Genomic DNA, 57,671 nt, shown 5'->3' with positions numbered 1-57,671 from the left:
CCAAGCGGCTTCCCTTAAGCGCGATTCGGGCACCGCGGATTCCGGGTACGCGGCGGTGGTCGGCATCGCCACCTCGGTGAACAGCTCGCGCGACGAGGAGATCAGAGTCCTGGACGACGCGGTGAGCGACGGGTTCAACGCGACAGCAACCGACGCCGACAGCATAGTGGTGACCGACAGCGGCAACGTGGCGGTGGCCGACACCACGACCGCGACCGACAGCGACAGCGACAGCGCGACGGTGGGCGACGGAGCCGACACGGCGGCGACCAGCGGCGGTAACGCGAGGGCGACCGACAGCGGCAACGCGACCGACGCCCGCACCGAAACGGCGGCCAACAGCGGCAGGGCGTCCGAGACCGGCAGTGGCACAACCACAACCGACGGCAACAGCGCGACAGTGGGCGACGGAGTCAACACGGCAGCAACCGGCGGCGGTAACGCGACGGCGACCGACAGCGGCGGCAGGCCTATGGCCGATGGCCCCAGCGCGACGGTAATCGAGGAGCGCGGCGAATCCGAAACATCGCGGAGTCCAACACCTTTGGCGGTTGCGCGGCGTGCTGCAGTACGCGCTGCGCTGCATGAGGTCGGCGCCAGGCGGGTGCTCGATCTCGGTTGCGGGGAGGGGACGTTGTTGCGGGAGTTGCTGTCGGACAAGGCATTCACCGAGATTGTTGGCGTGGATGTGTCGATGCGGGCGTTGCATATCGCCGAGCGCAAGTTGCGGCTCGAGCGGCTGCCTGAGCGGGTGGCGCAGCGGCTGACTCTGCGGCAGGGGGCGCTCACCTACACCGATGCCCGGTTGCGTGGTTATGACGCGGCGGTGCTGATGGAGGTGATCGAGCATGTGGATCTGCCGCGTCTCGGTGCGCTGGAGCACTCGGTGTTCGCGGGTGCGGCGCCGGGAGCGGTGCTCGTCACCACGCCTAACGCGGAGTTCAATGTGCGCTACGAGACGTTGGCGGCCGGGACGTTTCGCCATGTCGATCACCGATTCGAGTGGACCAGAGCGGAATTCGCGGCGTGGGCCGACGGAGTGGCGGCACGGTACGGGTATACGGTGCGGTTCGTGCCGATCGGTGAGCCGGATGCGGAGTTCGGGGCACCTACGCAAATGGCGGTATTCACGAAGAACGAGTTCAACAACACCGAGGTCAGGGCGACTTCGACAAGGGAAGGGGCGGCATGATGGCGGAACTTTCGGTGCCTGAGCTGTCCCTCGTGGTGTTGATCGGCAGCACCGGGTCGGGCAAGTCGACGTTCGCGCGCAAGCACTTTCGGTCGACGGCGGTGGTTTCTTCGGATGCCTGCCGTGGCATCGTCAGCGATGACGAGAACGACCAGTCGGCCACCGCCGAGGCATTCGCGCTGCTGCACCACATCGCGGGTGTTCGGCTGCGGCGCGGACTGCGCACGGTCGTCGACGCGACGAACGTGCAGGCCAAGTCGCGGCAGGAACTGATCGCGGTGGCGCGTGCGCACGATGTGCTGCCGGTAGCGATCGTGCTCGACGTGCCGGATTCGGTGTGCCTGGAGCGCAATTCGGCACGACCGGACCGGGCGGCGCTCGGTGCGCACGTGGTGGTCCGGCAGCAGCGTGAGCTGCGCCGCAGCCTGCGCGGGCTGGAGCGCGAGGGCTTCCGCAAGGTGTACGTACTGCGTGGCGTGGCGGAGATCGAGGCGGCGACCATCGTCGATGAGAAGGCATGGAACGACAAGCGCGAGCTCACCGGGCCGTTCGACGTGATCGGCGACGTGCACGGCTGCCGCGGCGAGTTGGAAACGCTGCTCGGCGAACTCGGCTATGCCATCGACCGCGACGACGTGGGCCGCGCGATAGGCGCGAGCCATCCGGCGGGCCGCACCGCGGTGTTCGTCGGCGACCTGGTCGATCGCGGGCCGGATACGCCGGGTGTGCTGCGGCTGGTGATGGGCATGGTCGCGGCTGGAACTGCCTTGTGCGTCACCGGGAATCACGAGAACAAGCTCGTGCGGGCGCTCGACGGCAAGCAGGTTCGGGTGGCGCACGGCCTTGCCGAGTCGTTGGCGCAGCTCGACGGCGAGGACGAGGTTTTCCGGAAGGCGGCGCACGAGTTCTGCCGCGGCTTGGTCAGCCACTACGTGCTCGATGACGGCAAGCTGGTTGTCGCGCACGCAGGGCTGAAGGAAGAGTTCCATGGGCGCGCGTCCGGCCGGGTGCGGTCGTTCGCCATGTACGGCGAAACCACCGGGGAGACCGACGAATACGGTCTGCCGGTGCGTTACCCGTGGGCTAACGACTACCGTGGCCGCGCCACCGTGCTGTACGGGCACACGCCGGTGCTCGACTTGCAGTGGGTGAACAACACGCTCTGCCTGGACACCGGCGTGGTGTTCGGCGGCAGGCTCTCGGCGCTGCGTTATCCCGAGCGTGAGCCGGTTTCGGTTGCGGCTGAGTCCGTTTGGTATGAGCCGGTGCGGCCGCTGGAGGCCACCACGATCAGCACGACCGAAGGCGTCGTGCACCGGGACCCGGGCGTGCTCGACCTGGATGACGTGATCGGTCGGCGCGTGGTGGAAACCCGGTATCACGGTCGGGTCGGCGTGCAGGAGGAAAACGCCTGCGCCGCACTCGAAGTGATGAGCCGGTTCGCGATCGACCCACGCTGGCTGGTGTACCTGCCACCGACGATGTCGCCGTGCGCGACCTCGGAACTGCCGGGCCACCTGGAGCATCCGGCGGAGGCGTTCGCGTACTACCGCGCCGAGGGCGTCGACCAGCTGGTGTGCGAGGAGAAGCACATGGGTTCGCGGGCCGTGGTCCTCGTTGCCCGCTCCGCGCAGGCCGCGCGGGACCGATTCGGCGTCGACGACGGCGGCACCGGTGTGATCTACACCCGCACCGGCCGCCCGTTCTTCGACGATCCCGCACACACCGAGACCCTGCTCGCCCGGGTACGGGTGGCAGCGGAAACCGCCGGGCTGTTCGATGAGCTACGCAGTGAATGGCTGTTGCTCGATACCGAGCTGATGCCGTGGTCCGCGAAGGCGATCGGCCTGCTGCGCAACCAGTACGCGGCCGTCGGCGCTGCCGCACGGGCCGCACTGGGTGCCACCACCGAGATGTTGGCGGCGGTGGCGGAACGCGGACTCGATGTCGCCGATCTGGCGAACCGCACCGGGGCTCGCAAGGACGACGCCGCGGCATTCACTGACGCCTACGGCCGCTACTGCTGGCCGGTCGAGGGCATGGCCGGACTGCGGCTCGCACCGTTCCAGATCCTCGCCGGTGAGGGCGCTAATTATGCGGTACGCGAGCATGATTGGCACCTCACGCTGATCGACCGCCTGGTTACCGCCGACACTGAACTGTTCACGCCGACAGGCCGCATGTTCGTCGACCTGACCGACCCGGCCAGCACAGCGGCCGCCACCACCTGGTGGACCGACCTCACCGCAGCCGGCGGCGAGGGCATGGTGGTCAAGCCCCGCCAGTCGCTGGTCCGCGGACCGAAGAAGTCCGAGGGCGCAACAGGCGACGGCAGGCTGGTCCAGCCCGGCGTGAAATGCCGCGGCCCCGAATACCTCCGAATCATCTACGGCCCGGAATACCTACGCGAACCCAACCTCGACCGCCTCCGCTCCCGCGGCCTCGGCCGCAAACGCTCAATGGCACTGCGCGAGTACGCCCTCGGCCTCGAAGCACTGGACCGACTCGCCGCCGGCGAAACCCTGTGGCGAGTACACGAGGCCGTCTTCGCGGTACTCGCACTGGAATCGGAACCAGTCGATCCGCGGCTGTAACCGGGCACAAATCGCGCGGCGCACGCTTCGAGAGGGCGCGGGACGCCGCACAACCGCACGGGATCTGACGTCCGCACGCGAAACACCCGTCGAGTCGTGGTGCAGGACATCAGCACCCGTGCGGCTATCGTCGCTACCAGCCAGTGGACCGACCATCAGTCGGCCGGCCTCGCCGAACTCGCCGTGACACGTACGCGAGACCGCCTTCCGGTACTCGCGTCGGGAGTCGGACCCAGGCGATCCGCAGCTGCGAGGGACTGCGCATCTCGCGGCCGCACGACGTCGGACATCCCGCGCGTGTCAGGCTGCAACTGCCCACGCCTGAACCCACCCCCTCTGTCTAACCCGCACACCCAGCACAAAGGACGTGCAGCTGACACAACGGGTGTGCAGCCCGCCAGTTCGCCACGCCGAACCCAGAATCCGCACTCTCACTCGGGATTGGCACTTGCTTTAGGGCCCTATTCCGAGTGCCGATCCCGAGACAGAGTGCAGATCTTGGGCATCCTCGCCCGGACTGCGACTGTCTCAGACCCATTGCATGCGGTAACTGATACGCGTTACCGTTGGTGTTAGCAAGCTGCTTGCAAGTGTTACTGCGGCGGCTTGTCTGGCGTTCGGGACAAAGGAGTCTGACCATGCCGTTAGCGAGCTCGGACAGCGCGCCCAGTGCGGGGTACATGCTCATCGATGACCGGTTCACTCTGGTGGCCGCGAAGTTCTTCGGGTTGTTCCGGCGCAAGCGGCAGGGCGGTGGTGCACTCGCGGTCTACCTGCGCGGCGAGCCGGTGCTGGATATCTGGGCGGGCTGGGCGGACCACGACCGGCGGTGGCATGCCGACACGATGGCGCTGTCGTATTCGACCGGCAAGGGTGTCGCGGCCACGGTCATCCACCGGCTGGCCGAGCGCGGCGTGCTCGACTACGACGCACCGGTGGCGACCTACTGGCCGGAGTTCGCGGCGAACGGCAAGGCAGACATCACCATTCGCGACGTGCTGAACCATCGCGCCGGATTGCAGCGCACCCGAGGGCTGCTCGACGACCCGGCGGATCTGCTCGACCACGACGCTTTGGCCGCCGCCATCGCCGCCTCCGCCCCGGATCCGATGCGGCTGCGCGCGTCCGGGTATCACGGGCTCACCTTCGGCACGATCGTCGCGGAGATCGCCCAGCGGGCGACCGGGCGCACGTTCACCGAGCTGGTTCGTACCGAACTGGCGGAATCGTTGGGCGACAACGACTTCTATTTCGGCGTCCCGCAACATCAGCGCCATCGCCTGGCCAAGCTCTCGCCGCGACTCGGGGTCGCGCGGGTGCCGTTCGATCGGATGATCGCGCCGTTCGCCTCGATGAAGGCGGTGCACTCGGCGCGCAGCGCGGTGTACGACGGGTGGGCCGATATGACGCTCGGCGAACAGCCCTACGACACGATGATGCCCGGCTGGAACGGCGTTTTCACGGTTCGGTCGCTGGCCAAGATGTACGGCGCGATCGCCAACGACGGCATGATCGGCCGTCGGCGCCTGCTGCGGCCGGAGACCACCCGATTGATCGCGGAAATGCCGCCGGGCAGCAGGTTCGACTACGTCCTCGGCGCCCCACCGCATTTCGCCCTCGGCTATCACCGCGGGATCGTCGGCACCAAGCTGACGCGGCAGGCGTTGGGGCACTTCGGGATCGGTGGATCCGGCGGCATCGCGATGCCCAGGCTCGGCCTGTCGGTCGCGTTTGTCACCAATCACCTTGGCAATCATGCGATGTCACTGGGTGACGCGCGATTGCCGATCTTGGCCATGCTCGCGCAGCGAGCTGCCCGCGGCCTGGAAGACACCGGCGAACTGTCGGACTCACTCGACGCCGCGGTCGGCTGAGTCAGCGTTTGAGTTTGCGCCAGCCACCGGCACGGTTGTTCGCGATGATCTGCTCGAACATCGCGAGAAGTGGTGCGGCGGGGACCTTTTCGCCATCTCGGACGGAAACGGTGCGCGCGGTCTTGTTGTCGTGGCCCGCGGTGATGATGCCCTCCGGGTCCGGCACGATGGCTCCGTCGTAGAGGAACACGTTGACGTGCGTTTTCGCCGCGAGCAGGGCGCAGATGTTGCCGTCGAGCACGAAGTACGGCTGCACGGTGCGCTTGATGGTCTCGGCAACCGCCGGGTCGGCGGCGTGCACCAGTTCGCGCACCTCCTGGCAGATCGTCTGCTGCCAGGCGGGCAGCGCGTCGATATAGGTGTCGACGCGCGGGTCGGCCTCGTAGGACATGGGCCGATCCAAACACAAACGAGCGGTCTGATGACCGTTTCTCGCCAGCCTGAGTACGATCGACCGTATGGAAAGTGCCCCCGACGCGTCGGTCCTCGCCCGGCGCGAGCCCGCCGAGATCACCGACAAGCGCCTGCTCCGCGGGGCGAAGACGCGGCAGACGGTGCTCCGGCACGCGGTGGATATCGCCTCGCTGAACGGGCTGGAGGGATTGAGCTTCGGCGGGCTCGCCACCGATGCAGGGCTGAGCAAAGCGGGTATCCAGACGCTGTTCAAGACCAAGGAAGCGCTGCAACTGGCCACCATCGACTACGCACGTGACCTGTTCGTCGACACGGTGGTCGAACCGGCCCGGCCCATACCGCACGGTGTCGCTCGACTGCGGGCGCTGATCGAGAACTGGCTCGGCTACCTCGCGACTCCCCTGTTCGCCGGCGGCTGCTTCTGGATGGCGAACATGCCGGAGCAGGACAGCAGGCCCGGTCCGGTGCGCGATGCGCTGGTCCGCGACCGTCAGGCGTGGGTGCGCACCCTCGAGAGCGAACTGCGGCACGCGGTGACCTCGGCCGAAATCGCCGAGGTCGACGCGGCGCTCGCCGCCTTTCAGATCGACGCCGTGCTCTGCGCGACCAACACGGCGCTGCGCCTCGACGACAAGGAGGCCATTCGCAGGGCCTGGCGCATCGTCGAGAGCTTCCTCACTTCGCCCTGACCGGCGGGCAGCCGGAACACCAGTACCGTCACGAGGCTCGCAAGCAGGGCGCCTCAGGCCGAAGGCTTGTGCGCCACCGCGAAGATTCGGCGGAACGGGAACCAGGTGGTGCCGTCGGATTTGGCCGGGTACGCCATCTGCAGGCGAGGCGCCAACTCGGTGCGGAATTCGCGCCAGTCTTCGTCGTCCAGGGCCGCGCGGATCGGGCGCAGTGCGGTGCCGGTTACCCACTCCAGCACGGGATCCGGGCCGGAGAGCCGCTGCAGGTAGGTGGTCTCCCACACGTCGACCTCGACGTTGTCGACGGCGAGAACCGTGGCGTACTCGGCGGGGGTGGACACCGCATCGGCACTGCGCAAGGCGATCTCGGCCAACTCGGCCTGCCAGCGCGCCTCGGTGGCCAGCGCGCGGATCTCGCGGTGCGACGGCGCGTCGAAGTTGCCGGGCACCTGCATGGCGAACCAGGCCCCCGGCGGCAGCGCGTCGAGCCAGTCCGCGAGTAGTGCCAGGTGGTTCGGAACCCATTGCAGGACAGCGTTACTGACGACGACGTCGGTCTCGGCGTCCGGCGTCCAGTCGTTGACGTCGAGCACTCGGGCGTTGATCCCGCGCTGCTGCGCCTCCTGAACCATCTCCGGCGAGGAGTCGAGCGCGTCCAGTTGCGCGTCCGGCCATCGTTCGGCGAGCACGCCGGTGAGATTGCCCGGCCCACAGCCCAAATCCACTACCCGGCGCGGTTTTTCGGCATCGATCCGGCCGATCAGTTCGAAGAACGGGCGTGCCCGGTGATCGGCGAAGTCCAGATACTTCTTCGGATCCCACATACGAAACCCTTCTCGTAAACAGTACGAGCGTACTTAGTACGATTGTACTGTATGGCGTGGTCGCTCCGATGAGTGCCACGCACGCCACCCGGGAAACCAGTCGCTAGGTAAGAAACCGACCAGTTTGCTATCCTCGATGGAGGGGTAGTTAGGCGTCCACGGCAGGTATCGCTCGGACCTTCGTTGCTGCCCGGTCGGTACGAGTTGATCAATGTCGTTGCACGCAAGCCAGATACAGTGATCGGTATCGGAAAGGTGCGTGAATCATGACGGAGCCCAAATTCGCGATCGGCGATCGAGTCCGCCACGTGTCCATGGGTCACCACGGTGTCGTCGTCGCTGTCGATCGGGAGCATTCCACAGCGCACGACGCCAACGACCTCAGTCTCAACCCGGCCATCCGCTCCAATCCTTGGTACAAAGTGACCTTGGAGAACGAGCAAGGCCAGCCGGTCGACAGCTACCTGTCCGAATCCCAACTGGACTCCGAGTAGTCGTCGGCAACACGCCCCAATTCCATCCTCCCGAGCCGCAGCCTCGAATACGGAGTGGACGGTCGACCGCCTGGTCGACGGCGGCGACAAGTTCGGGTTCACCGTCGAAGGTAAGTGGGACACGAAGCTGAACGACTACGTGATCACCAAAATCGACATCGACCAGGCCGACGAAACCAAGGTCTGGAACATCTACGTCAACGACACCTTGATCAAAACCGGCGGCTGCCACGTCCCCATCACCGCCGTAGACAAGGTCAAGTTCGCCCTCGAAACCACCTGAGCCGCACCAATATCCGCCGCCAGACCTGGACAAGCGATCACGGGAACTGGTGCAGGTGCACTCCTCGGGCGATGCCTGCACCAGTTCCTTATGATCGGCCGACCAACTGGGCTCGGAGTTACCCGCGACGATGGCAGAACCAATTTACCTGGGTCGCAACACCTTTGCCATCCTGTTCTGCGGCCGTCCGGGATCATTCGAGCATCCGGCGTCGTCAAAACCATTGCGCCGGTACAGCGCAACAGCGGGCTTATTGTCGGGCGAGACTGTGAGCAGCAGAACGTCGACTCCTAGCTGCATCGCCCACTGCTCGACCGCTTGCACCAGGCAATCCCCGATCCCCTGGCCCCGCGCTGACCGGCCGACCCACAGCGTGCCCAGCTCAGCAACGCCGGTCTGCGGGCCGGGGAAGCCGCTCACCATCCCGACCGGCCGCCCATCCAATACGGCAATCACGTTGCACGATCCCGGGATGCTCAGCCGAGCGCGCCAACGCCCCTCCCGATCACCGTCCCCTTTCCATTCCGCAAGCCGCGACGCGAACGCATAGGGAGCATCCGCAAGCGCCGCGAGCCGCAGCTCTCGCCAGAGTTGCCAATCATCCGAACGCACCACCCGCACACCGATCACGATCCGAGGGTGCCCGGCAACGGCGGTGACCACAATCGGTAATCCGCTGGAGGTGATGGCATGTGTCGTCAATCCCCCTGAAAACCAATGGATCGGGGGTTTCGAGGCGGGCTAAGTTGCGGAGATGGCGGAGATCCACGGGTGGTGCGAGGGGCGGTTCGGTGCTGTCGCAGAGGCGTTGGCGGGCTCGTTGGATGGGGATGATGTGGGGGCCTCGGCGGCGGTGTTTGTCGATGGTGAAGCGGTGGTTGATATTTGGGGTGGGTATGTCGATGCGGAACGTAGTGCGGCGTGGGGGCGGGACACGATTGTCAATGTTTGGTCTACGAGCAAGACGATGGTGGCGTTGTGTGCGTTGATTTTGGTTGATCGGGGCGAGCTTGATTTGGATGCGCCGGTTTTCGAGTATTGGCCGGAGTTCGCGGCTGCGGGGAAACAGGAGGTCCGGGTAAGACATCTATTGGGTCATACTGCGGGACTGCCGGTTTGGGATGAACCGGTCACGGCGGCCGAACTGTATTCGTGGTCGGCGGTTACGGGGCGGCTGGCCGCGCAGGCTCCGCTGTGGGAGGCGGGAAGTGCGGGTGGATATCACTCGATCACGTTCGGTTACCTGGTCGGTGAGGTTATCGCGCGGGTGAGCGGGCGCAGCGTTGGCAGGTTTTTTGCCGAGGAAGTGGCTGGGCCGCTGGGTGCGGACTTTCATATCGGGCTGGCTGCCGAGCACGATCAGCGGGTGGCGAGACTGATCGCCGCCCCTGAGGGAGATAAGCCTGAGGGGTTCGAGGTAGGGGTGTCCGATGCCAATACCGCGGCATGGCGGCGGGCCGAGATTCCTGCGATCAACGGGCATGGGAATGCTCGCTCCGTTGGTTTGGTGCAGTCCGTGCTGGCGTGTGGCGGTGCCGTCGGCGGGGTTCGATTGCTGTCGCCGGAAGGCTGTGAACGCGTCTTCGAGGAGCAGTTCCGCGGGGTGGACCGGATTTTGCACCAGCCGATCCGCTGGGGCCTCGGCTACCGCCTGGAGCATCGCACCGCCTCGTGGGGTGGGTGGGGCGGGTCGCTGGTGCTTGTCGACTTCGAGCGTCGGATGACGGTGTCGTATGTGATGAATCAGGTGCTGTGGGACGCGGGTTATGACCGGTCCCTCAGCGTCCTGATGGCCGCGTACGAAGCGGTCACCGACTGAATTCAGGCGGCGATGTGGGTTCGGAGGCGTTCGGCGAAGGTGCGGGCTGCCGCGAGGTCGGCGCCGTTGGGGCGGTTCTTCTTGATGCCGCCGACGAGCTTGAACGGGGCGAAGGTGTCGAATGCGCGGCAGGAGAAGGTGCCGGTTACCTCGAAACCCTTCTGCTCCAGCAGCTTTACCAGTGGTCGGGAGAAACGCTGGAAACGCGCCTCGGGAAAACCACTGGTGGCGAAGACGAAGGCCTTGCGTCGCTGTTCCTGCGGGAGGGACTCGACGAACTCGCGCAACTGAACGTGGAAGGCGCCCAGGAAGATTCCCGAGCCGAAGCCGACGAGGTCGTAGCCGGCGAGTTCGGCCGGATCGATCTGGTCGGGGGTGACGACTCGGGCCGAGAGGACGTGGCCCATGATGTCGGCGATTCTCTTCGTGTTGCCATGGGATACCGAGGTGCACACGAGGATGGCCTTCATGACGATGCTCCTTCACGGTGGGAAGATCCGGTCATCCTCGGAGACACCGCCCGATCCGCGATCGTGACATCCGAGCGGCTGTGGTCTCGATCACTTTCGCGGTAAGCGATAACACGTTGCACGGTAACGGTTTTCATCAAGTGTCCCGCGGCCGTTCGAGAGGGCGCAGCACGTCGGCGGATCGCAGCTTTTCCGGATTGCGTACCGCGTACAGGCCGGTGATGAGGTCGCCGTCGATTTCGATCATCAGGACGGTGTCGAGATGCCCCTCCGCACCGGACCGGAACAGCAGCGCGGGTAGCGCATTGAAGCTGCCGAACTCAACGGCCATGTCCGCCATGCTGTTCTGGGCGAGCCCGATGAGGAACTTGGCGACCGGCGCGGCACCGGTGACGGGACGGCCCGCGACGATGACGCGGCCGCCGCCGTCCGAGATCTGCACGACGTCGGGTGCGAGCACGTCCATCAGGTTTTGCACCTCGCCGGTGCGTGCGGCCACCAGGAAACGGCCGATCACCGCACGGTTGGTGTCGGCGTCGGGGTGGAAGCGTTTGCGGCGGGCCTGCACGTGTTCGCGCGCCCGGTGCGCGATCTGGCGCACGGTGGCGTCGGACTTGCCGATCATCTCGGCGATCTCGACGAGGCTGTGGCCGAACACCTCGGACAGCACGAACACGGCCCGCTCGGTCGGGCCGAGGGTCTCCAGCACGAGCAGCATCGCCATCGACACCGATTCGGCCAGCAGCACATCATGGCTGGCGTCGTGTTCGGTGCGGATCGGTTCGGGCAGCCAGTTGCCCACGTAGTCCTCGCGGCGGCGGCGCGCGGACCGTAACTGGTTGAGCGCCTGTCGGGTAACGATCTGCACGAGGTAGGCGCGGGGATGCTCGACCTCGTCCTCGTCGATGTCGCGCCAGCGAAGATAGCTGTCCTGCAACACATCTTCGGCGTCGGCGGCGCTGCCGAGGATCTCGTAGGCGATGGTGAACAGCAGCGGCCGGAACTGGTCGAACACGCTGGGCGCGGTCATCGGACTGCGATCGAGTTCGGCACTGTCGAAGTCGGGCCGGACAGCCAACGGTAGGCGCGTGGGAACCGCATCGAGGTGATGGTGAAGCGGCACACCCGCTCCTTGACCACTGCGGCCGCTCGCCCGGACAGCACGAACCCGCGAGCGCTGTCGTCGCGGTGCGTGGCCTGAATGAACCCGTCACGCCGTCCGAGGCTGATCGCCTGTCCGGCCATACCGAGCGACAGCGGTTCCGGGCGTTCTCCCCTGATCAACGCGAGCACTGTGTCGGCGCCGTGCGCGCCCATCGGTATCGCGGCCTGACAGCTCATCCGCAAGTGCTCCCCCACATGTCGAGGTGGTGCGACGGCGTCCCCGACACCGACGATTCGTCCATGATCAACACACACCAACGTATCGTCGGTGCGCAACCGGCCGTCGGCAGCCACCGGCAGGCAGCTGCGCAGCGCTAGGTCCGGCACGCCGAACGAGCCGGCCCACACCGTGCAATCGCTGGGCAGCAGGCCGGTGTCGGTCACGACGCCATCGGGCCGGATTCCGGTGACCCGCACCCCGGTACGTATCCGCACACCGGCTTTCGCGAGCTTGCCTTCGATACTCGCTCGGCTCGCCTCCGGCAACCACCCGGCGACCGACTGCGAAACCAGCTCGACCACCAAAGACGGGTACCGGTAGGCGATTTCGGCGGCGGTCTCGATCCCGGTCAAGCCGCCACCGATCACCACGACCCGCGCGTCCGCCGCCAATCGAGGCAGTCGCCTGCGCAACGACTCGGCGCCGGCCAGGTCGGCGATACCGCACGCGAATGCGGCCCCAGGCGGGCCTTGGGCGGCCGTACTGCCCACCGCGTACAGCAGATAGTCGAAATCGACTGCGGCACCGTCATCGAGCCGCACCGAACGCTCACCGATCTCATCCACCGTCGCCACCCGCAGGCGGACGTCGCGGTGCAGTAGCCCCCTTCGCTCCTGCACCGCGCTCGCCCCACCCGCCGCATGCTCGTGCAACCGAATCCGTTCCACGAACTCCCGCCGAGGATTGATCACCGTCACGCGCACGTTCGATCGCCCAACGGCGGCAAGCCGATTCGCCGCCATAACCCCCGCGTAACCCGCACCGACAACCACCACGTGCGCCACGCGACCACCTCCGTCCAGCCCGACCCGACATCTCGAAGACACCGCCCGAACGGCGACCGTGACAGCGGAGGAATGTGGCAACGATCACACCGCGAGCGCGGAAAAGGGGGCCACACAACGAAATCGGCGCTGGCCATAGCACCCAAAGGGTCCTGGACCAGCGCCGGAACGCTCAATTCGTTGTCGGGGTGACAGGATTTGAACCTGCGACCCTCCGCTCCCAAAGCGGATGCGCTACCAAGCTGCGCTACACCCCGTTGTCCCTCGCGGCGGTTATCGGCCGCCGCCGAGGCTGAATTCCGTGTGGAGCGGGTGACGGGAATCGAACCCGCACCATCAGCTTGGAAGGCTGAGGTTCTACCATTGAACTACACCCGCAGGCAAACGACATCGATAGGATCGCCACGATGTCGTGTGCGTCCCGACTGTACCGAACCCTGCTTCGCAAATGCCAATCAGCCCCCCGCGCACGGGGATAGCGCGGGCGTGTGTCCGGTCGTCAGCGCGACGCCCTATGGTGAGTCTCGCACGCCAGTCGCCCCGGTCAGGGCGTGGCGCGCGGTAGCAGAACTTAATGAAATTAAGAGGGATCTCTTCCTTGAAACTCGGGCGTGTCGGACCGGAAGCGGGGAGCATATGGGACGCGTGACGACTCCTGTCGGGGGGAGCCGTGGCCCACGGGGTGGCCACCAGTCACGCCCGACCGGTCGCGGAGAGGATGCCACCTATGGGGACATCACGACTCGCCGAAATCGCACTAGCAGGAAATTGCTCAGTGCAACCGACCGCCGGGTGTGCTTGTGGCAGGAAAATCCGGCTCCACACCACCACTGGGCAGAAGACCCGCAGACCCTCGGCTACTCCCACCGCTACTTCGGCGCCGCGACCAGGCAGGCGGCCCAGCGGGCCGACCGCACGGCCACATCGCGTCGAGGCGTGGCGAGCGGCCGGGGGGACCCGCATGGCGCGGCGCTACAGCGTGTCGCCAGCGCGTCTCGGCGCGACTTCTCAGCGAACGAAATCCGGGTGTAACGCCGACGCGATTCCAGCGATCTCATATCCGATCGCCATTCGCGAGGCATCGAGAACACGTTGCAAAACAGCGTTTTTTGATGCCGGGTGGCTTGCTAGGATCCTTTTTGCCGGACGGGGGTATCTGGAAAGGGGGCGGTGAGCGTGCGCCGAGCGAGGTGGACACAACCGCGTAGCAGTGCGAACGATCGGGGTGACGTCGGCACCTGTGTCAGCACAGGGCCTCTGGGTACCGACGCCACCTGCGCAGGGTGAGTTCGATGTCGATCGATATCGAGCCCCCTGTCGCCGCGATGGCCCGCGCCTGGGCCCGCGCGGTGTGCGCCGAGCCGGGTTCCGGCGCGGCGCCCCAACAGCTGGAACCGGTGCTCATCGAGATCGTCGAGCAACTGCTGACGCTCGCCAGGTCCGAGCCGTTCCCGGTGCCGCAAGCACGGCTGCTCGGCGCCAAGCTGTCCGAGGCGCCGTTCGACCGGATCCGGATGCTGGCGCAGGCCTCACGGTGGCTGCTCGGCTTCCCGTCCGGTGCGCCCGGTTCGCTCGTCGCCACCCGCTGGCCGTTCGTCGCCAGTCAGGCCATCGACAGCTACGCCCAGGCGCTGCAGGAGCGTGCGCTGGCGCAGCAGGAGCAGAACCTCTCGGCAAAGGTATCGCTGCGCGTGCAGGAGATCGCGGCGCTGCAACACCGGCTCCGGCACGAGGCGACCCACGACGCACTCACCGACCTGGCCAACCGCACCCTGCTGCAGGACCGCGTCCGGCTGATGGCGACCGACCCGAACCGCGGCGTCGGACTGCTGCTGATCGACCTGGACCGGTTCAAGCAGATCAACGACGGCTACGGGCACGCGATCGGCGACGAGGTACTGGTCGAGTTGGCCAACCGCCTGCGCGAGGTGTGCGCGCCGGACACGGTGATCTGCCGGTACGGCGGCGACGAATTCGTGCTCGCCGTCAACCCGCCGCAGAACACGCTCGGCGATCTCGCCAGCAAGATCGTGTCCGCGCTGCGCGACCCGGTGTGGTCGACGGCCGGGCCGGTGCCGGTCTCGGCGAGCGTCGGCACCGCCTTCAGCCCGCCCGGAAGTTCCTGCGATTTCAGCGATCTGCTTCGCCGCGCCGACCGCGCGATGTACTCGGCGAAGACGGCGGGCGGGCGGCGGTTCGCACTGGCCGACGAGCCCGCGATCGACGAGGCCGTCGCCGGTTGAGGGGATGGTCCGGCTGACGGGTGCGGCACCGGAAGCGGTTCCGGGCCGGCTTGACCCGTGGCCGGACGAATCGGGAACGCGCGGCAAGACTCGGTGCCAGGCAAACGGGAGTGTGGTTCAGCGCGGTTGACAGGTGGGGCACCAGAAGAGGTTTCGGGCCTCCATGACCGCGTGGGCGATCGGGGTGCCGCAGATGCGACAGGGCGAGCCCTGGCGGCGGTAGACGTAGGTGCGTGGGCGGTCGGCCGCGTAGGACGGCTCGCCGTGGTCGTCTTCGGGGCGGACCACGACCATCTTGCCGACCCGGACGCCGACCTTCATCAACGCGACCAGGTCGATCCACATCGCGGCCCACTCGTCGGCGGACAGCGCGGTGCCCGGCCGGTGCGGCGAAATGTGGTGACGGAACAGCAGTTCCGCCCGGTAGACATTGCCGACACCTGCGACCACCTGCTGGTCCATCAGCAGCGCGCCGATCGCTCTGCGCGAGCGCCGCATGCGCTGCCAGGCCCGGTCCGGGTCGGCGCCGCGGCGAAGCGGATCGGGACCGAGCCGATCGGTGAGCGCGGAAACCTCTGGGGCGAGCAGCACTTCGCAGGCGGTCGGCCCGCGCAGGTCGGTGCCGAAGCCGGGCTGCCCGTCCGGCGCGCCGAGCATCCGCATCCGCACCTGCCCGACCGGCTCCCCCATCGGCAGCTCGGATTCGGTGAACTTCCCGTACAGGCCGAGGTGCACGTGCACGATCAGACCCGAGTCGTAGTGGTGCAGTAGGTGTTTGCCCCACGCCTCGGCGCGCGTCAGCAGGTGACCGTCGACGCGGGCCGCACCCGCCGCGAACTTGCCCTGTGGGCTGGACACGCGCACCACACCGCCCGCGAGGCGCTTGTGATGCAGCCTCGCGAGACGGTGCAGCGTATGACCTTCAGGCACAGCCGGTTACGGCTCAGTAGGCCGGAACCGCCGGGGCGACACCGGACTTCTCGTACTCGGCGAGAATGTCGATGCGCCGCTGGTGCCGGTCCTCGCCCGACCAATCGGTGCTGACGAACGCGTCGACGATGGCCAGCGCCTCCTCGGTGGAGTGCATCCGGCCGCCGATGCCGGCCAGCTGAGCGTTGTTGTGCTGCCGGGCAAGCTGAGCGGTCTCCACGCTCCAGGTCAGCGCGCAACGGGCGCCGGGCACCTTGTTCGCGGCGATCTGCTCACCGTTGCCGCTGCCGCCGAAGACCAGCCCGAGGCTGCCCGGGTCGGCGACGGTGCGGCGGGCCGCCTCGATGCAGAAGGCCGGGTAGTCGTCGAGCGCGTCGTACTCCAGGGCGCCGCAGTCGACCACCTCGTGGCCCGCCTTTTCCAGATGGTCCTTGACGTGATTCTTGAGTTCGAAACCGGCATGGTCGGCACCGAGGTATACGCGCATGGCAGGCATTCTGTCAGGCCCGTTTCCGGCTCGTTACGAAGGGGCTCGCGGCCCGATTAACACCGGCGACTGCTATCGCGAATCGAGAGATACCTCGCGAGTGTCCTGAGCCACAGCGTTGCCGTGGACATGGCCGAGGGCCGCCTCCGTTCCCAGCAACTGAATAGAGTTCATTTCATGCAGCCGTACGAACCCCAGCCCCATCAGACGGGCCCGCACGTCGACCCGTATGCCTCGGGCGGGTGGGCGCAGCCTCAGGACGCGTCCTATGGCTCCCAGCAGCCCTACGGCTCCCAGGCGCCCTACGGCTCGCCGCCGCCCTACCCCGCTCCCCCGCAGTACGGCCCCTACCCCGGTGCCCCCGTCCCGCCGCCGCTGCCACCGCAGCAGCAGCCGCGCGGCCTGTCACCGTTCGGGATGCCCGCCAGGCACAGCTGGGAGATCCCGATGCTCATCGTGGTCGTCCTGCTGACCGTCCTCGCGTACGCGATCGCGCTGCTACTGCTGGTGACCGGCAACTTCGACCAGTACGTGCTGCTGCTGGTGTTCGCGCCGATCCTCGTCTGGCTCGGCCGCGGCGTGCTCTATTCGACCCAGCGGGTGAACGGGGTCAAGATGTCGCCGACCCAGTTCCCGGAGGGTTACCGGCTGGTGGTCGAGGCGGCCGCGCGGTTCGGCATGGCCAAGGTGCCCGACGCCTATGTGGTGCTCGGCAACGGCCAGATCAACGCGTTCGCCAGCGGGCACGGGTTCCGCCGCTTCGTCGCGGTCTACAGCGACCTGTTCGAGATCGGCGGCGCCGCACGGGAACCCGACGCGCTGGCGTTCATCATCGGCCACGAGGTCGGGCACATCGCGGCGGGTCACGTCTCGTACTGGCGCCAGCTCGGCATGTTCCTCGTCCCGTTCCTGCCGTTCATCGGCAACTCGCTGATCCGCGCGCAGGAGTACACCGCCGACAATCACGGCTACTGCAATCGGCACACGGGCGCGCCCGCGGCGATGGGCACGCTGGCGGCGGGCAAGTACCTGAACACGCTGGTCGGCTTCGACGAGATGGCCGATCGGGCGGCGATGGAGAAGGGCTTCTTCGTCTGGGTGGTCAACGCGATGTCGTCGCACCCGGTGCTGACCTGGCGGATGTGGGCGCTGCGCGACCGGAGCAGGCACGGCAAGCTGTGGTTGCGGCCCGCCCCGCCCGCGGGCGCGATGCCACCGCAGGGCGGCTACCCGGGTAGCTACCAGACTCCGGCGCTGCCGCCGAAAACCGTTCCGTAGCAAGCACCGAGTGCCGCGGGTCGAGCCCCGCGGCACTCGCCGGTGGTCAGTCGAACTCGGGATCTTCGGTGCGCGTGCGCTTGAGCTCGAAGAAGTGCGGGTAGTCGGCCAGCGTCACCGACGCGTCCCACAGCTTGCCCGCCTGCTCGCCGCGCGGGATCCGGGACAGCACCGGACCGAAGAACGCGGTGCCGTTGATGTGGATCGTCGGCGTGCCGACGTCGGGGCCGACCTTGTCCATGCCCGCGTGATGGCTCTTGCGCAGTGCCTCGTCGTAGTCGGTGCTCTCGGCGGCCTTGGCCAGCTCGGCGGGCAGGCCGACCTCGGCGAGCGAATCGGCGATCACCGCGGTGAGGGACTCCTTGCGTGAGTCCCGCTTGTACTCCTCGCGGCGGTTGTGGATGCGGGTGCCCATCGCGGTGTAGAGCGGCAGCAGCACCTTGTCGCCGTGCTCCTGCGCGGCCGCGATGGCGACGCGGACCGGGCCCCAGCCGGTGTCCAGCAGTTCCTTGTACTGCTCGGGCAGGCCCTCTTTGTCCTCGTTCAGCACCGACAGGCTCATCACATGGAAACGCGCCTCGATGTCGCGCACCTGCTCGACCTCGAGAATCCAGCGGGACGTGATCCAACACCACGGGCACAGCGGGTCGAACCAGAAATCGGCAACATCTTTCGCGGAGCTCTTTTCACTCACGACGGGTCCTCTCGAATCGCATGCTCGACGGGCGGCGCTGAGCCCCGCCGCTATAGGGAAACAACCACGGCGACGGCCGATTCGTTCCCATCCGGTGCCGCCGTTTTCCGGAGCTGCCGAGGCCGGTCCCCGTAGGGTTTAGCGGCAGGAGTCCCGGTTCCCTCTCGACAAGGAGTCCAGATGAGTTCTGATCAGCGTTTCGTCATCGTCGGCGGCGGGCTCGCCGCGGCGAAGCTGGCGGAGGCCTTGCGCGCCAACGACTTTCCCGGATCGGTGACGCTGATCGGCGCGGAGGACCGGCTGCCTTACGAGCGACCACCGCTGTCCAAGGAACATCTGGCGGGCAAGAAGCAACTGACCGAATTCACCACCCACCCGCGGCAGTGGTACCGCGACCACAACGTCGAGGTCCGGGTCGGCACGACCGTCGAAAGCCTCGATCCGGCCGCGAAGACGATCTCACTGCCGGACGGCTCCACGCTCTCCTACGACAAGCTGGCGCTGGCCACCGGCTCGACCCCGCGCACCCTGTCCATCCCCGGCGCCGACGCGCCCAACGTGTACACGCTGCGCAACATCGAGGACTCCGACACCCTGATCGAGTTCTTCGCGAGCGCCGCGCAAAGCATCGTGATCATCGGGGCGGGCTGGATCGGTCTGGAGGTCGCGGCGGCGGCCAGGGCCGCGGACCTCTCGGTGACCATCGTCGAGAACGCCGAACACCCGTTGCTCGCGTCGCTCGGGCAGGAGATGGGCGAGGTGTTCGCCGAGCTACATCGGTCGAACGGTGTGGACCTGCGCCTCGGCGCTCAGGTCACCGAGATCACCACGAAGGAAGGGGTCGGGACCAGATTGGCGACCGGGGTGAAACTCGCCGACGGCAGCGTCATCGAGGCCGAGGCGGTGCTGGTCGCGGTCGGCGCCCGGCCGAACATCGAGCTGGCCGAAGACGCCGGGCTCGACGTCGACGGCGGCGTGCTCGTCGACGAACACCTGGCCACCAGCAACCCGGACATCGTCGCCGTCGGCGACATTGCCGCACAGCAACATCCGGTGCTCCATCGCCGAATTCGGGTGGAGCACTGGGCAAACGCGCTCAACCAGCCCGCGGTCGCGGCCGAGACGATGCTCGGCAAGCAGGCCAGTTACGACCGGCTGCCCTACTTCTTCACCGACCAGTACGACCTGGGCATGGAGTACACCGGCTACGCGGCGCCCGGCGACTACGCGCGGGTGGTGACCCGCGGCGATGTGGCGAAGCGCGAGTTCGTCGCGTTCTGGCTCGACGCGGACAACCGGGTGCTCGCGGGCATGAATGTGAACGTGTGGGACGTGACCGACCGGATCAAGGAACTGATCCTGGCGGGCGAACCGGTCGATCCCGAGGCGCTCGCGGACACCTCGAAACCGCTGTGACACAGGTCACTTCGAGGAGCGAAGCGATGTGTCGAAACGGCACGCTCGGTTCCGACCACACCGCGAGAGCGTCACACGAGCGCGCCGACCGGTAGCCGGAAAGAGAACTCGATGAAATACATGCTGATGAAGACCTATCGGACCCCCGCCTTCTGCGACACACCGATCAACGAATGGTCCCCGCAGGAGATCCAGGCGCACATAGACTTCCAGCGCGCCCTCGGCGAGCAATTGGCCAAGTCGGGTGAGCTGGTAGACGCGCAGGGGCTCACCGGCCCGACCGAGGCCCGCGTCGTCAGCTCCGACGGCCGCTCGGCGCCGGTGGTGACCGACGGACCGTTCCCGGAGACGAAAGAGTTCCTGGCCGGGTACTGGATCGTCGACGTGGAAAGCCCGGAACGGGCCTACGAGATCGCCGGGCAGGCGTCGGCGGCACCGGGACCGGGCGGTAAACCGATCGGCGAATACATCGAGGTACGGCCGGTGATGAGCGTCCCGGCCAGCGACCAGTGACCAACCGGCGAGTGGTGCCCGACGACACACCGCTCCCGGCGAGGGCCGAGGACCTGTTGCGCGAGTTGGCGCCACAGGTCCTCGGTGCATTGGTGCGCCGGTTCGGCGATTTCGATACCGCCGAGGACGCGCTGCAGGAGGCGATGCTCGCGGCGGCGACCCAGTGGCCGGTGGACGGACTCCCGGACAACCCGCGCGGCTGGCTGATTCAGGTGGCGCAGCGCCGGATGGCCGACGCGGTGCGGGCCGAGGTGGCCCGGCGGCGCAGGGAGACAACGTCGTTAGATCGCGAAGTGCCCGACGCGATACCGCTCGATTACGACGACACACTCGCCATGTTCTTCCTCTGCTGTCATCCCGCGTTGTCCTCGGCGAGTGCTATCGCGCTCACGTTGCGAGCGGTGGGCGGGCTGACCACGGCGGAGATCGCGCACGCGTTCCTGTTGCCGGAAGCGACCATGGCGCAACGGATCACGCGAGCCAAGAAGAAGCTGGCTACGCTCGAGCGGCCGTTCGCACGGCCGGGCGACGTCGAGTGGCGGGCTCGGCTGGGGACCGTGCTGCATGTGCTGTATCTGATCTTCAACGAAGGCAGTACGAGTACCTCCGGTCCGGACCTGCAACGCGCGGACGTCGCCGCCGAGGCGATTCGTCTTGCGCGCGCGGTACATCGGATGCTGCCCGACGACACCGAGGTCACCGGGCTGCTCGCGCTCATGCTGCTCACCGATTCCCGGCGCGCGGCGCGCACCGGCGAGCGGGGTGAGCTGATTCCCCTCGGCGAACAGAACCGAGCGCTGTGGGACCGCGGGCAGATCACCGAGGGCGTCACGCTGACGACGAGCACTCTCGCACAAGGACTTACCGGGCCCTACCAGATCCAGGCGGCCATCGCGGTGCTGCACGCGCAGGCGATCAGCACCGAGGAGACCGACTGGACCAAGATCCTCGCGCTGTACGACCTGCTCGAAAAGCTTTCGGACAACCCGATCGTCACGCTCAACCGCGCGGTCGCGATCGCGATGGTGCACGGACCCGAGGCCGGTCTGGAACTCGCTGCGACACTGGACGATCAGCTGGCAGGCAACCACCGGCTCGATGCCGTTCGCGGCCACTTACACGAAATGGCAGGCGATTTCGACGCCGCCATCACCTGCTACACCGCCGCGGCGGGCCGCACCCCCAGCGCGCCGGAAAACCACTACCTCACCGTCCGCGCGGCCCAGCTCCGGCATCGGTGAGACCAGGTGCCACTCGCCCACCGGCCCGTGGGGCAGACTGCATGAGGTGACGGATAAGACGAGTGCGGGGGTTCTGGTGTTTCGGCGCGGCGGCGCAGGCGTCGAGGTGCTGATCGGGCATATGGGTGGCCCTTTCTTCGCGCGCAAGGACAACGGCGCGTGGTCCATCCCGAAAGGCGAGTACGAGCCGGAACTGGAGGACGCGCAGGCGGCGGCCGGCCGCGAGTTCCACGAGGAGCTCGGGCTGTTCGTGCCGCCCGGTGACTGGATTCCGCTCGGCGACGTGCGATACAGCAGCGGCAAAGGTAAGAAGACGCTGACCATCTGGGCCGTCGAGGGCGACCTCGATCCGGCCGACGTGGTGCCGGGGCACTTCGAGATGGAGTGGCCGCCGCGCTCCGGGCGGATGGCCAGCTTCCCGGAGATCGACCGGGCGGAGTGGTTCGATCTGGCCACCGCGCACGAGAAGCTCGGCGCGGGCCAGCGACCGTATCTGGATCGGTTGAACGACTACCTCGAGCAGGCCTGACCGCTACTGCGGCACACCGGTCCAGGCGCGGCCGGTGACGAGTTCGTAGGCCTCCACGTACTTTTGGCGGGTGGCCGCGACGATGTCGGCCGGAATCTCCGGGCCGGGGTACTCCTTGTTCCAGCCGGTGGAGGTGGACCAGTCGCGGACGAACTGCTTGTCGAAGGAGCGCTGCGGGCGGCCGGGCTCCCATTCGGCGGCGAGCCAGAAGCGGGACGAGTCGGAGGTGAGCACCTCGTCGCCGAGGGTGAGAGTGTCACCGTCCCAGCCGAATTCGACCTTGGTGTCGGCGACGATCACGCCACGCTCGGTGGCGTGCGCCGCGCCGCGGGTGTACACGTGCAGGGTCAGGTCGCGCAACTGCTCGGCGACCTCGCGGCCCTCCTGGTTCACCACGTCGGCGAAGGTGATGGGCTCGTCGTGGCCCTCGGACGCCTTGGTGGTCGGCGTGAAGATCGGCTCGGGCAGCTTGTCGCCCTCGCGCAGGCCGGGCGGCAGCGCGACACCGGACACCGAGCCTTCCCGCTGATACTCCTTCAGCCCCGAGCCGACCAGGTAGCCGCGGGCGATGCATTCGACCTGCACCATCTTCAGCGGCTTGACCCGGATGCCGCGGCCGGCGAACTCGGCGGGCACGTCGGTGGCGGAGACAACATGGTTGGGCACGTCGGTGAAGTAGTCGAACCACCAGTTGGACAGCTGGGTCAGCAGCGCGCCCTTGTCCGGGATCGGCGTCGGCAGCACCACGTCGTAGACCGAGACACGATCGGACGCGACCAGCAGCAGGGTGTCGCCGTCCTCGTACAGGTCGCGCACCTTGCCGGCGTGCACATGCTTCACTCCGCAGCTCCGATCATGGATAGGGTTGGTTCCACCAGGCAGTGTTCAATCAGAAAAACTCCCGCGCGGGCAACCTTACCCAGGTGGCATCGTGGGGAACGCCCGAGCTAGTTCTTCGAACCCGAAGGAGCCTTATGTCCGCACCGAACCTGACTCGCGACCAGGCGATCGAACGCGCGTCGACAGTGACGGTCGATAACTACCGCATCGACCTCGACCTGACCGACGGTGCGGGCAAACCGGGCGAGCAGACCTTCTTTTCCCGCAGCACCGTGACCTTCACCGCGACGCCGGGCGCCAGCACCTTCATCGACCTGGTGGCCCGTGGCGTGCGGTCGGCGGTGCTCAACGGCACCGCGCTCGATGTGTCCGGCTACGACGAGTCCACCGGAATCGCGCTGCCCGATCTGGCCGCGACCAACGAGCTGGTCGTCGAGGCCGACTGCGAGTACTCGCACACCGGCGAGGGGCTGCACCGCTTCGTCGACCCGACCGACGACTCCGTCTACCTGTACTCACAGTTCGAAACCGCCGATGCCAAGCGGATGTTCGCCTGCTTCGACCAGCCGGACCTGAAGGCCACCTTCGACATCAGTGTGACGGCCGCGCCCGACTGGCAGGTCATCTCCAACGGCGCGGTCGTGGAAACCCTTGCGGCGGAACCGGGTAAGCACGTTTTCCGCAGCACGCCGAAGATGAGCACCTACCTGGTCGCGCTCATCGCGGGCCCGTACGCGCAGTGGACCGACGTCTACACCGACGAGCACGGCAGCATCCCGCTCGGGATCTATTGCCGCGCTTCGCTTGCCGAGCACATGGACGCCGAGCGGCTGTTCACCGAGACGAAGCAGGGATTCGGCTTCTACCACAGCAAGTTCGGCGTGCCGTACGCGTTCGGCAAGTACGACCAGCTGTTCGTGCCGGAGTTCAACGCGGGCGCGATGGAGAACGCGGGCGCGGTGACCTTCTTGGAGGACTACGTCTTCCGCTCCAAGGTGACCCGTGCGTCCTACGAGCGGCGCGCGGAGACGGTGCTGCACGAGATGGCACACATGTGGTTCGGCGACCTGGTCACCATGAAGTGGTGGGACGACCTGTGGCTGAACGAGTCGTTCGCGACCTTCGCGTCCGTGCTGTGCATGGCCGAGGCGACCGAATACTCCAGCGCCTGGACCACTTTCGCGAATTCGGAGAAGTCCTGGGCGTACCAGCAGGACCAGCTGCCGTCCACCCACCCGATCGCGGCGGACATCCCCGACCTGGCCGCGGTCGAGGTGAACTTCGACGGCATCACCTACGCCAAGGGCGCGAGCGTGCTGAAGCAGCTCGTCGCCTACGTCGGTCTGGAGCCGTTCCTGGCCGGTCTGCGGGCCTACTTCGCCGACCACGCCTACGGCAACGCGACCTTCGACGATCTGCTCGCAGCGCTCGAAAAGTCTTCCGGCCGTGACCTTTCCGACTGGGGCACGCAGTGGCTGAAGACCACCGGCCTGAACACCCTGCGCCCGGACTTCACGGTCGACGATGCGGGCAAGTTCACCTCGTTCGCCGTGCTCCAGGGCGGCGCCGAGCCCGGCGCGGGTGAGCGTCGCGTGCATCGGCTCGCTATCGGCGTCTACGACGACCAGGACGGAAAGCTGGTGCGCACCAAGCGCATCGAGCTCGACGTCGAGGCCGCCGAGCGGACCGAGGTGCCCGAGCTGGTCGGCGTCGCCCGCGGGAAGTTCGTGCTGATCAACGATGACGACCTCACCTACTGCTCGGTGCGCCTCGACGCCGACTCGCTGGACGTGCTCGTCAACCGGATCGCCGATATCGCCGAGCCGCTGCCGCGCACCCTGGCCTGGTCGGCCGCCTGGGAGATGACCCGGCAGGCCGAGTTCCGGGCCCGCGACTTCCTCGCGCTGGTGCAGCGTGGCGTCGGCGCGGAGTCGGAAATCGGTGTGGTGCAACGACTCCTGATGCAGGCGAGCCTCTCGCTGCGCAGCTACGCCGACCCCGAGTGGGCGGCGAGCACCGGCTGGACCGTACACGCGGACCGGCTGCTGGAGCTGGCCCGCGAGGCCGAGGCGGGCTCGGACCACCAGCTGGCCTTCGTCAACGCGCTCACCGGCGCCAAGCTGTCCGCCTGGCACACCGAGGTGCTGCGCGAGCTGCTCGACGGCGACCCGGGCAAGGTCGGTCTCGGCGGCCTGGCGATCGACACCGACCTGCGCTGGCGCCTGGTGATCGCGCTGGCGGCGGCGGGCGAGATCGACGCCGACGGCCTCGATACTCCGTTCATCGATCAGGAGCTGGCCAAGGATCCGACCGCGGCGGGCAGGCGGCATGCCGCGACCGCGGCGACCGCGCGTCCGCAGGCGGAGGTGAAGGAACAGGCCTGGACCAAGGTGCTCGGCGACGACACCATCTCCAACATCACCACTCGCGCGATCATCGCGGGCTTCGCCCCGGCCGGTCAGAGCGAGCTGTTGACGTCCTACGTCGATCGCTACTTCGCGGAGGTTCCCGCAGTGTGGGAGCGTCGCTCCAGCGAGGTCGCGCAGACCGTGGTGGTCGGGCTCTACCCGAGCTGGGCGATCAGCGACGACGCGGTCGCCGCCGCCGACAAGTTCCTCGACGGCGACCACCCACCGGCCTTGCGCCGCTTGGTGATCGAGGGCAAAGCGGGCGTCGAACGCGCCCTCCGCGCCCGGGCGCACGACGGGAAGTAACAAGCCACGATCGACGGGGCCCGACTGCGGTCAGGCCCTGTCGATCGTGAAACTCACTGGAAGAGGGCAGTATTCGCCGCGGCCCACTGGGCGAAGGTGGTGGCGGGGGCGCCGGTGAGGTCGGCGATGGTGGTGGTCGGCTCGGGATGCCAGCCCACCATCGAGCCGGTGACTTCTACGTACCATTCGGCGGTGCTGATGGTCCGCGCGAAGATCTGGACCGCCTCGTCGGCGGGGACCTGCCGGACGGTGAGGGTGCGGCCGAGGGCGCGGCCGATTTGCTGGATGCGATCGGCCCTGGTCAGTACTTCCGGGCCGGTGAGTTGATAGGTCTGGCCGTTATGGCCTTCGGAGAGTAGAACTTTCGCGGCGACGCGAGCGATGTCGCCCATCGCGATCGGCACGCTCTCGACCTCCGGGTACGGGTCGCGGATCTCGTCGGACGCGCGGATCTGTTCGGCCCAGACCGTGGCGTTGTCCAGGAAATCACCGGCGAACAGGTGCGTCCAGTCGAGCCCCGAGCCCTCGACCGCCTGCGCGATCGGCGTCCAATGCGCCTCGCCGGACAGATCGACGATCTGCCGGATGCCCGCCCGCTCGGCCAGCGAGACCACGTCATCGATGGTCTCCAGCACCGGCGCGAGATACATCCGATCCACGCCCTCGAACGCGGCGGGCAGTGACGACACCCGGCCCAGATACCCCTCGGCGATCTCGACGCCCGCGGGCAGCGCGGCCCGCTCCGGATGGTTGGTCAGTGCTCTGACATCGTCGGCACCGCCCGCGAGCAGGTGGTCGACGACCATGCGTCCGATGTTCCCGGTTGCTCCTGTCACAAGAATTTTCACCCCACCACCGTGCTCCAGTCGCGCGCCGGGCGGCAAACCCCAAATGTGGTGCTAGCGAACAGAAAATTTTCCGCGTCTAGCCCCATAGCGTCCCGCGAACGCCACCGGCGCGCTCACCCATATCGGGTGAGCGCGCCGGAAGCATTGCTCGTGACTCCGCCGCACGGGCGGATGGTGTCAGCGGCCGATCGCTGCGGCCATCACGCGAACCGCGGAAACCAGGCCGTCGATGAGCTGGCCCTGCCGGAACGAGCTGGACGCGGCGGTGACGCCGAGCTGGCAGACCCGGTCGTTCGCGCGGTCGGCGACGTCGCGGCCGGAGCGCACCTCGATCGCCTTGTCGTTGGGCGAGACAGCGATGAGCACCGAACGCGCCGCCTCGGGCGTGGACGGGAAGATCGCGTCCGCACCCGCGGCCGGATCGGCGCCGAGATCGCCGATGTAGACATTGAACCGCACCTTGGTCGCGCGGGTCGCCTCGGTCAGCACGTTGTCCATGGCGAGCCGCTCGTCATCGCTGAACGGGGCCTCCCGGAACACATCGCCGGCCTCGTGCACGCCGGAGACGCGTCCGCTGGTGGTGACCACGTACCCGTGCGGCAGGTCGGCCTCGACCACCGCGGGCCACTTAGAACTTGCCACTTGCCCGGCCTCCGATCAGCTCCGCCTTGGGGGCCTCGATCGCCGCATGATGACCATGCGACGACTCGGCCGAATGATGACCGGTCGAGGTCACCTCGTCGGTCGCACTCCACAGCACCGGCTCCGACGTCCACTGCTGACCGAGGTCGTAGTGGGCGGGCTTCGAACCGGCGAGTGGCTTACCGAGATACGTCAATCCGGCGATCGCGCCGTATATCACCAGCGGGATGCCGAGGAAGACCAGCACAGTCTCGAGAATGCTCACGAGCCAACGGTAGACGATGCTGTGTAGTAGTTCTTCTTCTGGTCACACTCACTGTGCTTCGTGTCGAGTCGTCCGGCCCGTCAGACCAGCCAGGCGGCGGCGTTCGGCGGCAGTTGGCCGCCCTCCAGCGGCGCGCTGGCCAGCAGCACATCGCCGGGCGGCAGCTGGGTGGGCGCCTGCGACGCGTTCAGCACGCAGACCAGGCCACCCTCGCGACGGAAGGCGAGACAGCCGGGCGGGCTGCCGTACCACTCGATCCGGGTGCCGCTGAATTCCGGTCGCAGGCCACGCAATTCGATGGCCATCCGGTACAGCGAGAGGGTGGAGCCGAGCTCCTCGAGCTGCGCTTCGACGGTGCGGCCCGCCCAGTCGGCGGGCATCGGCAACCACGGTGTGCCGGTGGTGAAGCCGAACGGCGGTGCGGTGCCCTCCCACGGGAGCGGCACCCGGCAGCCGTCGCGGCCGCGTTCGGTGTGCCCGGAGCGCTCCCAGGCCGGGTCCTGCAGGACCGCGTCGGGCAGGTCGTCCACGTTGGGCAGGCCCAATTCCGCGCCGTTGTAGATGAATACCGAACCGGGCAGTGCCAATTCGAGCAGCAGCATCGCGCGGGCACGGTCCTGTCCCACCGCGCCGTCACCGTAGCGGGTGACCTCCCGCTTGATGTCGTGGTTGGACAGCGTCCAGGTGGGCGAGGCGGCGACCGGTGCGACCGCGGCGAGGGAATTGTCGATTGCCGCGCGCACGTCGTCGGCGTCGAAATCGGTTTGCGCCAGCCGGAAATTGAAGGCCAGGTGCAGTTCGTCGGCGCGCAGGTACTCGCCGAACCGGACGTTGTCGTTGACCCACACCTCGCCGATCGACACCGCGTCTGGGTAGTCGTCGAGCACCTTGCGAATGCGGCGGTGGATCTCGTGCACGGCGGGGTTGTTGAAGCGCAGATCGTCGTCGTCGTTGGCGAGCAGGGCGGTCTTGACCACCGCCATGTCCGGCAGGCCCGCCGGTTTCGCCATGCCGTGCGCCACGTCGAGGCGGAATCCGTCCACGCCGCGATCGAGCCAGAACCGCAGCGTCTTCTCGAAATCGGCGGCGACCTCGGGGTTTTCCCAGTTCAGGTCGGGCTGCTCCGGGGCGAAGATGTGCAGATACCACTGGCCCGGCGTGCCGTCGGGTTCGGTGACCCTGGTCCAGGCGGGACCGCCGAAGATGCTCGGCCAGTTGTTCGGTGGCGCGTCGCCGCCGGGGCCGCGGCCGTCGCGGAAGAGGTAGCGGGCGCGTTCCGGGCTGTCCGGACCGGCCTCGAGCGCCGCGAGGAACCAGGGGTGTTCGCTGCTGGTGTGGTTCGGCACCAGGTCCATCGTGATCTTGATGTTGCGGTAGTGCGCCTCGGCGATCAGCTCGTCCATCGCGGCGAGCCCGCCGAAGAGCGGGTCGATATCGCGGGGGTCGGCGACGTCGTAGCCGCCGTCGGCCATCGGTGAGGTCATCACCGGGCACACCCACAGTGCGTCGATGCCGAGTAGCTCGAGGTAGCCGAGCTTGTCGCGGACGCCCCCGAGATCACCGACTCCGTCGCCGTCGGAATCCGCGAAGGATCTGGGATAAACCTGGTAGAACACGGCCGACCGCCACCATGGTTGCGTGGTGCGATCCACCGGCACCGGTACGGCGGGTGTATCAGTCACATACGTAATAGTGCCAAAGTTTTGCGGCAAAAACTCTTAGGCGGAGCACCGATCTCAACTTGGGGCAAACCGCCAGCGTCCGCCGGGACGCGCCGAAAACCCTCGGCCCGACTCGGTTCTCGACCGAAACGCCCTCACCAGGGGGTGTTCATCAGCGAATTCGCCGCCATCTCCAGGTAGTCCAGCAACGCCTTGCGATGCTCGTCATCGAGTAGCTCCGGCTCGATCTCGGCCACGGCGATTCGCATGCAACGCAACCACGCGTCGCGCTCCAGCGGACCGATGGTGAACGGATTGTGCCGCATCCGCAGCCGCGGGTGGCCGCGCTCCTCGCCGTAGGTGCGCGGGCCGCCCCAATACTGTTCGAGGAACATGCGCAGCCTGCGCTCGGCCGGGCCGAGATCCTCCTCGGGGTAGAGCGGGCGCAGCACCTCGTCGGTCGCCACCTCGCGGTAGAACGCCGCGACGATCCGCCGGAACGTGTCCGCCCCGCCGACCGCCTCGTAGAACGACGCTGTCGTCTGCTCTGCCGAAGCCGCTGCTGTCTGCTCGCCCGAAGTCATAGACCCTCTCGATTCGCTGGATGCGCCGACGTCCATTGTGCCCGCGCTCGGCATCGCCAGCCCACACCGCGGTTTTCCGGGACAGTAAATCGCGGGCCGGCGGCTCTTCAGCCACAGTTAACCGGACATTGTTGAAAATCACCGTGCAATAGCCGTCGTTCCATGGTCAACTGGGTGGCAATCTCTGCCGAGCTAACAGCATGATCCTGCCAATCATGAAATTGAGGTCCAGATGAAGCAGCGGCACAGCGCCAGGTCACACGAGGCGCGGACACACCGACAACTCCAGCCCGCCGACGTCCACAATCGTGGCTCGGGGGCTACTCCGCTGCATATCCTGTCCGATCATTATCCGGGCGCGCATCACGGCCATCCCGATCATGCGCACCGCTCAGCATCGCCGCCCAGTGAGACTCCGAGCTGGTTGAAGCGCCGGGTGCTGCTTCTGAACGCCACCTACGAGCCGCTTACCGCCTTGTCCGCGCGGCGCGCGATCGTCCTGCTCATCTGCGATAAAGCCGACACCGTCCATCACGACGCCGAAGGCCCGGTAGTCCATTCCGCCGAAGCCGCCGTCGCCATTCCCTCGGTGATCCGCCTGCGCACCTATGTCCATGTGCCGTATCGGGCCCGCGTCCCGATGACCCGGGCCGCCCTCATGCACCGCGACCGCTATCGCTGCGGGTACTGCGGCGGCAAGGCGGAGACCATCGACCACGTCATCCCGCGCAGCCGCGGCGGGGAACACTCCTGGGAGAACTGCGTCGCCAGCTGCGCGCCGTGCAACCACCGCAAGGCCGACAAGATGCTGAGCGAACTGGGCTGGACCCTGCGCTCACCGCTCGTCTCGCCGAAGGGGCCGCACTGGCGGCTGCTGTCCACGACGGCCGACCTGGATCCGATCTGGTTGCAGTACCTCGGCGAAGGCGCCGCCTGACTCACGTGTATTCGATCACCAGGGTTGCCCACGTGGCCGGCTCGAGTGCTTCGAAGACGTGTGGGAGATCGCCCGGGTAGGAGATGTAGTCGCCCGGGCCCAGTTCGACGGGTTCGTCGAGCAAGCCGACCTTCGCGCGTCCGCTGGCGAGGAGGACGTGCTCGAAGACGCCGGGGATGTGCGGGTCCGAGCGACGGGCGTGCCCTGGTTCGGCGGTGATGCGGAACAGGTCACGGCGGGAGTTGGGCGGGCTGGCGGCCAGCAGCGTCGCGCGGTAGTCGGATTCCGCTGCGGCGACGACCGGCCCCTCCCCCGCGCGGATCACCCGCACGGCCGGGCGCGGTGGATCGAGCAGCCCGGAGAAGGGCATGTCCAGCGCGACGCACAGCGCCCAGAGGGTTTCCAGGCTCGGATTGCCGGTGCCCGATTCCAATTGGGAGAGAGTGGATTTCGCGACGCCCGCGCGGTGCGCCACCTCGGTGAGCGAGAGGCCGGCCCTGGTGCGTTCGCGGCGCAGGGCAGCGGCGATCACCGCCTGGGGTGTGCCCGTCGGTGAGTCCCGCTGTGCCACTTGTCCTCCCATCGTGTGGTCCACCACTCAACAGGAAACCATATTGACGGATCGGGTCGTGATGTTCACTATAAGCTACATGCGTTCGATATGGCGAACACTCGGGCGGGATACCTTCTCCGGGATCGTGGCGGTGTGCCTGGCGGTTTTTGTGATCGGTGTGTCATATGGCGCGACTGCGGTCACCACCGGTCTGCCCGCGTGGCTGCCGATCGTGCTCGGTGTGGTGGTGCTCGCCGGGGGTGCGGAGTTTCTGTTCATCGGGATCGTCGCGGCGGGCGGTAGTCCGATCGCGGCGCTGCTGGCCGGACTGGTTGTCAATGCCCGGCATCTGCCGTACGGGTTGTCGGTGCCGGAGGTGGTCGGTACCGGGTGGCGGCGGTTTCTCGGCGTGCATCTGATGAACGACGAGTCGGTGGCGATGTCGCTGGCCCAGTCCTCTATCGAACGCAAACGAGCTGCATACTGGGCGTGCGGTTTTGGTGTGCTGCTCGCCTGGCCGGGCGGTGCCGTGCTCGGTGTGCTGATCGGGACCTTCGTGCCGGACACTTCGGCGTTCGGACTGGACGCGGTGTTTCCCGCGGTCCTGCTCGCGCTGATCGTGCCAGCGCTGCGCGACATCGCGACGTTGCGCGCGGCCGCGGTCGGCGCTGTCGCGGCGGTTGCCAGCGCGCCGTTCTTACCCGCGGGAATGCCTGTGCTAGTGGCGCTTTCGGGATTGCTCTGCGTCGGTCGAGATCGGGCAACGGCGGAAAGCGCTGAAACTGCTGTGCCAGTGGCAGTTACGAATCGCGAACTGAACACCGTCGAATCAGGTGTCGAATGATATTGGTCGCCAGCATGATCGCCCTCGCCTTGGGCACCTACGCTTTTCGTTGGTCCGGTCCGGCATTACGCGACCGTATTCGCTTCCCGGCCCGCACAATTCGGCTCCTGGAAGTCGGCGCCGTCGTCCTGATCGCCGCATTGGTGGCCGTCACCGCCCTGCCGACCGCCTCCGGGGAGTTCGGCTTCGCTCTCCCCGCAGGCGTTCTCGTCGCCGCCGCGCTGGCCTGGCGCAAACAACCCATCCTCGTGGTTATCCTCGCCGCCGCCGCGACCACGGCCCTCCTGCGACTACTGGGCCTGCACTGACCCCGAAATCCGCTGGCCGCGGTCGCCTTTCAGGGTTTGCGGCCCACGCCTGCCCAGATCCAGGCGGGTCCGGCATCGGGATCGACCTCGTACAGCGATTCCTCGGCGAGTTCGGGGTGCCAGTCCTCGAGCGTGACCACGCCCGGCTCCACGATTTCGGTTCCGGCGAACAGCTTTTCGATCTCGGCACGGGTACGCGGGACCATCGCGATACCGGCACGTTCGCAGGCCTCCACGGCCTGCGCCGTGGCCGTCGGATTGAAATCCGCAGTGGGATGACTGATCGTCAGACTGCTGCCGGACGGCACCGCCTCCAGTAACCGCGCGATGATGCCCTGCGGATCGTCCGAATCGCGGAAATACATCATGATCATGGTCAGCGTGATGGCAACCGGTTGCTCGAGATCGAGCGTGGCGGCGATGATCGGGTCGGACAGAATCGACTCGGGATCGTGCAGATCGGCGTGGATGAACGCGGTCTTGCCCGCTTTGGCGCTTGCCATCACCGCGCGGGCATGGGCGAGCACGAGCGGATCCTTGTCGACGTAGACGATGCGGGCCGCCGGATCGACGTCCTGGGCCACCTCGTGGGTATTGCGGGCGGTCGGCAGGCCGGTGCCGATGTCGAGGAACTGGGTGATGCCCAGTTCGGTCATCGCATAGCGCACGGCGCGGCCGAGGAAGGCGCGGTTGTGACGAACCATCGTGCGGATGGTGGGGACGTACGCGGCGATCCGGTCGCCGAGCGCGCGATCGACCGGGTAGTTGTCGGCACCACCGAGCCAATAATCGTAGAAACGAGCCTCATGCGGTTTGGTCGTGTCGATGGTGACCGGCAAACGCGGACCTGACCGACCGTGGCTATCCGACATGATGCTCCTCTCTTCGGGGGCGGCCGCACAGGAATCTGCCAACCTCACCACATCAATGTGTCTCCGACACATAGCGACTCGCCAGAACGTACTGCGCCAGCATATTCCGATGACCGCGCCGTCCGCCGCGAATCCATGCCGAAGTGGAACGCGCTCCGACGCCCCGGGTGGACCGATCTGGGCGGGGAACCTCACCGAACACGCGTATCGATGCGGCGTTCGAGGTGACCGAGGGCCAGCAGCGTGAAGATGTCGGCTAGGACCGGAATCGTGAAGCGCAGCGGGCGTGGCCCGATCGAGTCGGAAATGGCGGCGATACTGCCGTCGTTGCGCTGGCAAGACAGCAGGTAGGCCGCCGCACGCGCGGCCGGTGCCGGGTCGTCCTGGCAGCACACGGCGATGAGGGCGTAGGCGGTACTGATCGCGTCGCTGGGTTCTCCGTGTTGCTGTCCCCAGCCGCCGTCGGCGTTCTGCCCGTCCAGCACGAGGGTCATGATTCGTTTGGTCATCTGCAGCAGGTGTGCGGGGTGGTGGCCGGGGTTGCGGGTGGCGGCGAGCAGCGCGCGGAAGACGGTGTGTAGTCGGCTGCTCGACCAGTCCGGCGGGAAGGACCCGTCCGCGCGTTGCTGGTCGGTCAGGAACTCGAGCCCCGAGATGATGGCCGCGTGGTGGCGTTGCCACTGCGGGGTGAGCGCGTCGACGGCGGCGGCGGTCATGCAGGCTTCCGACGCGGCCCCGGCGATGTAGGTGGGGAATCCGCCGTCGGGGTTGCGGACCGCCATCAGTGACTGCTCGCCGCGGCGGATCGGTTCGCGATAGCCGACCGGGTCGAGGGTGTCCAGGAATTGGATGGCGACCGAGGTGTCATCGACGTCGGTTTGGTAGGCCAGGTCGGTGTAGGACCAGCCGCCGCCCGGCTGCTGCTGGGACACCAGGTGCGCGGCGACGGAGTGCAGCACATCGCGCGGGGCCTTGGCGGCGGCGAGTGCGACACCGGCGGTGGCGGTGCACCAGGTGTCGGTGTTGGCGACGAATGGCAGCCCACCGTCTTCTCGCTGATGGGCCATGGCTTTGCTCACCCCCTCGGTCACGATGTGCTCGGTGTGCGGGAGGCGGTGCAGGGCGTGCAGCGCCCACAGGTGGATGAGGATGTTGTCCTCCCAAACCTGGCTCTGACGTTGGGTTTCCAGCAGAATCCGGACGTCCTCGTCGCTGATCTGATCATGCCGGTCCGCGGCGTCGGCGAGGACTATCTTCACGGCGGTGACCTGCACTCTGGCCCAGCAGTGCAAGCCCGTCAGGTCGAAGGCGCCCGGGTCCAGCGGGCGCGGGGGTAATAGACCGTATAAGGCGAAGGTCGCATCGAACATGGCGTGTTTGCGAGCGCCGGTGAAGCCGGGTGCGCGAGCGAGGAAAACCTCGGCCAATCCCGCGGTGGGACCTGCGGTCGCGCTGCGGGTCAGGGCCAGATCGACCAGGATGCGGTCCAGTGGGTCCGTCGTGGCCACGGCACGCAGATAGTCGACGAGGCGAGTCCGCCGCTGGGGTTGCAGATCGGTCCGCTCCAGCAGGTTCAGCGCAAGCACGGACTCCAGGACCCGGCTCTGACAAGGGTCGCGCACCGCGCCGTCGGGACCGACGCGCGCCGTCAGCCGAGACCGCAGGCGCGCGGTTGCGGGAGCGAGGAGCGGCGGGAAAAGTGCAGGGGCCCAACCGGTCTGGGCATGGGTGAGTGTCGCGGGTCGCATGGCAGTCTTTCGGATGCTCGAGGTCGGTGCGCCGCGCGCCGAGTGCCGTCGCCGCACTTGGCGCGCTGTCGGGGGTACCTCAACATGCTCCTCCCGCAACGTAACTGACGCATCGAAAAGACGATCTTGCTGTGCGGCGAATGCTGGATAGTTGCAATTGGTTTGCCCGAGGCCATTTTCCGCGCAGAGCGGCATCGTCTACAGCGTTGCCGGGAGGAGGTGCCATCCGAGATGCGGTTGTTCGCAACAGGGCTCGCTGAACCGGTCTATTCCGAGGACAAGCGCGGTCAGGACCGAGACTCGCCCCTCGCCGTCAGGTCAGCTCGGAGACAGCGAGATGCCGCCTGCACGGCGGCGGGCTACTGAGCCGTAGCGGGCGTCGATGCGGAGCCAGGTGTTGCTGGCTCGGATGCGGACGATTTCGGTGGGCAGAATGCGGCGGGAGTCGGCCTTGTCACCGGAATGCGGGATGAAATCCATTGCGGTGAGGGCGAACACGACGCGCATCGGGACCTGGACCTGGATGTCGGCACCGGAGACGGTGAGCACGGTCTGGTCGAGCAGGGAGGCGGGCGGGCCGTGACTGCTGCCGTGTTCCTTGGCCAGTTGAGCACCCTGTTCGGCGAGTTCGACCAGGGTGCGGGCGGGCACGTCGTCGATGTGCACGAAGCCGTCGACCGGCGGTAACGCGCCGCGCCACGCGGAATCCATCGAGTAGCCGAGGTCGATGGGCAGGCCGGAGCCGAGCCCGGCCAGCACCATGTCGGCGCCGACGGTGACGTCGTCGACGCCGAGCTCACCGACGATGGTGCGGACCGCGAGCACCTCGAAACCCGTTGCCACCCAGGCCGCGACATACCGATCCCCGCGGCGGCGGATACGTACCACCGCCGCGGGGTCCAGCCGCACCGCCCGAGTCAGGAACGTCGCGAGGTTCTCTCGCTCCGCCGGATCGGGCACGTGCAATACGCGTTGTTCTGCCATCACGGCTGTACAGCCGTTCTCGACCAGCGACTACCGATGCGGATCAGTCCAGCCACTCGGACAGATAGTCGCGTTCGGCCTCGGTGAGCCTGCGCAGGCGCTGCGCGGACATGTCGAACGCGGCGATCTGGGTAGACGCGATCACCGCGGCGGGCGAGTCCGGTGCCGCACCCGCGGCCCGCACCTCGTAGCCGATGGTGAAGTCGACCGCCCGCAGCTGTTCGATCCACATCGCGATATCGAGCGGTGTGTCCTCGTGCCTGAGCTGCCCGCGGTAGCGCACCCGCAGGTCGGCCAGCACACAGCCGGTCCCGAGCGCGGCGGTCGGCCGGCCCGGCTCGAGCAGCCACGGGATGCGTGCCTCCTCCAGCAGGGTCACCATGCGGGCATGGTTCACATGCTGGAAAGCATCCATGTCCGACCACCTGACCTCGACCTGGGTGTGAAAACGCTTGGGCAGCACGACATTGCCGCCCTTCGCCGTCCCGCTACCGTTCAACGAGCTGGTCAACGTGGTACCTCCGATTGGGCGCCCACCCCACTCACCATGCTTCGCACTTGCCGCGCGGCAACAGACAGCGTGGCGAGATCGTGGGTTCCGGACTCGAACAACTCCGACAGTGCGGCCCGGGCACGCCCGAGCCGAGACTGGTTCTTCGACTCCCAGTATGCAATCTTCTCGTCCGCGCTCTCCTCCGGGTCACCCGCGGAGAGCACATCGAGGGTCAGCGAGCGCAGCGACGAGTACATATCGTCGCGCAGCGCGAGCCGGGCCAGCGAGTGCCAGCGGTCGCCCCGTTCGAGGTGACTGACCGCCTGGAGCAGCCAGTCGATCTTGAGGTGCTCGTTGAGCGCGTAGTAGAGCGACCCGACCTCGTCACCGTCACGATCGGTGATGTCGGCGATGTCCACGATGTCGAGCAGCGGGAACAGGTTGAGCAGCCCGAACACCTCGGTGGCCAGGTCGGTCGGCGCACCGCGGGCGATGAGCTCGGCCGACTGATCGGTGAGCGTCGCGACGTGATGTCCGCGCAGCCAGCCCGGCACCTTCGGCGCCAGCGCCTGCACGTCCTGGCAGTACCGGTTGATCTCCGCGCCGACCGCGATCGGCTGCGGCCGGTTGCTCAGGAACCAGCGCGAGGCCCGGTCCAGTGTCCGTTTGGTTTCCAGTTCCAGCAGGTCACGCACCGCGGTGGCGGCGTCGGCCGCGCGGATCCGTGCCCACATCTCCGGCAGCCCGAAGATCTCGGTGGCCGCCGCGAACGCGCGCACCGAATCGGTGGGCGTCGCGCCGGTCTCCTCGCTCAACCGGTGCGCGTAGGTGATGCCGCCGTAGTCGACCATTTCGTTCACGATCATCGTGGTGAGGATTTCCCGGCGCAGCCGGTGCTTCTTGATCGCGGCGCCGAACCGCTCCCGCAGCGGCGTCGGGAAGTAGTCGGGCAGCCGGGTGACGAAGAAGGGGCTGTCCGGCAGATCCGTGTCGAGCAAATCGGCCTTGAGCGAAAGCTTCACGTGCGCCATGAGATTGGCGAGTTCCGGGGACGTGAGTCCCGCGCCCTCCTCCAGCATGCGCTTGAGCTGCGCTGCCGAGGGCAGTGCCTCCAGCTCCCGGTCGAGGCCGCGGCGCGCCTCCAGATCGTCGATGAGCCGCATGTGCACGTTCAGCATCTGCGGTGCGTCGGTGCGGGACATGCCCATCAGGAAGTTCTGCGCCACATTGTCGTCCAGCACCATCTGCGCGACCTCGTCGGTCATCGAGGCGAGCAGCGGGTTGCGTTCCGGCTCGGGCAGCTGGCCCGCGCTGACCACGCCGTCGAGCAGCACCTTGATGTTGACCTCGTGGTCGGAGCAGTCGACGCCGGCCGAGTTGTCGAGGGCGTCGGTGTTCATCTTGCCGCCGCTGCGGCAGAACTCGATGCGGCCGAGCGCGGTCGCGCCCAGGTTGCCGCCCTCGCCGATCACCTTGACCCGCAACTGGTTTCCGTTGACCCGGACCGCGTCGTTGGACTTGTCGCCGACCTCGGCGTTGACCTCGGTGCTCGCCTTGATGTACGTACCGATGCCGCCGTTCCACAACAGCTGAGCGGGCGCGAGCAGGATCGCGCGCACCAGCTCCGGCGGGGACAGCGATTCGACACCGTCGGCCAGCCCCAACGCCTTTCGGACCTGCGGACTGATCGGCACCGACTTCACCGTGCGGTCGTAGACGCCGCCGCCCTTGCTGATGAGCGAGGCGTCGTAGTCCGCCCACGACGAGCGGGGCAGCTGGAACATCCGCTGCCGTTCGGCGTAGGAGGCGGCGGTGTCCGGGTTCGGATCCAGGAAGATGTGCCGGTGGTCGAACGCGGCGAGCAGGCGGATGTGCTCGGACAGCAGCATGCCGTTGCCGAAGACGTCACCGCTCATATCGCCGACACCGACGACGGTGAAATCCTGTGTCTGGGTATCGATGTCCATTTCCTGGAAGTGGCGCTTGACGCTCTCCCAGGCACCCTTGGCGGTGATGCCCATCGCCTTGTGGTCGTAGCCCGCCGAGCCGCCGGAGGCGAACGCGTCGCCGAGCCAGAAACCGTAGCGCTTGGCCACATCGTTGGCGATATCGGAGAACGTCGCGGTGCCCTTGTCGGCGGCCACCACCAGGTAGGTGTCGTCGCCGTCGCGGCGCACCACCCGGGCGGGTGGCACCACCTCACCGGTCGCGCGGTCCACGTTGTCGGTGACATCGAGCAGGCCGGAGATGAAGGTGCGGTAGCAGCTGATGCCCTCGGCGCCGAGTGCTTGACGATCCGCGACGGGGTCACCGGTGGCGGCGGGCGGCTGCTTCACGACGAAGCCGCCCTTGGCGCCGACGGGGACGATCACCGCGTTCTTGACCGCCTGCGCCTTGACCAGACCGAGCACCTCGGTGCGGAAGTCCTCCAAACGGTCGGACCAGCGCAACCCGCCACGGGCCACCGGACCGAACCGCAGGTGCACGCCCTCGACTCGCGGCGAGTACACGAATATCTCGAATTGCGGCCTCGGCTTGGGCAATTCGCTGATCTCGCGCGGCTCCACCTTCACCGACACGTAGTCACGTGACATGCCCTCGGCGTCGGTGATGTAGTAGTTGGTGCGCAGCGTCGCCCTGATCAGGTTGAGGATGGCGCGCAGGATCCGGTCGGCGTCGAGGCTGACCACGTCGTCGATCCGGCCGCAGACCTGGCTGTCCAGCTCGGCGGCGTGCTCAGCCGAGACGGTGTCCGGGTCGAAATGCGCCGCGAACAGGTCGACGAACAGTCGCGCCACATCCGGGTAGGTGAGCAGCACCCGGGAGATGTTGGCCTGGCTATACGGAAAACCGGCCTGCTGCAAGTACTTCGCGTAGGTACGCAGAATCGACACCGCACGCCACGGCAGCCGCGCGCGCAGCACCAGCTCGTTGAGCGGGTCGGCTTCCGCGCGGCCGTACCAGGCCGCCTCGAACGCCTCGGTGAACCGCTCGCGCAGACCGCGAACCTCCGCCTCCAGCACGGCCGCCCGCTTGGACGACTCCAGCAGTTCCGCGTCCAGGTCCCGGTCGAGCGCGCTGCGCAGCAACTCAGGGCGGGCCAGCAGACCGAAGTCGTAGATCCAGCGTTCGCCGCCGCTGCTCGGGTCGCCGGGCTGGGCCTCCAGCTCGAGCTGGTACGGCCGCTCGTCGACCACCTCGACGCCGAGGCTCTGCAGCACCGGAAGCACCTGGCTCAGCGAGATACCAGGGCCCGCAACGTAGAGCGAGAACCGCCAGGAACCGGGATCGGACGCGATATTGCGGTACAGGTACTGATCGATGCCGCCGTCACGCAGGTGCTCCAGGCGGACGATGTCGGCGAGCGCGCGGCCTGCTTCGAAGTCCTCTTTATAGGCGTCGGGGAACGCCTCGGAGTAGCGCTGCACCACCGCGGGGTCGAGCATCGTCGAGGTGCTGACCTCGTCGTTCAGCAGGTCTTCCCAGGTCCGGCTCGCCTCGCCGAGCAGCGCCTGGATGCGCAGCCGGTTGGCCTCGGAAGTGTCCGCGGCCGGTGCCGCGTAGCGCGGCGCGCCGTGCTCGGCCTCCGGCATGCGCACCGTGAAATACACACTGGCCAAGTCGCTTTCGCCGACCCTGGCGGAGTAATCGATGGACACGCCGCCCAGTTCGCGGACCAGGATGTCCTGCATCTCCAGCCGCACCCTGGTGGTGTAGCGGTCGCGCGGCAGATAGACCATGCACGCGACGAATCGGCCGTAGCCGTCCGCGCGCAGGAACAGGCGCACCTGCCGACGCAGCCCGATGTTCAGTACCGCGAGGGCGGTCCGGCGCATCGTCTCGGCGTCGGAGGAGAACAGTTCGGTGCGCGGGAAGGACTGGATGACCTCGAGCATCGCCTGCCCGGAGAACGACTCCAGGTCGAACCCGCTCTCCTCGATCACCGAGCGCACCCGACGCTCGATCACCGGGATGTCGAGCACGTTCTCGTGCACCGCGGTGACCGTGAAAACACCGATGAACAGGTGCTCGCCGACGATGGTGCCCGCGTCGTCGAAGTCGGCGACGCCGATGAAGTACGGGTATACCGAGCGATGCACGGTGGCCGGGACCAAGCCCTGGGTCAACATCAGCAGCGGCCGGTCGGCGGCGTTGATCGGCACCCGGAAATCGGTGCCGACATCGGGCCGGAGCACGCCGAGGCAGGTGCCGGGCATCGGGTTGGACGACTCCTGCCCCTGCTCGGCGCTCAGCTGGTAGCGGGCGTAGCCGAGCACGGTGAAGTTGCCGCTGGCCAGCCAGCGCAGCAGGTTCGCGGTGTCCACCAGGTCGGTGTCGGCGAACGGCGCGGTACCCGACTTCGCGGCCAGTTCCAGGTCGTCGGCCAGCCTGCTCTGCACGTCCTTGATGGACTCGGTGTCGCCGATGACCTGACGCACGTCGGCGACCACGTTCGGCATCGCGGCTTCGATCCGGCTGAGCAGCGCCCGGCTGGTCGACGGGTGCAGTTGCAGGTGCATCCACGACTCGCGCAGCGCGGTCGCGCCGTTGGTGCCGTCCACTTCGTGCGGTGCGGCGTGCTGCAACAGCCCGTCCGCATCGCGCTCCACCTCGAAGATCGGGTGGATCACTTCGCTCACGCTGACACCGAGCCGGGTCAGCGATGAGGTGATCGATTCGACAAGTAGCGGCATGTCGTCGGTGACTAGCTGTACCGCCGCGCCGAGGCCGGAGCCGTCGTCGGGGTGATACACCCGGACCAGAGCCCGGTCCGCCGGGCGGTGCATGGCCAACTCCATGTGCCGCCGGAAGATTTGAGTGATGCCGGTGATCGCGCAGTCCACATCGCCCGCGTCGACGTGGCGGAAATACGCCTCCTCGAGAGTCGCGAGTTCGCCGCGCAGTGCCTGCGGCAAACTCGCGGCCCACGCCGCACTGGACAATTCGGACGAGACCGTCATTTTTTCGCCAACTCCTCGGATTCGGTTCCGTAACAAAGCGACGCCGGTCCGAGAGTAGCTGTGCGTGGAAGACGAGGGGGTGAAATCCCTTCCAATCCTGGGGTGTTCACCATCACGGCGGTGTTCGCCACGCGATTGCCCAGCTCGGATGAATGATCTCGGCACAGCATCGTTCGGACACACGAACGTCAGGTGTGCGCGACAGGGTCTTTCTGCGGCGGCAGCGGGGCCGAAGCACCTCGGTTCAGCTCGGCTACCAGGTCGACGGTGGGGACCGTCGATTGCTCGAACTGTGCCTGCGCATTCACGTATCCCACAGTAGCGAGATTCGTCACGGCCGTGGGACCGGGTCCAGTGCCGTTGTGCCGGATACGAGACATAACGGCCGTACGGTATTGCGTCGCGCGCCGGGACCGAGTCGTGACGTCGTGTTCGACGCCGGCGACTCGATCCCGGATCAGCTCCGCGGCGGACGGGAGCGGTCCGCCGGCGGATCAGTCGCGGGTCAGCTTGCGGTGCGTAACCCGGTGCGGGCGGGCCGCTTCCAGGCCGAGACGCTCGATCTTGTTGGCCTCGTAGGCCTCGAAGTTGCCCTCGAACCAGAACCACTTGGCGTCGTTGTCGGAGTCGCCCTCCCACGCCAGGATGTGGGTGCAGGTGCGATCCAGGAACCAGCGATCGTGCGAGATCACGACGGCGCAGCCGGGGAACTGTTCGAGCGCGTTCTCCAGCGAGCCGAGGGTTTCCACATCGAGGTCGTTGGTCGGCTCGTCGAGCAGGATCAGGTTGCCGCCCTGCTTGAGGGTGAGCGCCAGGTTCAGCCGGTTGCGCTCACCACCGGAGAGCACGCCGGACGGCTTCTGCTGATCCGGGCCCTTGAAGCCGAACGCGCTGACGTAGGCGCGCGACGGCATTTCCTGGTTGCCGACCTGGATGAAGTCGAGCCCCTCGGACACCACCTGCCAGACGTTCTTCTTCGGGTCGATGCCTGCCCGGTTCTGGTCGACATAGCTCAGCTTGACCGTCTCGCCGACCTTCACCTCGCCGCTGTCCGGCGCTTCCAGCCCGACGATGGTCTTGAACAGCGTCGTCTTACCGACACCGTTCGGGCCGATCACGCCGACAATGCCGTTGCGCGGCAACGTGAACGACAGATCCTTGATGAGCTGACGGTCGCCGAAGCCCTTGTCCAGGTGCGCGACCTCGACCACGACGTTGCCCAGGCGCGGGCCCGCCGGAATCTGGATCTCTTCGAAATCCAACTTCCTGTGCTTGTCGGCCTCGGCCGCCATCTCCTCGTACCGGCCGAGGCGGGCCTTGTTCTTGGCCTGGCGGGCCTTGGCGCCGGAGCGCACCCAGGCCAGCTCGTCCTTGAGCCGCTTCTGCAGCTTCTGGTCCTTCTTGCCCTGGACCTCGAGTCGCTGGGCCTTCTTCTCCAGGTAGGTGGAGTAGTTGCCCTCGTAGGGGTAGGCGCGGCCGCGGTCGAGTTCGAGGATCCACTCGGCGACGTTGTCGAGGAAGTACCGGTCGTGGGTGACCGCGAGCACGGCGCCCGCGTACGCGGCCAGGTGCTGCTCGAGCCAGAGCACGCTCTCGGCGTCGAGGTGGTTGGTCGGTTCGTCGAGCAGCAGCAGGTCGGGCTTGCTGAGCAGCAACTTGCACAGCGCGACGCGGCGACGCTCACCACCGGAGAGGTTGGTGACCGGCTCGTCCGGCGGCGGGCAGCGCAGCGCGTCCATCGCCTGTTCCAGCTGGGAGTCGACGTCCCACGCGTCGGCGTGGTCCAGGAACTCCTGTAGCTTGCCCATCTCGTCCATGAGCTCGTCGGAGTAATCGGTGGCCATCAGCTCGGCGATCTCGTTGAAGCGATCCAGCTTCACCTTGACCTCGCCGAGGCCTTCCTCGACGTTGCCGCGGACCGTCTTCTCCTCGTTCAGCGCGGGCTCCTGCATCAGGATGCCGACCGTCGCGCCGGGCGCGAGGAACGCTTCGCCGTTGTTCGGCTGGTCCACTCCCGCCATGATCTTCAGAACGCTGGATTTACCGGCGCCGTTCGGGCCGACGACACCGATCTTGGCGCCGGGAAGGAAGTTCAGGAAGACATCGTCGAGCACGACTTTGTCACCGTGCGCCTTGCGAACCTTCTTCATTGTGTAAATGAACTCAGCCATAAGGAGGAAGCCTATCGGTGTCGGAAACGGTGAGTTGAACCGGCGGATACCCCTCGCAGCGCGCGGCCAAAAGTGCGCGCCCTGGTCAGGCGTCGGCGTGCTCGGGGTGGGTCGTTCGGGGTGGCGCCATGGAGGCGGCTGCGACATTCTCCCCCAGCCCGTCGCCTACCGGCACCCGATGTTCAGCACTACAGCTGCCGCCAGTATTCCGCATCCCCACGTAGCCACCCAGTTCTCCTCGTGCCTGACCGCGTAGAGCCGGAAACCGGTCTGCGGCAAACCCGTTGTTGTAACGTTCAACACCCACCCCTCATCGACGACACTCCCACGATCCGGTAGTCAGTGGCTACGCCGTCGTGTGCGCAAACGCGGTCGCCGCCGGATATGGCGGCGCGACGCGGTCGAGACATCCGTTATCTCTGCCAATGCAGACTGGCGGTCGGGTCCGCGTCTCAGGTCCGGGCCGCTGAGGTCAGGCGTCGGCGTGTTCGGGGTGGGGCGTTCGGGGGGATGCTGTGGAGGCGGCTGCGACGTCCTCGCTCAGCCCGTCGCCGACTGGCACCTGATGTTCGCCACTGAGACGGTCGCCAGTGTTTCGATGCTCCGACCATCTGGTCACCCGGGCGGTGCAGCGACCGAGGTCGGGGCCGACGGCGGTGGCCCGCATCTCCAGGTCGCGCCGTTCCACCCCGTCCCTGCCGCGATATTCGTGCGAGCGCAACTGGCCGTGCGCGATGATCGGGTCGCCGCGCCGCAGCGAGGCGTCCACGCCCGCCACCAGCCTGCGCCAGCAGCTCACGTTGAGGAACAGGGTGCCGTTGTCGACCCACTCCCCCGTCTTCTGGTCGAGTCGGCGCGAGTTGCTCGCCATCCGGAAGATCAGCAGCTGCTCGCCGTTCGGCAGCTCACGCTTCATCGGATTGTTGACGATCGTCCCGACGACGGTCGCATTCGCCTCGTACATGATGACGCCCCTTCGCATTCGGCCCGTGGCGGTTGCCCGGAGACTTCCTCCCCGCGAGGAGGACGCCTCCAGCCTCACCGATGCGACGGGCGGTCGGGCGACGCGATCCGAGAATGTGGACAACTTTCTCGAATGTGGATATCCGATACTTCGTTCGAGGTCAGCGGAGCGGGGCGCGAAAGTGGTTACAGCACCGAGAGATCGGTGTTGGCGCCGCAGAGGACGATCACCGGGCGCTCGTCGGGAGCGGGGACGTAGACGCCGCTCTGCACCGCGGCCAGCGCGGCCGCACCGGCGAACTCCACCACGATGCGGAACTCGCGCCACAGATAATCGCGGGCCGTCGCGATCGCGTCGTCGGTCACCAGCAGCGAGCGCACCTGATAGCGGCGCGTGATGTCCATCGCGATGTTCCCGATCCTGGTGGCGCCCAAGGATTCCGCCGCGATGCTGGACACCTCGACCTCGACCGGCCGATTCGCCGACAGCGCGGCGTGCAGGGTCGGAATGCCTTCCGGCTCCACGCCGACCACCTGCTGACGACGGCCGATCGCGGCCGCGATCCCCGCGACCAGCCCGCCGCCGCCGACCGCGGCGAGCACCGACGGCCGCCCGCGCACCTGCTCCTCGATCTCCAGGCCGACCACGCCGGCGCCCGCGACGATGGCGGGCAGGTCGTAGGCGTGCAGCTGCAGAGCATTTCGTTCCGCGGCGAGCTGGTTGGCGTAACCGAGCGCCTCGGTGTAAGTCGTTCCGTGCCAGAGCACCTCGGCACCGTGCGACCACATCGCGGCGACCTTGGTGTGCGGTGCCGACTCCGGAACGACCACGGTGCAGGACTTTCCGAGATGCGCGGCCGCCAGCGCGGCGGCGATGCCCGCATTGCCGCCGGAGGCGATGACCACCTGATCGGTGCCGTCCGGGGCCGCCAGCAGCGCGTTGAAGCTGCCCCGAACCTTGAAAGTGCCGCCGTACTGCAGGTATTCGAGCTTCATCGTGACCGGCACCGGACCGTTCGGCCCGGCGACGGTGGTGTGGAAGACCGGCGTCTTGCGGATCCGCCCGGCCAGCCGCCTACGCGCGGTCCGCACATCGGATCGATAGATCCGATCGATCGGTCTGTGTTCGGAGAAGACTACGGACCGCTCGTTCACAACCACACCTTGACCAACTCGACTCCACCATGACCTGAGACTTCATGCCCAAAGGCATTGCGCCGTCACCTACTTATGTACCCCTCGGTCACGTTTTGCCAGCTCAGCGAACATCGCGTTGTGCGCGGACAGCGCGGCGTCGTGGTCACGGTCGGCGGCCCGATCGGTGCGCTGCGCCAGCTTCCGATCGCTGCGCGACCATTGGATGAGCAGCGCGAGCATCACCACCACCAGCGGCACCTCGCCGCTCGCCCAGGCGAGGCTACCGCCGGTGCGCTGGTCGCCGAGCAGGTCGCCGTTCCAGCCGAGGCCGAGGCCACGGTAGAACCAGCCGCCGAGCACCGTGTTCATGCTCATCAGCGCGATGCCGAAGAACGCGTGGAACGGCAGCGAGCCGAACACCATGGCGAGCCTGGTCAGCGGCTCCACCTGACGCGGTTTGGGGTCGATGCCGATGACGACCCAGTAGAACAGATAGCCGCTGAGCAGGAAGTGCGCGTTCATCATCAGGTGCGCCGCGTGCGAGTTCGCATACGTGTCGAAGATCCCGCCGAGGTACAGCGCGTAGAACCCGCCGACGAAGATGACCGCCGCCACAATCGGATGGGTCAGGAAGCGCGACACCGGATTGTGCACGGCGGCAAGGATCCACTCGCGCGGTCCCGGTGCGCCGGTGCGTCCGGCGGGCGGCAGGGCGCGCAACGCGAGGGTCACCGCGCCGCCCAGCGCGAACAGGATCGGCGCCAGCATGGACAACGCCATGTGCGCGCCCATGTGCACGCTGAACATCGCGGGCGAATACCGCCCGACCCCGGACGAGGTGGCGATCAGCAGCACCGCGCAGCCGGACAGCCAGGCGATGGTCCGCCCGATCGGCCATGCGTCGCCGCGCGCCCGCAGTCGGCGCACGCCTAGCAGGTACAGCACCGCGAGCACGATCGACAGCGTTCCGAAGATCAGGTCGAAGCGCCAGTCGAACAGCAGCCGTGGCACATTCGGCGGGCCGGCCAGGTTGTAGCCGAGTTCGACCTCGGCGGGGGTCGGGATGGTGGTCGGCGGTGGCGGCGGAGTGCGGCCGAGTCCGACGGCCAGACCCATGGTCGCCGCGAAGACCAGCACCTCGACACCGGCGAATCGGATCAGCGCACCGCGGTCCTTCGGGTTCGCGGCGAGTGCGGGCAGTGCGGCGCGCCGCTGCGCGAAACCGATCAGGCCGAGCACGACCAGCGCGGCGGCCTTGGCGAGCACCAGCTTGCCGTAGGTGGTGGTGAGCAGGTCGTCCCACGGCACCCGGACCCAGGAGTTGATCACCCCGCTGACGCCGATGGTGACGAACGCGATGGTGGCGGTGAGCGAGAAGCGGCGCGCGGCGAGGTCGGTGTGCGCACCCCCGCGGCGCGCGTGCGCCAATAGCGCGAACAGGCCGCCGACCCACACCGCGGCCGAAACCAGGTGCAGGATCAGGCTGTTGGTGGCGACATCGTGTGCGCCGCCGGAGGACGAGTGCCCGGTCAGCGCCAGCGGCATCATCGTCACGATGGAGCCGGCGAACAGCACCGGCGTCCAGCCCCAGCGCAATGCGAGCCGGGCACCGACCGCGACGATCAGTGCGAACAGGACCGTGGTGCGCCAGGCACCGGCCAGTTCGATCTGATCGATGGCGCGCCACAGAGCTTCCGGGCGCAGCGTGTCGCCGACCGGCTGCCCGGTGGTGTCGGAGACCGTCAGCGGAATGAGCAGCGCCGCGCAGCAAGCCCAGATGAGCGCGAAATTGGAAGCCCGGCGCACCGCGCGATACCCGCCGACATCGAGCAGGCCATTCGATTGCGGCGGCACCAGGAACGCGGCGAACAACAGCGACCCGACCGTCAGCGCGGCCGACAGATCGGCGAGCGCGCGCACCGCGGGCAGGCCGTACGTGGTCAGCGCACCGGGATCCGGAATGCCGAGCAGACTCAGGGCTTGCGCGGCGGAAAGGCCGACCACCAGCGCGGCGACCACCGCCGCGATCGCGCCCGTCAACGCGATCAGCACAGCGTATGTCGCCGCCGTCCGGGTGACCTCCAGATCAGGTGAAGCGGACGGGTCCTGCGCTGACGACATACGACTGAGCGTAGTTCGATTGTTATCGCGTGGCCGCGCCGGGTTTGGGCCGATAGGGTGGTCGGCGGATCACGGAGGTGCAATGTCGATCGTGTCGATCGTGTTGATTGCCTTGGTGGCGTTGTTCTTCGCCGCCATGGGCGTCTACGGGCTGTTGCGGCCCAGCCAACTCGTCGACCCGCTCGGGCTGCTCGCCGATCGCGCGGATGCCCGCGCCGAGGTGCGAGCCGTCTACGGCGGCTTCGGTGTCGCGATCGCGGTGATCCTCGGGTTGGCCGCCGCCGATGTCGGCGACCTGAGATTCGGGGCCTGTGTGGCCGTGGCCGCCGCGCTCAGCGGCATGGCGGTCGGCCGGATCTGGTCGGGCATCGTGGAAAGCCCGCCCGCCTTCTTCCCCGTTTGGTTCTACCTGGTGCTCGAGGTGATCATGGCCGCAATGCTCGTACTCGCGGTCACGCTGACCCCTTAGCCATCTGGTCGGTCGCTATAATTGGCGCGCTGGACAGCACGACCAATGTCGGCCATGGTGGAACCCACTGCCTCCGTAGCTCAGTTGGATAGAGCAAGGGCCTTCTAATCCCTAGGTCGCAGGTTCGATTCCTGCCGGGGGCGCGTATCCCAGCACGGGCCATATGGCAAATATGGCGCCCTACCAGGCGCTTTCCTCCCACGAGGAACTTGCCATATGGCCCGTTCTGTGGCCTTATGGCGTCCAATGTGGAGAGTAGATGGAGAGCCGTTACGGCAGGTTATGGCTCTTATATGGTTGGCGGACCCACATCACCCCAGTCGGATTCGGCCACCACTGCGGCCATGGCTGCAACATTCCCCATCTCGTTACCCATACGATTCGGTAGACAAACCCGTGGCCGCGCCATCGGCGTGTCGTTCGAGCAACACGCCGATGGATTTTTCACTCAGCATCCTTCTCGCAAACATTGCCAATGGCGGTCGTGGCGCTTGTCTTCCTGTCCTGGCTCGGTGGATCGGGCCAAGACTCAGTCATTCTGGCCAGTGGCTCAGTGATTCTGGAAAACGGCTCAGTGGATCTGGCCAATCTGGCATGTTCGCTCGCGATCGAGCTCGGGCGAATTGAATCGGACGGTGGCTATAGGTGACTGGCGGGGGTCTGCGCCTGGTGACCGATGGTGTGGCTGCTGGCGGGGTTCGAGGGTTCGAGGTCGCGTTCGCCGATGCGGAGTTAGGCGAGGTTCGCAGACCGTTGGCGGAGGTCGCGGATGTGGCGTTCGAGAGGGTGGCGCCGATCAGGTCGATTCCGTCGTATCAGGGGCAGCGCAACAATCCGGGTTTCTACTGGTCGGCGTCAGTGGGTGCACATGTGGAGTTCGAGTCGTGGCTGGAGCGCGACGAGGCGATGGCGCTGGACTTCGATGTGGAGATGGTTGGTTATGCGGCGCAGCCGTTTTGGCTGTTGTGGACTGAGGGTTCGCAGCGACGGTCGCATGCTCCGGACTTTTTCGCCCGGTGGGCCGATGGTGGCGCTGTGGTGATCGACTGCCGTCCCGCGCAGCGGATCAAACCGCGCGATGAGGTGGCGTTCGCGGCGACGGCGCAGGCCTGCGCCGAGGCGGGATGGAGGTATCGGCTGGTCCACGGGCATGACCCGATTTGGTTGGGGAATGTGCGGTGGCTGGCGGGGTATCGGCACCCGCGGTATCGGGTCGGGCCGGTGGCCGCGGCGCTGAGGGAGGCGTTCGGTGAGCCGCGTCCGCTGATCGAGGGAGTGCGGTCGGTGGGTGATCCGATCGCGGTGTTGCCGGTGCTTTTTCACCTGGTGTGGTGCGCGGAGTTGGCGGTGGATCTGGCGGTGCGTTTGGAGGGCTGGTCGATCGTGACGGGAGCGAGCCGATGACCAGGGTGATCGAGGTCGGGGATCGGGTGTTGTTCGACGACACCGAATACGAGGTGGCCGCGATATCGGGAATCACACTGCGGCTGGTGAATTCGGTTGGGGAACCGATGGCGGTGAAGCTGATGCATCTGGTCTCTTCGGCCGGGTTCGAGATCCTCGGCGGCAACCGGGAAGCACCCGGCTCGGGCGGGCTGGTGGGTGAGAACCTCGACGATCTGCCGCACGAGCAGGCCGAACTGGCGCGGCAGTGGGAATATCACCTGATCGAGCTGGAGACCGGGCTGCCTCCCGGCAGTGAACCCGAGGACAGGCCCCGCCCGGAATATGATCCTGCGCGGCAGTTGTCCGAGCGTGAGGCCGCCAAAGCCGAAGAATTGAGCGCCGCCGGGATTGCGACCAGTGCTCGCACGGTCCGGCGGATGCGGGCGCGCTATCGTGCGGGCGGGGTGCGGGCGTTGGCCGATGGTCGCGGGGTGCGGTCGACGTCGCCGTTCGGGCGCACCGATGAACGGGTCGTGGCTGCGATCCGGGAAGTCCTTGCCGCAGAGACGAAACGCTCGACCGGAACCCGTGACCAGTTGCGCGGGCGGGTCGAAACGGTGCTGGTCGAGCGGCACGGTGAGGATGCGGTCGCGATGCCGTCGAAAGCGACGTTCAACCGGGTGGTTGCGGCGTTGTCGCAGGGTCGGCACACGTTCGGCTCCGCCGAGACGCGCCGGTCGGCGGCGAATCGTCCGGCAGGTTCGTTCACTGTGACGTGGGCCTCGCGGCCCGGTGAGCACGTTCAAATCGACACGACCCCGCTGGATGTGTTGGCGATGTTCGATGACGGGATCGCCCGCCGAGTCGAATTGACCGCCGTCGTCGACATCGCGACCCGCACGATCGCAGCCGCGATCCTGCGACCGATCGGGACGAAGGCGGTGGACGCGTCGCTGCTGCTGGCACGGATGCTGGTGCCGGAACCGATGCGACCGGGATGGGCTGATTCCCTGCGGATGTCGGCGTCGCGGTTTTGCCGCACCGCCGCCTGGCCGATATCGACGACCGCATGGAAGCCGCGGCCGCAAACCCGTGATCGTGCCGGAGACCATCGGTTGTGATCGCGGCAAGGTGTTCTTGTCGGAGACGTTCGTGCGGGCCTGCGAACGATTGGGCATCTCGGTTCAGCCGTCGCATCCACGGACCCCGACCGACAACAGCGTCGTCGAACGCACCTTTCAATCAATCAACACCCTGTTCTGCCAATATGTTCGCGGCTATGTCGGCCGCGACGTCACCCGCCGAGGCGAAGCCGTCGAAGCCGAAGCGGTGTGGTCGATCACCCAGCTGCAGGAGCTGTTCGACGAGTGGGTGCTGCACTGGCAGCGCCGTCCTCATGAGGGCCTGCTCAGCCCCAACACCGGCCGAGCTGTGTCCCCGAACGAGATGTATTCGCTGGCGGTCAGCGCCGCCGGATATCTGCCGCTGATACTCACCGGCGCCGACTACATCGAACTGTTGCCGGCCAAGTGGCGCACGATCAATGACTACGGCGTTCGTATTGACCGACGCACCTACGATGACCGCGCCCTGAATCCCTACCGCCGCCAGCCTTCCGGGGTGAGCGCCCGAGGTAGCGCTTGGGAGGTCCGATACGACCCCTACGACTTGACCGAGGTGTTCATCCGAAGCCATCACGACAGCGGCTGGATCCGCGCAGCCTGGACGCATCTGCCCATGGTGACCTCACCATTCGCCGACTTCACCTGGCGTCACGCTCGTCGCCTCGCCGACACCGTTAGGACCGGAGAAGCGACCGAGACCGAGACCGCGCGAGCCTTGGCCGAGCTGCTCGACCGCGCAGGCACCGGCCCGGGCACCAAGGTCGCCGCCCGCACCCGCGCGGCCACACCCCATCCGCTTCCCGCCGACCCGGCCATGGTGACCGATTTCGACGACGAAGACGACTTCGACAACGACCCAAACGATTCCGGTGAGATGGCCACGGTGATCCCGTTCGGGATCTTCGACGCGGCCGAAGAAGCGCAAAGGTGGCCGTGACCGATTCCGACCCGTTCGAACCGCTCACCACCAAAGAAGGCTGGACGCAATGGGTCGACTACGACCGCCGCGAACCTGAACTCCGCGAGGACTGGCCCGATCTGGAGCCGACCGAACGGGCCGCCCACGACGACGCCCGGCTCGACTATCACAGCGACCTGATCGTGGTGAACACCCCGACCATCCAGGAAATCATCAAAACCGTTCGGCGACTACTGATCCTGAACCGCCGTCAGATCTCGGCCCGCCGCGGGCTGATCGTCACCGGAGCCGCCGGCACCGGCAAGACCACCGCGATCACCCAGCTCGGTCGCACCCACGAACTCGGTGTCCGCCTGCGTAATCCGATGGCCGGTTCCCGATTCCCGGTCGTCTACATCACGATCCCGCCCGCGGCGACCCCACGCATGGTCGCCGTCGAGTTCGCCCGGTTCCTCGGCCTGCCCATCACCAGCCACGCCAACCTCACCGACATCACCGACTCGGTCTGCGCCGTCCTCAGCGACGTCGGTTGCGACCTGGTCCTCGTCGACGAAATCCACAATATTTCTCTAGCCACCCGCTCCGGCGCCGAGGTGTCCGACCAACTGAAATACTTCTCCGAACGCATCCGCGCGACATTCGCCTACGCCGGCATCGACCTCGAACACGCCGGCCTGTTCACCGGCGTGCGCGGCAGCCAGGTCGCCAGCCGCTTCACCAGCATCGCCACCCACCCCTTCGCCTATGGCACCACCAGCCAACGAGAATACTGGCGCGCCGTCGTCGCCACCCTCGAACAGGCACTGCGACTACACCGGCACAAACCCGGAACCCTTGCCCACCACAGCGAATACCTCTACCAACGCACCGGCGGCATGCTCGGCAGCCTGTCGCACCTCATCCGCGCGGAGCCGCGATCGACGCCATCTGCGACGGCACCGAGAAGATCACCAAAGCCCACCTCGACGCCATCCGACTCGACCGCACCGCCCAACACCGGACCCGACCAGCCGACCACAAAGACCGAAAACACCAGCGCGGCATCGCATGAACCGGCCACGACCACTCCCGATCCGAATCCCACCAGCCCTGAACGAAACCGTCGAGTCCTACCTGAGACGCCTGGCCGCCACCAACTACGTCCACCTCGACGATTTGAAACTCCACCTCGACATCGACCCCACCCTGCCGATCGAGGTCATCAGCCACGACAACATCATTGTGCTCTGCGCCGTCACCGGATACACACCAACCGAATTAGCCCGCGCTCTACCCGAACTCGACCGCCGACACACCAAACCCGCCCAGTTCCGTCGCCAACCGATGCCCGCCTGCCCTCGCTGCACCTCCCGACACCGCGGCGGCCCGGTCACCCGGTACTACCCGCACCACATCCGGACCTGCCAAAAGCACCGACTCTGGCTCGGCCACCAACCCAGCCGCCGCCCCAACAACTGCACATTCGTCGACCTCAGCACGATGCCCAACGTTCTAGCCGCCCAAACTCGACACCGGCGCCTCGCACTCCGCCGAGGGATCTACATCACCGTCCACGCCTTCGCCTACGCCCACCGAATCTTCACCCACACAACCCAACCCGCCACCACACGCTTCCCCACGGGCCCGACCACCAGCGACGACCCCCAGCACCACGCTGCTATCTACCCTGACCTCGTCGCGATCACCGCACTCCTCACCTCGCACTACTGGCGCGAGATCGCCATGGAACCCCACCTCGGCCTGGCATTCCTCACCGCGCGGGTCGACCAGCGTCAGCGGCACGACAGTCCGGTCGAAGAATTCTGCCACCTCATCGTGTGCCCTCGTATCGCTGCGAAATCCAGTGCCGGCCAGAATTACCTCGCCGGCGAGAAGAAAGTCACCTTCACCCTCATTCACATATCGGGCCTGCTGCACCACCGGCCAGTCACCCCGGCCGAACCATTCGAGATACGCCGCAGACTCTTCAGCCCGCTCGCGATGCCGGAAACGGGCCACGAGCACCTTGCCGTCGATGACGATCGCATCGTTCGCGGCGAACACCATATCGGGCAACCCTGGCACCGGCTCGACCAGCTCGACACGGTGGTCATGTGCCACGAAAAGGTCGTGCAACTGTTTCCACTGCGCCTGGGCAGTTGCCGGCGAGGTCGGCCGGCTCGGATCCCATCCACGGATTGATCGAATAAGTGACGTCGAAATAGGTCGGGCGGCACATCAAATAACGCCGAGGCGTGGCTGTACCCATTGCGCCCGGGACCACTTTCCCATCCTTATGCATACTGACTCCCGCATATCCCAGATTTTGCCCCGTATTTCAGAAATCGATACCGCTGAATTGCGGCATGAATGAAAGTATATACGGGGCCCGGCAATAGCCGCACAGCGAATACGCGCGACGATTGCCCGCTCGCCACGCCTTGCTTGTCGGCCTCCACTGTCCCGTCGACCGGACAGTAGGTACCTGGAGTCAGACCCGCCGATCGCATTTGTCCAAGGTCAACTCGATCGCTCGAACTTCAGGCGCGCGGGCATCGGAAAATGCGCCCGCCGCCACCGATTACTCGTAATATTCACGGCGACGCTTCGTCAGCCAAGATGTGCAGATGAGCCGGTCTCGGCAGAACCACTCGGGTATTCGACGATGAACATTCGAGCCTTCGAACTTCGACTTCGGTCACCGCCTCGGCGTCGGCGTCTCCCGTAGATCCGCAGAAAGAAGACGAGTATGTCCCGGCCTCCTGTCAAGTTGACCCCCGAACAAGTGAGCGACCCGACCCACGGTTACACCGACCTGCGAAAGCAGGGCCCGGCTCGCACACGTCACATTGCCGGGCACGGCCTCAGTGGTTCGGCTCGTCACCGGTTTCGACGATGTCAAGGCATTGATGCAAGACCCCCGGTTCGTGCGGGACCACAGTAAGCTGCCCGGCATCGAGACCCCCATCTTGGCGCAGAGATGCTAGAGGCCTGGAATCTGCCCCTGGAGTACGGCGAATATCTGACCAGCATGGTCATGCTCGACGGAGACGAACATGCGCGACTGCGCGCCAAGGTTATCCGGACCTTCTCCGCACGCAGGATCAACGCGCTGCGCCCCACCGTCGAGCAAGTTGCCGACCAGCTGCTCCACGAACTCGAAGGTCGCAACGGGATCGATCTGATGGCAGATTTCGCTTATCCGCTGGCCAACGCTGCCATCTGTCACCTGATCGGCGTCGACAAGGCAGACCAGGAAAATGGATCCTGCAGTACGTTTCCGGCGGTGAACCCGCGGAGATCGTCACCGGTCTCCAGAGCATCGTCGGCTACAGGAAGAGTCTGATCCAGCAACGGCCGCTCATCCCCACCCAATGACCTCATCTCCACCATGATCGCCGACGAGGACCCCCACCACCGATTCGGAGATGATCGCGATGGTGTTTCTGCTGATCAACACCGGGCATACTCCGCCCGTATGCGAGCGATGACCTCGAGTTCGCCGACGTTCAGCTGAAACGCGGCGAGCCGGTCACGGCAGCACTGCTGGCTGCAGACCATGACATGACCCGGTTTCCGGAGCCGGAACGACTCGACATCAGCCGGGCACCGGGTCAGGGTGAGCAGCACCTTGCGTTCGGGGCAGGCCCGCATTACTGCCTAGGAGCGGCCCTGGCTCGAATGCAGGCCGAGATCGCTTGGACCCCGGCTGTTGTTCCGCCGCAATGGTTTCGCGCTCGCGGTGAATCGTGACGAGCTCGAGTATGCCAGCTGGCCCGGCGACGGAAACCACCTCGTCCGGTTTCCGGTCCGGCTCTGAACCCACGCCCGACTCGTCCACGCGGTGAGCGCAAGGCCCTCGATGGCCGGACGTTCACCGCGTTCCGGCGACCACCACCCGTCTCGGCACGACGAACAGAGAACAGTGATGACCGAACAGATGACACCACCCGTAGAGACGATCCCTTTCTCCGGGACGTGCCCCTTCTCTCCGCCCCCGCAGTACCAGCAGATGCTGGCGGACGAGCTGGTCTCGCAAGTCCGGTTGCCGAACGACACCGAAATCTGGGCGTTGGCCAGTTATGCCGATGTCCGTGGCGTCCTGACCGATGCCCGGTTCAGCTCGGACAACCGGCATCCGGGATATCCGACATTCAGTCTGGAGAAACCAACGGATCAACCGCTCCAGACGATGATCAACCTCGACGCTCAGGAGCATAGCGCAGCCAGGCGTCAGGTTATCGGCGAGTACACCGCCAAGCGCATCAAGGATCTGCCACCGCATGTTCAGCGCATCGTCGACGAACCGCGTCGACGCGCTTCTCACCGGACCACGACCGGTCGACCTGGTGGCGGATTTCGCAGTGCCGGTGCCAGCGCTGGTGATGTGCACCCAGCTCGGAGTCCCCCTCTACGACCATCAGTTCTTCTTGTCCACCAGCGCGAAGCTGGTCAGCATCAACACCCCCGAAAGAGAGACGAGGCATTCGGTGCGCTCGGCGGCTATCTGTGGAATCTGATCGAGAAGAAAGAAAAGGAGCCGGGTGACGACCTGCTCAGCAGGCAGATCGCCAAGAATCGCGAACTATCTGGTCCGTACCGTCGATGCTCGCACCTTCGTCATCAGTCTCATGGTCTCGGATCCCGCGAAAGCTTTCGATACATCGACAGTATTGTGTGGGAGTCGGAACATCATTCGAGGAGCATTCCACCTGCTAGCCGCAGCAGGCAAAGCCACGTGATGTCCAGGTGCGATGAATGGACCGGCGCCGATCGGGATTATATTTGCCTTACAACGAAGACGCACAAAGCCGTTTCGTCGGCGCTCTTGATCATTGGAATCTGCTAGCGGTCCGATTCTGATCGCTCACCTGAGCGTAGAAATTTATTCCATTTTGTCCCCGCTGTCCGGAGCAACGATCAATAAACTTGGTCGACACGCAAATTTGATCTCTTGAACTGCGCAACTTCAGATACGGAGACTTCGGCCTCCGTGAAATTTCGCTTGGCGGCGACATCGGGTTCGGCGCGGCAGGCTGCCGAGGAAGCTTTGCTTGCCCAACTCTAGACACACCTACTGATACACCGGAGGATCCTGGTGAGTTACTTATCTACCGACAAGGGCGGCGTGGAGTCGAATGCAGACACGGTTTACGCTAAACAGAGCGCGTATTGGCTGCAGAAGCTGGCCGGAATATCGGACGCCTTGGCGTTGCCGACCGATCGGCCACGGCAGGCAGTTTCATCGCTGGCGAGTGGCCAGATCGAATTCCGGATCGATGCGATGCAGCACGACCAACTCATAAAATTTGCGAAACTCCATGGCGCAACGTTGTTCACGGTTGTGCACGCGGCTTTGGCGATGTTGTTGGCCCGTCTATCGGGCACCGCCGATATTACAATCGGCACCTCCGTGGCCGATCATGGGCGGACTGATCCGGACGACTCTATCGGAATACTCGCCAACAAAGTCGCTCTCCGGACCCGGTTTAATTACGGCGAATCCTTCAAAGATTTACTGATGCGGCAGCATGAAACAGCTCTGCAGGCGTTTGCTCATGCGGATATTCCGTTCGCGCGGTTAGTCGAGGAATTGGCGCCAACGAAATCGACGGCCTACCACCCCCTGTTCCAAGTGATGCTGACCATTCAAGACACCCCAACGCCGCCCTTGAAACTGACTGGTATGCAGGTCGACACAATGACACCCGGCGCGATGACAGCGCAATTAGACTTAGACTTCAAACTGGTCGAGGCTTTCCACGGTGATCGTCCCGGAGGGCTCGAAGGCTTGTTGGCTTATGCCGCTGAACTCTTCGATGAGACAACAATCAAAGAGTTGGCCAGACGTCTGGTCCGGGTGCTCGAGGCGGTCGTCGGCGATCCGGAGGTCCGACTGTGTCGGTTGGATGTGCTTGACGAGGTGGAGCGTCGCCGGGTGCTGGAGGTGTGGAATGACACGACGGTGTCGTTGCCGGATGTGACGGTTCCGGAC

51 protein-coding genes, 3 tRNA genes and 2 pseudogenes (1 of these 56 running past the window's edge) are annotated in these 57,671 nt (G+C 66.6%); 29 read left to right on the top strand and 27 right to left on the bottom strand.

Annotated elements, in window-relative coordinates; translation table 11 throughout:
• From ACFWF1_RS33770 to ACFWF1_RS33760, 3 genes are all read left to right on the top strand, one after another.
• Positions 1-1,192: the 3' portion of a 3' terminal RNA ribose 2'-O-methyltransferase Hen1 gene (locus tag ACFWF1_RS33770; protein ID WP_379282394.1), read on the top strand. 845 nt of this gene lie to the left of the window's left edge; 1,192 of the gene's 2,037 nt are visible here — the last part of the coding sequence; the start codon falls outside the window, past its left edge; its stop codon occupies positions 1,190-1,192.
• The gene (locus ACFWF1_RS33765; RefSeq protein ID WP_379282393.1) at positions 1,192-3,786 is read left to right on the top strand and encodes a polynucleotide kinase-phosphatase; all 2,595 of its coding nucleotides are present in this window, start codon (positions 1,192-1,194) and stop codon (positions 3,784-3,786) included. Before ACFWF1_RS33770 ends, ACFWF1_RS33765 begins: the two co-directional genes overlap by 1 nt.
• Before the next feature lie 638 nt (positions 3,787-4,424).
• Positions 4,425-5,660 carry a serine hydrolase domain-containing protein gene (locus ACFWF1_RS33760; RefSeq protein WP_379282392.1) on the top strand — a complete coding sequence of 412 codons (1,236 nt, stop codon included), beginning with the start codon at positions 4,425-4,427 and terminating at the stop codon, positions 5,658-5,660.
• 1 nt (position 5,661) lies between these two features.
• On the opposite strand, the gene ACFWF1_RS33755 is transcribed toward ACFWF1_RS33760, so the two are convergent.
• Positions 5,662-6,051: a DUF1801 domain-containing protein gene (locus tag ACFWF1_RS33755; protein ID WP_379282391.1), complete on the bottom strand. Its 390-nt coding sequence runs from the start codon at positions 6,049-6,051 to the stop codon at positions 5,662-5,664.
• A 67-nt stretch (positions 6,052-6,118) separates the two neighbouring features.
• On the opposite strand from ACFWF1_RS33755, the gene ACFWF1_RS33750 reads away from it, so the two are divergent.
• Positions 6,119-6,763 (top strand): TetR/AcrR family transcriptional regulator, encoded by a 645-nt coding sequence (locus ACFWF1_RS33750; RefSeq protein ID WP_379282390.1) that lies wholly within the window; start codon positions 6,119-6,121, stop codon positions 6,761-6,763.
• A gap of 53 nt (positions 6,764-6,816) precedes the next feature.
• Here ACFWF1_RS33750 and ACFWF1_RS33745 read toward each other — a convergent pair whose 3' ends face one another.
• Entirely contained in the window at positions 6,817-7,587 is a 771-nt protein-coding gene (locus ACFWF1_RS33745; protein WP_379282389.1) for a trans-aconitate 2-methyltransferase, read from the bottom strand.
• A gap of 266 nt (positions 7,588-7,853) precedes the next feature.
• Between ACFWF1_RS33745 and hspQ the strand changes: the two genes are divergently transcribed.
• Positions 7,854-8,081 carry a heat shock protein HspQ gene (hspQ, locus tag ACFWF1_RS33740; protein WP_379282388.1) on the top strand — a complete coding sequence of 76 codons (228 nt, stop codon included), beginning with the start codon at positions 7,854-7,856 and terminating at the stop codon, positions 8,079-8,081.
• A 139-nt stretch (positions 8,082-8,220) separates the two neighbouring features.
• Positions 8,221-8,364, top strand: a complete 144-nt coding sequence (locus ACFWF1_RS33735) for a hypothetical protein (protein WP_379282387.1) — start codon at positions 8,221-8,223, stop codon at positions 8,362-8,364.
• 144 nt (positions 8,365-8,508) lie between these two features.
• Here ACFWF1_RS33735 and ACFWF1_RS33730 read toward each other — a convergent pair whose 3' ends face one another.
• Positions 8,509-8,994, bottom strand: coding sequence for a GNAT family N-acetyltransferase (locus ACFWF1_RS33730; RefSeq protein ID WP_379282386.1), 486 nt, complete (start codon positions 8,992-8,994; stop codon positions 8,509-8,511).
• A 124-nt stretch (positions 8,995-9,118) separates the two neighbouring features.
• On the opposite strand from ACFWF1_RS33730, the gene ACFWF1_RS33725 reads away from it, so the two are divergent.
• Complete coding sequence (locus ACFWF1_RS33725; RefSeq protein ID WP_379282384.1) at positions 9,119-10,183, top strand: serine hydrolase domain-containing protein; 1,065 nt, start codon at positions 9,119-9,121, stop codon at positions 10,181-10,183.
• Between the two features lie 2 nt (positions 10,184-10,185).
• On the opposite strand, the gene ACFWF1_RS33720 is transcribed toward ACFWF1_RS33725, so the two are convergent.
• The 5 genes from ACFWF1_RS33720 to ACFWF1_RS33700 form a co-directional block, all read right to left on the bottom strand.
• Entirely contained in the window at positions 10,186-10,653 is a 468-nt protein-coding gene (locus tag ACFWF1_RS33720; RefSeq protein WP_379282383.1) for a flavodoxin family protein, read from the bottom strand.
• Between the two features lie 136 nt (positions 10,654-10,789).
• Complete coding sequence (locus ACFWF1_RS33715; protein ID WP_379282382.1) at positions 10,790-11,683, bottom strand: RNA polymerase sigma-70 factor; 894 nt, start codon at positions 11,681-11,683, stop codon at positions 10,790-10,792.
• Positions 11,680-12,822, bottom strand: a complete 1,143-nt coding sequence (locus ACFWF1_RS33710; RefSeq protein WP_379282381.1) for an NAD(P)/FAD-dependent oxidoreductase — start codon at positions 12,820-12,822, stop codon at positions 11,680-11,682. The genes ACFWF1_RS33715 and ACFWF1_RS33710 overlap by 4 nt, the downstream gene beginning before the upstream one ends.
• 183 nt (positions 12,823-13,005) lie before the next feature.
• Positions 13,006-13,079: transfer RNA gene (locus ACFWF1_RS33705), tRNA-Pro, on the bottom strand.
• A gap of 47 nt (positions 13,080-13,126) precedes the next feature.
• Positions 13,127-13,200, bottom strand: a tRNA-Gly gene (locus ACFWF1_RS33700).
• Positions 13,201-14,114: 914 nt separating this feature from the next.
• Here ACFWF1_RS33700 and ACFWF1_RS33695 point away from each other — a divergent pair.
• Positions 14,115-15,065, top strand: coding sequence for a diguanylate cyclase domain-containing protein (locus tag ACFWF1_RS33695; RefSeq protein ID WP_379282380.1), 951 nt, complete (start codon positions 14,115-14,117; stop codon positions 15,063-15,065).
• Positions 15,066-15,182: 117 nt separating this feature from the next.
• On the opposite strand, the gene ACFWF1_RS33690 is transcribed toward ACFWF1_RS33695, so the two are convergent.
• The gene (locus ACFWF1_RS33690) at positions 15,183-15,995 is read right to left on the bottom strand and encodes an Fpg/Nei family DNA glycosylase (RefSeq protein WP_379282379.1); all 813 of its coding nucleotides are present in this window, start codon (positions 15,993-15,995) and stop codon (positions 15,183-15,185) included.
• A gap of 13 nt (positions 15,996-16,008) precedes the next feature.
• The gene (locus tag ACFWF1_RS33685) at positions 16,009-16,482 is read right to left on the bottom strand and encodes a ribose-5-phosphate isomerase (protein WP_379282377.1); all 474 of its coding nucleotides are present in this window, start codon (positions 16,480-16,482) and stop codon (positions 16,009-16,011) included.
• Between the two features lie 177 nt (positions 16,483-16,659).
• Between ACFWF1_RS33685 and ACFWF1_RS33680 the strand changes: the two genes are divergently transcribed.
• On the top strand, positions 16,660-17,760 hold the full coding sequence (locus ACFWF1_RS33680; RefSeq protein ID WP_379282376.1) for a M48 family metallopeptidase: 1,101 nt from the start codon (positions 16,660-16,662) through the stop codon (positions 17,758-17,760).
• Positions 17,761-17,806: 46 nt separating this feature from the next.
• Here ACFWF1_RS33680 and ACFWF1_RS33675 read toward each other — a convergent pair whose 3' ends face one another.
• Positions 17,807-18,454 carry a DsbA family protein gene (locus ACFWF1_RS33675; RefSeq protein WP_379282375.1) on the bottom strand — a complete coding sequence of 216 codons (648 nt, stop codon included), beginning with the start codon at positions 18,452-18,454 and terminating at the stop codon, positions 17,807-17,809.
• Positions 18,455-18,634: 180 nt separating this feature from the next.
• On the opposite strand from ACFWF1_RS33675, the gene ACFWF1_RS33670 reads away from it, so the two are divergent.
• The 4 genes from ACFWF1_RS33670 to ACFWF1_RS33655 all read left to right on the top strand — a co-directional run bounded on the left by ACFWF1_RS33670 (position 18,635) and on the right by ACFWF1_RS33655 (position 22,153).
• Entirely contained in the window at positions 18,635-19,870 is a 1,236-nt protein-coding gene (locus tag ACFWF1_RS33670; RefSeq protein ID WP_379282374.1) for an NAD(P)/FAD-dependent oxidoreductase, read from the top strand.
• Between the two features lie 111 nt (positions 19,871-19,981).
• Positions 19,982-20,383 (top strand): YciI family protein, encoded by a 402-nt coding sequence (locus tag ACFWF1_RS33665; protein WP_357391729.1) that lies wholly within the window; start codon positions 19,982-19,984, stop codon positions 20,381-20,383.
• Positions 20,380-21,624, top strand: a complete 1,245-nt coding sequence (locus ACFWF1_RS33660; protein WP_379282373.1) for an RNA polymerase sigma factor — start codon at positions 20,380-20,382, stop codon at positions 21,622-21,624. Before ACFWF1_RS33665 ends, ACFWF1_RS33660 begins: the two co-directional genes overlap by 4 nt.
• 46 nt (positions 21,625-21,670) lie before the next feature.
• Entirely contained in the window at positions 21,671-22,153 is a 483-nt protein-coding gene (locus tag ACFWF1_RS33655; RefSeq protein WP_379282371.1) for an NUDIX domain-containing protein, read from the top strand.
• A gap of 3 nt (positions 22,154-22,156) precedes the next feature.
• Here the strand turns inward: ACFWF1_RS33655 and ACFWF1_RS33650 are convergent, their stop codons facing one another.
• The gene (locus tag ACFWF1_RS33650) at positions 22,157-22,993 is read right to left on the bottom strand and encodes a phosphoribosylaminoimidazolesuccinocarboxamide synthase (protein WP_379282370.1); all 837 of its coding nucleotides are present in this window, start codon (positions 22,991-22,993) and stop codon (positions 22,157-22,159) included.
• Positions 22,994-23,127: 134 nt separating this feature from the next.
• On the opposite strand from ACFWF1_RS33650, the gene pepN reads away from it, so the two are divergent.
• Positions 23,128-25,707 (top strand): aminopeptidase N, encoded by a 2,580-nt coding sequence (gene pepN / locus ACFWF1_RS33645; protein ID WP_379282369.1) that lies wholly within the window; start codon positions 23,128-23,130, stop codon positions 25,705-25,707.
• A gap of 53 nt (positions 25,708-25,760) precedes the next feature.
• Here pepN and ACFWF1_RS33640 read toward each other — a convergent pair whose 3' ends face one another.
• The 5 genes from ACFWF1_RS33640 to ACFWF1_RS33620 form a co-directional block, all read right to left on the bottom strand.
• Complete coding sequence (locus tag ACFWF1_RS33640) at positions 25,761-26,543, bottom strand: SDR family oxidoreductase (RefSeq protein ID WP_379282368.1); 783 nt, start codon at positions 26,541-26,543, stop codon at positions 25,761-25,763.
• 189 nt (positions 26,544-26,732) lie between these two features.
• The gene (locus tag ACFWF1_RS33635; RefSeq protein WP_379282367.1) at positions 26,733-27,197 is read right to left on the bottom strand and encodes a DUF5130 domain-containing protein; all 465 of its coding nucleotides are present in this window, start codon (positions 27,195-27,197) and stop codon (positions 26,733-26,735) included.
• Positions 27,184-27,462: a hypothetical protein gene (locus ACFWF1_RS33630; RefSeq protein WP_379282366.1), complete on the bottom strand. Its 279-nt coding sequence runs from the start codon at positions 27,460-27,462 to the stop codon at positions 27,184-27,186. The genes ACFWF1_RS33635 and ACFWF1_RS33630 overlap by 14 nt, the downstream gene beginning before the upstream one ends.
• Before the next feature lie 80 nt (positions 27,463-27,542).
• Entirely contained in the window at positions 27,543-29,144 is a 1,602-nt protein-coding gene (locus ACFWF1_RS33625) for a glycoside hydrolase family 13 protein (protein ID WP_379282365.1), read from the bottom strand.
• Between the two features lie 134 nt (positions 29,145-29,278).
• Positions 29,279-29,707 (bottom strand): globin, encoded by a 429-nt coding sequence (locus tag ACFWF1_RS33620; RefSeq protein WP_379282364.1) that lies wholly within the window; start codon positions 29,705-29,707, stop codon positions 29,279-29,281.
• A 232-nt stretch (positions 29,708-29,939) separates the two neighbouring features.
• Here ACFWF1_RS33620 and ACFWF1_RS33615 point away from each other — a divergent pair, with 232 nt between their 5' ends.
• On the top strand, positions 29,940-30,644 hold the full coding sequence (locus ACFWF1_RS33615; RefSeq protein ID WP_357391719.1) for an HNH endonuclease: 705 nt from the start codon (positions 29,940-29,942) through the stop codon (positions 30,642-30,644).
• Between the two features lies 1 nt (position 30,645).
• On the opposite strand, the gene ACFWF1_RS33610 is transcribed toward ACFWF1_RS33615, so the two are convergent.
• A complete protein-coding gene (locus ACFWF1_RS33610) occupies positions 30,646-31,215 on the bottom strand; it encodes a helix-turn-helix domain-containing protein (RefSeq protein WP_379282363.1) in 570 nt (189 codons plus the stop codon).
• A 79-nt stretch (positions 31,216-31,294) separates the two neighbouring features.
• On the opposite strand from ACFWF1_RS33610, the gene ACFWF1_RS33605 reads away from it, so the two are divergent.
• Positions 31,295-32,041, top strand: a complete 747-nt coding sequence (locus tag ACFWF1_RS33605; RefSeq protein WP_379282881.1) for an AzlC family ABC transporter permease — start codon at positions 31,295-31,297, stop codon at positions 32,039-32,041.
• On the top strand, positions 32,038-32,349 hold the full coding sequence (locus tag ACFWF1_RS33600) for an AzlD domain-containing protein (RefSeq protein ID WP_379282362.1): 312 nt from the start codon (positions 32,038-32,040) through the stop codon (positions 32,347-32,349). The genes ACFWF1_RS33605 and ACFWF1_RS33600 overlap by 4 nt, the downstream gene beginning before the upstream one ends.
• 29 nt (positions 32,350-32,378) lie before the next feature.
• On the opposite strand, the gene ACFWF1_RS33595 is transcribed toward ACFWF1_RS33600, so the two are convergent.
• From ACFWF1_RS33595 to ACFWF1_RS33555, 9 genes are all read right to left on the bottom strand, one after another.
• Entirely contained in the window at positions 32,379-33,221 is an 843-nt protein-coding gene (locus ACFWF1_RS33595) for an SAM-dependent methyltransferase (protein ID WP_379282360.1), read from the bottom strand.
• Positions 33,222-33,412: 191 nt separating this feature from the next.
• Complete coding sequence (locus tag ACFWF1_RS33590; protein ID WP_379282359.1) at positions 33,413-34,843, bottom strand: prenyltransferase/squalene oxidase repeat-containing protein; 1,431 nt, start codon at positions 34,841-34,843, stop codon at positions 33,413-33,415.
• A 444-nt stretch (positions 34,844-35,287) separates the two neighbouring features.
• Entirely contained in the window at positions 35,288-35,953 is a 666-nt protein-coding gene (locus ACFWF1_RS33585) for a hypothetical protein (protein ID WP_379282358.1), read from the bottom strand.
• Positions 35,954-35,996: 43 nt separating this feature from the next.
• On the bottom strand, positions 35,997-36,452 hold the full coding sequence (locus ACFWF1_RS33580; RefSeq protein WP_379282879.1) for an acyl-CoA thioesterase: 456 nt from the start codon (positions 36,450-36,452) through the stop codon (positions 35,997-35,999).
• 8 nt (positions 36,453-36,460) lie between these two features.
• A complete protein-coding gene (locus ACFWF1_RS33575) occupies positions 36,461-41,407 on the bottom strand; it encodes an NAD-glutamate dehydrogenase (RefSeq protein ID WP_379282357.1) in 4,947 nt (1,648 codons plus the stop codon).
• A 494-nt stretch (positions 41,408-41,901) separates the two neighbouring features.
• A complete protein-coding gene (gene ettA, locus ACFWF1_RS33570) occupies positions 41,902-43,578 on the bottom strand; it encodes an energy-dependent translational throttle protein EttA (RefSeq protein ID WP_379282355.1) in 1,677 nt (558 codons plus the stop codon).
• A 472-nt stretch (positions 43,579-44,050) separates the two neighbouring features.
• Complete coding sequence (locus ACFWF1_RS33565; RefSeq protein ID WP_379282354.1) at positions 44,051-44,542, bottom strand: single-stranded DNA-binding protein; 492 nt, start codon at positions 44,540-44,542, stop codon at positions 44,051-44,053.
• 185 nt (positions 44,543-44,727) lie between these two features.
• A complete protein-coding gene (locus tag ACFWF1_RS33560; protein ID WP_379282353.1) occupies positions 44,728-45,696 on the bottom strand; it encodes a threonine/serine dehydratase in 969 nt (322 codons plus the stop codon).
• Positions 45,697-45,765: 69 nt separating this feature from the next.
• Positions 45,766-47,799: a cytochrome c oxidase assembly protein gene (locus ACFWF1_RS33555; protein WP_379282352.1), complete on the bottom strand. Its 2,034-nt coding sequence runs from the start codon at positions 47,797-47,799 to the stop codon at positions 45,766-45,768.
• Between the two features lie 82 nt (positions 47,800-47,881).
• Here ACFWF1_RS33555 and ACFWF1_RS33550 point away from each other — a divergent pair, with 82 nt between their 5' ends.
• The 12 genes and pseudogenes from ACFWF1_RS33550 to ACFWF1_RS33495 form a co-directional block, all read left to right on the top strand.
• Complete coding sequence (locus tag ACFWF1_RS33550; RefSeq protein WP_379282351.1) at positions 47,882-48,268, top strand: DUF4345 family protein; 387 nt, start codon at positions 47,882-47,884, stop codon at positions 48,266-48,268.
• A gap of 69 nt (positions 48,269-48,337) precedes the next feature.
• Positions 48,338-48,411, top strand: a tRNA-Arg gene (locus ACFWF1_RS33545).
• Between the two features lie 502 nt (positions 48,412-48,913).
• Complete coding sequence (locus ACFWF1_RS33540; protein ID WP_379282350.1) at positions 48,914-49,672, top strand: TnsA-like heteromeric transposase endonuclease subunit; 759 nt, start codon at positions 48,914-48,916, stop codon at positions 49,670-49,672.
• The gene (locus ACFWF1_RS33535; RefSeq protein WP_379282349.1) at positions 49,669-50,775 is read left to right on the top strand and encodes a hypothetical protein; all 1,107 of its coding nucleotides are present in this window, start codon (positions 49,669-49,671) and stop codon (positions 50,773-50,775) included. The genes ACFWF1_RS33540 and ACFWF1_RS33535 overlap by 4 nt, the downstream gene beginning before the upstream one ends.
• Complete coding sequence (locus ACFWF1_RS33530) at positions 50,753-51,715, top strand: Mu transposase C-terminal domain-containing protein (protein WP_379282348.1); 963 nt, start codon at positions 50,753-50,755, stop codon at positions 51,713-51,715. The genes ACFWF1_RS33535 and ACFWF1_RS33530 overlap by 23 nt, the downstream gene beginning before the upstream one ends.
• A pseudogene (locus tag ACFWF1_RS33525) lies at positions 51,706-52,748 on the top strand (TniB family NTP-binding protein). The gene ACFWF1_RS33530 and the pseudogene ACFWF1_RS33525 overlap by 10 nt, the downstream one beginning before the upstream one ends.
• Positions 52,745-53,056 (top strand): annotated as a pseudogene (locus tag ACFWF1_RS33520) (TniQ family protein); the annotation flags it as partial. The pseudogenes ACFWF1_RS33525 and ACFWF1_RS33520, both read left to right, overlap by 4 nt.
• Before the next feature lie 363 nt (positions 53,057-53,419).
• Positions 53,420-53,878 (top strand): hypothetical protein, encoded by a 459-nt coding sequence (locus ACFWF1_RS33515; protein ID WP_379282909.1) that lies wholly within the window; start codon positions 53,420-53,422, stop codon positions 53,876-53,878.
• A 778-nt stretch (positions 53,879-54,656) separates the two neighbouring features.
• Positions 54,657-55,022 (top strand): hypothetical protein, encoded by a 366-nt coding sequence (locus ACFWF1_RS33510; RefSeq protein WP_379282347.1) that lies wholly within the window; start codon positions 54,657-54,659, stop codon positions 55,020-55,022.
• A gap of 119 nt (positions 55,023-55,141) precedes the next feature.
• The gene (locus ACFWF1_RS33505; protein WP_379282878.1) at positions 55,142-55,429 is read left to right on the top strand and encodes a cytochrome P450; all 288 of its coding nucleotides are present in this window, start codon (positions 55,142-55,144) and stop codon (positions 55,427-55,429) included.
• 175 nt (positions 55,430-55,604) lie between these two features.
• Positions 55,605-56,525, top strand: a complete 921-nt coding sequence (locus ACFWF1_RS33500) for a hypothetical protein (protein ID WP_379282346.1) — start codon at positions 55,605-55,607, stop codon at positions 56,523-56,525.
• Between the two features lie 249 nt (positions 56,526-56,774).
• Positions 56,775-57,671, top strand: an 897-nt coding sequence (locus ACFWF1_RS33495) for a condensation domain-containing protein (protein WP_379282345.1), incomplete at its 3' end; no start/stop codon positions are given.

Origin of the sequence: Nocardia sp. NPDC060255 (assembly GCF_042727395.1) — a bacterium.
Lineage (GTDB): Bacteria > Actinomycetota > Actinomycetes > Mycobacteriales > Mycobacteriaceae > Nocardia.
Note: the sequence above shows the minus strand (reverse complement) of the source record. Positions and strands in the feature narration are given on the sequence as shown.

Excerpts from the sequence above, each read along its gene's own strand:
- ACFWF1_RS33555 (WP_379282352.1), bottom strand. The coding sequence starts at position 47,799 with ATGTCGTCAGCGCAGGACCCGTCCGCTTCACCTGATCTGGAGGTCACC.
- ACFWF1_RS33715 (WP_379282382.1), bottom strand. The coding sequence starts at position 11,683 with ATGACCGCGCCCAGCGTGTTCGACCAGTTCCGGCCGCTGCTGTTCACC.
- ACFWF1_RS33575 (WP_379282357.1), bottom strand. The coding sequence starts at position 41,407 with ATGACGGTCTCGTCCGAATTGTCCAGTGCGGCGTGGGCCGCGAGTTTG.
- ACFWF1_RS33750 (WP_379282390.1), top strand. The coding sequence starts at position 6,119 with ATGGAAAGTGCCCCCGACGCGTCGGTCCTCGCCCGGCGCGAGCCCGCC.
- ACFWF1_RS33725 (WP_379282384.1), top strand. The coding sequence starts at position 9,119 with ATGGCGGAGATCCACGGGTGGTGCGAGGGGCGGTTCGGTGCTGTCGCA.
- ACFWF1_RS33755 (WP_379282391.1), bottom strand. The coding sequence starts at position 6,051 with ATGTCCTACGAGGCCGACCCGCGCGTCGACACCTATATCGACGCGCTG.
- ACFWF1_RS33615 (WP_357391719.1), top strand. The coding sequence starts at position 29,940 with ATGAAGCAGCGGCACAGCGCCAGGTCACACGAGGCGCGGACACACCGA.
- ettA (WP_379282355.1), bottom strand. The coding sequence starts at position 43,578 with ATGGCTGAGTTCATTTACACAATGAAGAAGGTTCGCAAGGCGCACGGT.
- ACFWF1_RS33585 (WP_379282358.1), bottom strand. The coding sequence starts at position 35,953 with ATGGCAGAACAACGCGTATTGCACGTGCCCGATCCGGCGGAGCGAGAG.
- ACFWF1_RS33665 (WP_357391729.1), top strand. The coding sequence starts at position 19,982 with ATGAAATACATGCTGATGAAGACCTATCGGACCCCCGCCTTCTGCGAC.
- ACFWF1_RS33695 (WP_379282380.1), top strand. The coding sequence starts at position 14,115 with ATGTCGATCGATATCGAGCCCCCTGTCGCCGCGATGGCCCGCGCCTGG.
- ACFWF1_RS33600 (WP_379282362.1), top strand. The coding sequence starts at position 32,038 with ATGATATTGGTCGCCAGCATGATCGCCCTCGCCTTGGGCACCTACGCT.
- ACFWF1_RS33500 (WP_379282346.1), top strand. The coding sequence starts at position 55,605 with ATGACCGAACAGATGACACCACCCGTAGAGACGATCCCTTTCTCCGGG.
- ACFWF1_RS33745 (WP_379282389.1), bottom strand. The coding sequence starts at position 7,587 with ATGTGGGATCCGAAGAAGTATCTGGACTTCGCCGATCACCGGGCACGC.
- hspQ (WP_379282388.1), top strand. The coding sequence starts at position 7,854 with ATGACGGAGCCCAAATTCGCGATCGGCGATCGAGTCCGCCACGTGTCC.
- ACFWF1_RS33670 (WP_379282374.1), top strand. The coding sequence starts at position 18,635 with ATGAGTTCTGATCAGCGTTTCGTCATCGTCGGCGGCGGGCTCGCCGCG.
- pepN (WP_379282369.1), top strand. The coding sequence starts at position 23,128 with ATGTCCGCACCGAACCTGACTCGCGACCAGGCGATCGAACGCGCGTCG.
- ACFWF1_RS33595 (WP_379282360.1), bottom strand. The coding sequence starts at position 33,221 with ATGTCGGATAGCCACGGTCGGTCAGGTCCGCGTTTGCCGGTCACCATC.
- ACFWF1_RS33680 (WP_379282376.1), top strand. The coding sequence starts at position 16,660 with ATGCAGCCGTACGAACCCCAGCCCCATCAGACGGGCCCGCACGTCGAC.
- ACFWF1_RS33510 (WP_379282347.1), top strand. The coding sequence starts at position 54,657 with ATGCTAGAGGCCTGGAATCTGCCCCTGGAGTACGGCGAATATCTGACC.
- ACFWF1_RS33535 (WP_379282349.1), top strand. The coding sequence starts at position 49,669 with ATGACCAGGGTGATCGAGGTCGGGGATCGGGTGTTGTTCGACGACACC.
- ACFWF1_RS33620 (WP_379282364.1), bottom strand. The coding sequence starts at position 29,707 with ATGACTTCGGGCGAGCAGACAGCAGCGGCTTCGGCAGAGCAGACGACA.
- ACFWF1_RS33550 (WP_379282351.1), top strand. The coding sequence starts at position 47,882 with ATGTCGATCGTGTCGATCGTGTTGATTGCCTTGGTGGCGTTGTTCTTC.
- ACFWF1_RS33720 (WP_379282383.1), bottom strand. The coding sequence starts at position 10,653 with ATGAAGGCCATCCTCGTGTGCACCTCGGTATCCCATGGCAACACGAAG.
- ACFWF1_RS33605 (WP_379282881.1), top strand. The coding sequence starts at position 31,295 with ATGCGTTCGATATGGCGAACACTCGGGCGGGATACCTTCTCCGGGATC.
- ACFWF1_RS33760 (WP_379282392.1), top strand. The coding sequence starts at position 4,425 with ATGCCGTTAGCGAGCTCGGACAGCGCGCCCAGTGCGGGGTACATGCTC.
- ACFWF1_RS33565 (WP_379282354.1), bottom strand. The coding sequence starts at position 44,542 with ATGTACGAGGCGAATGCGACCGTCGTCGGGACGATCGTCAACAATCCG.
- ACFWF1_RS33765 (WP_379282393.1), top strand. The coding sequence starts at position 1,192 with ATGGCGGAACTTTCGGTGCCTGAGCTGTCCCTCGTGGTGTTGATCGGC.
- ACFWF1_RS33515 (WP_379282909.1), top strand. The coding sequence starts at position 53,420 with ATGGAACCCCACCTCGGCCTGGCATTCCTCACCGCGCGGGTCGACCAG.
- ACFWF1_RS33685 (WP_379282377.1), bottom strand. The coding sequence starts at position 16,482 with ATGCGCGTATACCTCGGTGCCGACCATGCCGGTTTCGAACTCAAGAAT.